Annotated in this window: 31 protein-coding genes, 1 tRNA gene and 2 pseudogenes; 9 read left to right on the forward strand and 25 right to left on the reverse strand. The window is 46.4% G+C overall.

The window, feature by feature from the left end; translation table 11 throughout:
* Positions 1-165: 165 nt before the first annotated feature.
* Together H6F63_RS31025 and H6F63_RS14240 are read left to right on the forward strand one after the other, a co-directional pair.
* A pseudogene (locus tag H6F63_RS31025) lies at positions 166-837 on the forward strand (ATP-binding protein); the annotation flags it as partial.
* A gap of 259 nt (positions 838-1096) precedes the next feature.
* On the forward strand, positions 1097-10924 hold the full coding sequence (locus tag H6F63_RS14240; protein WP_190638293.1) for a CHAT domain-containing protein: 9828 nt from the start codon (positions 1097-1099) through the stop codon (positions 10922-10924).
* Between the two features lie 73 nt (positions 10925-10997).
* Here H6F63_RS14240 and H6F63_RS14245 read toward each other — a convergent pair whose 3' ends face one another.
* The 8 genes from H6F63_RS14245 to purC form a co-directional block, all read right to left on the reverse strand.
* Positions 10998-13427 (reverse strand): PAS domain S-box protein, encoded by a 2430-nt coding sequence (locus tag H6F63_RS14245; protein WP_190638294.1) that lies wholly within the window; start codon positions 13425-13427, stop codon positions 10998-11000.
* A 334-nt stretch (positions 13428-13761) separates the two neighbouring features.
* Positions 13762-14094 carry a glycosyltransferase gene (locus H6F63_RS14250; RefSeq protein ID WP_190638313.1) on the reverse strand — a complete coding sequence of 111 codons (333 nt, stop codon included), beginning with the start codon at positions 14092-14094 and terminating at the stop codon, positions 13762-13764.
* 62 nt (positions 14095-14156) lie between these two features.
* On the reverse strand, positions 14157-15308 hold the full coding sequence (gene lpxB / locus H6F63_RS14255; protein ID WP_190638295.1) for a lipid-A-disaccharide synthase: 1152 nt from the start codon (positions 15306-15308) through the stop codon (positions 14157-14159).
* 64 nt (positions 15309-15372) lie between these two features.
* Complete coding sequence (lpxA, locus tag H6F63_RS14260; protein ID WP_190421931.1) at positions 15373-16167, reverse strand: acyl-ACP--UDP-N-acetylglucosamine O-acyltransferase; 795 nt, start codon at positions 16165-16167, stop codon at positions 15373-15375.
* 82 nt (positions 16168-16249) lie between these two features.
* Entirely contained in the window at positions 16250-16792 is a 543-nt protein-coding gene (fabZ, locus tag H6F63_RS14265; RefSeq protein ID WP_190421929.1) for a 3-hydroxyacyl-ACP dehydratase FabZ, read from the reverse strand.
* A gap of 115 nt (positions 16793-16907) precedes the next feature.
* On the reverse strand, positions 16908-17759 hold the full coding sequence (gene lpxC / locus H6F63_RS14270) for a UDP-3-O-acyl-N-acetylglucosamine deacetylase (protein ID WP_190638296.1): 852 nt from the start codon (positions 17757-17759) through the stop codon (positions 16908-16910).
* A 74-nt stretch (positions 17760-17833) separates the two neighbouring features.
* On the reverse strand, positions 17834-20248 hold the full coding sequence (locus tag H6F63_RS14275; RefSeq protein WP_190638297.1) for a BamA/TamA family outer membrane protein: 2415 nt from the start codon (positions 20246-20248) through the stop codon (positions 17834-17836).
* A 74-nt stretch (positions 20249-20322) separates the two neighbouring features.
* Complete coding sequence (gene purC, locus H6F63_RS14280; protein WP_190638298.1) at positions 20323-21057, reverse strand: phosphoribosylaminoimidazolesuccinocarboxamide synthase; 735 nt, start codon at positions 21055-21057, stop codon at positions 20323-20325.
* A gap of 394 nt (positions 21058-21451) precedes the next feature.
* Here purC and H6F63_RS14285 point away from each other — a divergent pair, with 394 nt between their 5' ends.
* Entirely contained in the window at positions 21452-21718 is a 267-nt protein-coding gene (locus H6F63_RS14285) for a hypothetical protein (RefSeq protein ID WP_190425463.1), read from the forward strand.
* 49 nt (positions 21719-21767) lie between these two features.
* Here the strand turns inward: H6F63_RS14285 and H6F63_RS14290 are convergent, their stop codons facing one another.
* The 4 genes from H6F63_RS14290 to H6F63_RS14305 all read right to left on the reverse strand — a co-directional run bounded on the left by H6F63_RS14290 (position 21768) and on the right by H6F63_RS14305 (position 27959).
* A complete protein-coding gene (locus tag H6F63_RS14290; protein ID WP_190638299.1) occupies positions 21768-24425 on the reverse strand; it encodes a GAF domain-containing protein in 2658 nt (885 codons plus the stop codon).
* Positions 24426-24744: 319 nt separating this feature from the next.
* Entirely contained in the window at positions 24745-25860 is a 1116-nt protein-coding gene (locus H6F63_RS14295; protein ID WP_190458842.1) for a glycosyltransferase, read from the reverse strand.
* Positions 25861-25945: 85 nt separating this feature from the next.
* Positions 25946-27097, reverse strand: coding sequence for an NAD-dependent epimerase/dehydratase family protein (locus H6F63_RS14300; protein ID WP_190425454.1), 1152 nt, complete (start codon positions 27095-27097; stop codon positions 25946-25948).
* A gap of 271 nt (positions 27098-27368) precedes the next feature.
* Positions 27369-27959, reverse strand: a complete 591-nt coding sequence (locus tag H6F63_RS14305; protein ID WP_190638300.1) for a chromophore lyase CpcT/CpeT — start codon at positions 27957-27959, stop codon at positions 27369-27371.
* 80 nt (positions 27960-28039) lie between these two features.
* Between H6F63_RS14305 and H6F63_RS14310 the strand changes: the two genes are divergently transcribed.
* Positions 28040-28951 (forward strand): ADP-ribosylglycohydrolase family protein, encoded by a 912-nt coding sequence (locus tag H6F63_RS14310; RefSeq protein ID WP_190638301.1) that lies wholly within the window; start codon positions 28040-28042, stop codon positions 28949-28951.
* A gap of 29 nt (positions 28952-28980) precedes the next feature.
* On the opposite strand, the gene H6F63_RS14315 is transcribed toward H6F63_RS14310, so the two are convergent.
* Together H6F63_RS14315 and H6F63_RS14320 are read right to left on the reverse strand one after the other, a co-directional pair.
* Complete coding sequence (locus tag H6F63_RS14315; protein ID WP_190638302.1) at positions 28981-29418, reverse strand: surface-adhesin E family protein; 438 nt, start codon at positions 29416-29418, stop codon at positions 28981-28983.
* A 138-nt stretch (positions 29419-29556) separates the two neighbouring features.
* A complete protein-coding gene (locus H6F63_RS14320) occupies positions 29557-30738 on the reverse strand; it encodes an esterase-like activity of phytase family protein (protein ID WP_190638303.1) in 1182 nt (393 codons plus the stop codon).
* Between the two features lie 115 nt (positions 30739-30853).
* Between H6F63_RS14320 and H6F63_RS14325 the strand changes: the two genes are divergently transcribed.
* The gene (locus H6F63_RS14325) at positions 30854-32143 is read left to right on the forward strand and encodes a tetratricopeptide repeat protein (protein WP_190638304.1); all 1290 of its coding nucleotides are present in this window, start codon (positions 30854-30856) and stop codon (positions 32141-32143) included.
* A 41-nt stretch (positions 32144-32184) separates the two neighbouring features.
* Here H6F63_RS14325 and H6F63_RS14330 read toward each other — a convergent pair whose 3' ends face one another.
* The 3 genes from H6F63_RS14330 to H6F63_RS14340 form a co-directional block, all read right to left on the reverse strand.
* Positions 32185-33210 (reverse strand): ABC transporter permease, encoded by a 1026-nt coding sequence (locus H6F63_RS14330; RefSeq protein WP_190638305.1) that lies wholly within the window; start codon positions 33208-33210, stop codon positions 32185-32187.
* Between the two features lie 45 nt (positions 33211-33255).
* Positions 33256-33615 carry a four helix bundle protein gene (locus H6F63_RS14335; protein WP_190439012.1) on the reverse strand — a complete coding sequence of 120 codons (360 nt, stop codon included), beginning with the start codon at positions 33613-33615 and terminating at the stop codon, positions 33256-33258.
* A 141-nt stretch (positions 33616-33756) separates the two neighbouring features.
* Positions 33757-35388 (reverse strand): ABC transporter substrate-binding protein, encoded by a 1632-nt coding sequence (locus tag H6F63_RS14340; RefSeq protein ID WP_190638306.1) that lies wholly within the window; start codon positions 35386-35388, stop codon positions 33757-33759.
* A 464-nt stretch (positions 35389-35852) separates the two neighbouring features.
* Between H6F63_RS14340 and H6F63_RS14345 the strand changes: the two genes are divergently transcribed.
* Positions 35853-36200: a XisI protein gene (locus H6F63_RS14345; RefSeq protein ID WP_190638307.1), complete on the forward strand. Its 348-nt coding sequence runs from the start codon at positions 35853-35855 to the stop codon at positions 36198-36200.
* A 179-nt stretch (positions 36201-36379) separates the two neighbouring features.
* On the opposite strand, the gene H6F63_RS14350 is transcribed toward H6F63_RS14345, so the two are convergent.
* A complete protein-coding gene (locus H6F63_RS14350) occupies positions 36380-37396 on the reverse strand; it encodes a TOBE-like domain-containing protein (RefSeq protein ID WP_190638308.1) in 1017 nt (338 codons plus the stop codon).
* Positions 37397-37730: 334 nt separating this feature from the next.
* Between H6F63_RS14350 and chlP the strand changes: the two genes are divergently transcribed.
* Positions 37731-38951, forward strand: a complete 1221-nt coding sequence (chlP, locus tag H6F63_RS14355) for a geranylgeranyl reductase (protein ID WP_190638309.1) — start codon at positions 37731-37733, stop codon at positions 38949-38951.
* A 283-nt stretch (positions 38952-39234) separates the two neighbouring features.
* The gene (locus H6F63_RS14360; RefSeq protein ID WP_190638310.1) at positions 39235-39996 is read left to right on the forward strand and encodes a choice-of-anchor K domain-containing protein; all 762 of its coding nucleotides are present in this window, start codon (positions 39235-39237) and stop codon (positions 39994-39996) included.
* 117 nt (positions 39997-40113) lie between these two features.
* Here H6F63_RS14360 and H6F63_RS14365 read toward each other — a convergent pair whose 3' ends face one another.
* From H6F63_RS14365 to H6F63_RS14395, 7 genes are all read right to left on the reverse strand, one after another.
* The gene (locus H6F63_RS14365) at positions 40114-40842 is read right to left on the reverse strand and encodes a response regulator transcription factor (protein ID WP_190425424.1); all 729 of its coding nucleotides are present in this window, start codon (positions 40840-40842) and stop codon (positions 40114-40116) included.
* A 267-nt stretch (positions 40843-41109) separates the two neighbouring features.
* Positions 41110-42396 (reverse strand): DUF389 domain-containing protein, encoded by a 1287-nt coding sequence (locus tag H6F63_RS14370; protein WP_190638311.1) that lies wholly within the window; start codon positions 42394-42396, stop codon positions 41110-41112.
* Between the two features lie 79 nt (positions 42397-42475).
* Positions 42476-43687 (reverse strand): aminotransferase class V-fold PLP-dependent enzyme, encoded by a 1212-nt coding sequence (locus tag H6F63_RS14375; protein ID WP_190638312.1) that lies wholly within the window; start codon positions 43685-43687, stop codon positions 42476-42478.
* Positions 43688-43710: 23 nt separating this feature from the next.
* Positions 43711-43782: transfer RNA gene (locus H6F63_RS14380), tRNA-Asn, on the reverse strand.
* Positions 43783-43919: 137 nt separating this feature from the next.
* Positions 43920-44468 (reverse strand): NYN domain-containing protein, encoded by a 549-nt coding sequence (locus H6F63_RS14385; protein WP_190439033.1) that lies wholly within the window; start codon positions 44466-44468, stop codon positions 43920-43922.
* Between the two features lie 155 nt (positions 44469-44623).
* Entirely contained in the window at positions 44624-45295 is a 672-nt protein-coding gene (locus H6F63_RS14390; RefSeq protein WP_190425411.1) for an ABC transporter ATP-binding protein, read from the reverse strand.
* A gap of 104 nt (positions 45296-45399) precedes the next feature.
* On the reverse strand, positions 45400-45666 hold the full coding sequence (locus H6F63_RS14395) for a hypothetical protein (RefSeq protein WP_190425408.1): 267 nt from the start codon (positions 45664-45666) through the stop codon (positions 45400-45402).
* Positions 45667-46036: 370 nt separating this feature from the next.
* On the opposite strand from H6F63_RS14395, the pseudogene H6F63_RS14400 reads away from it, so the two are divergent.
* Positions 46037-46155 (forward strand): annotated as a pseudogene (locus H6F63_RS14400) (photosystem II D2 protein (photosystem q(a) protein)); the annotation flags it as partial.

The following is a 46155-nucleotide window of genomic DNA, read 5'->3' on the forward strand; positions in this document are numbered from 1 at the left end:
ATAGTATAAGCACCTTCTCTCTTACATAAGGATTCTCATGCTCTTTTAAAGTCTTTAGTAGCCGTTCCTTTTGTTCTTGAGAAAGATGGTTTTTGGCTGGCATATGTGGCTAAAAATAACTTAGTACTTAATTTTATATTATACAATCAAGCTGCGTAACAGCTTAAGCAAGCGTCTCGCTTTAGTGCCGATGCTGCACACGAACTCAAGACTCCCCTGGCGATTTTGCAAGGAGAACTGGAACGCACATTGCAACAAGCGGAACCCGGCTCAGAGGTGCAACAGGGTTTGAGCAATTTGCTCGATGAGGTGCGCCGTCTAAGCGGCATTGTGCGTAAACTTCTGCTGCTTTCCCTAGCGGATGCTGGACAAATGGCTTTGTACCGAGTTGGGGTGGATTTGTCTGGCTTGTTAATTGAGATGTTGGAAGATATAGAACTGCTTGCACCTCATCTAGAGGTTAAAACAGAAATTGCCGATGGTTTGCGCGTGCAGGGCGATCGCGATTTACTCGTTCAGGTCTTGCAAAACTTGATTAGCAACGCGATTAAATACAATTTGCCTAACGGCTGGATTCGGATTGATGCTCGTCGTCAGGGTGCAACCGTATTGATTACCATCAGTAATTGCTCGAAAGAGATTCTATTGAGTGATCGCGATCGCATTTTTGACCGCTTCCATCGCGGTGATCCAGCCCGAACGCGCAAAGTGGAGGGAATTGGATTAGGACTCAGCTTAGCGCGAGAAATCGCGCGATCGCACGGTGGCGACCTGAAGCTTGACCCAACATTATCTGGACAGACTGAATTCACCCTAACCTTACCAGTTGGTTTATAAATAATTGATTATAAACATTAATTAATTTATTTTATAGCAATAAGACTTTTTTTTAGAAAAAACTTATATAAATCACCCGTTCGCCTTCGAGTTGTGAATTTTTTGTATAGCAATATTGCCCTCTTTGTTAAGTCTTTAAACTACTTCAGACCTAATTGATGATTTCTTTATCTCAACTGTGATATTACGGAGTGGGTAAGAATTCTATTAAAGAATTAGACTAACCACATATTTTTCATCAGCCGTAAGGAAGAGATTGATGTCAGTATTTACCAGCAGAATCGGTGTCCTGTTAGCTTGGACGTTGCTTTGGGCGGTTGTAGGTGTACGCACATCTGCCGAGACAATTATTGCGACACCGGATGACACGAAGACTGTAGTTAAGCAGGATGGCAAACGAATTGACATCACTGGCGGCACCCTTTCAGGCGATCGCGCAAATCTCTTCCACAGCTTTACTAAATTTGGTGTCAATTCTGGCGAAATTGCCAACTTTCTCTCCAACCCAGACATTCAGAACATCCTGGCCAGAGTACGTGGAGGCGATGCCTCGGTAATTAATGGTCTGATCCAGGTAACGGGCGGGAATTCTCACCTATTCTTAATGAATCCCGCAGGCATTGTTTTTGGCGCTAACGCTAGGCTAAACGTGCCTGCCTCTTTCACGGCCACTACTGCTAATGGCATTGGCTTTGGTGACAATTGGTTTAACGCCACTGGTGCCAATGACTACGCTGCTTTAGTCGGTACGCCCAGCAGCTTTGCGTTCACAATGAGTCAGCCTGGGGCGATAATCAATGCCGGAGACCTTGCAGTAGGACAAGGGCAAAATCTTACCTTACTCGGTGGCACAGTTATCAGTACCGGGAAGTTGTCCGCACCAGGAGGTAATATCACCGTCGTAGCCGTACCCGGCGAGAAGGTGGTACGGATATCGGAACCGGGAAAATTGCTGAGTTTAGAAATTGCACTCCCTAGCGCAGGGGGGACACCTGAGAATTGGATGGGGCCAGTTGCAGATTTACCAACTCTGTTGACAGGCGCAAATGTAGGGAACGCCACAGCAGTCACAGTAAACAGTGAGGGAAAGGTAGTTATTAGCGGTTCTGGGATACCAGCAGCACCGGGTACTGCGATTATAACTGGTGCCGTCGATGTATCGGGAACTGGCGGCACGGTGCAAGTTTTGGGTGAAAAAGTTGGTTTAGTTGGTGCCAATATTAACGCATCAGGCAACCTCGGCGGCGGTACAGTGTTAATTGGCGGCGACTATCAGGGGAAAGGAAAAGTCCCGAATGCCAACCACACCTTTGTTGACAGCAAAACCACAATTAACGCAGATGCCGTAACTAATGGTAATGGCGGACGTGTAATTGTTTGGTCGGACGACAAAACCGAGTTTCAAGGCAATATTACAGCGCGTGGTGGCGCTAATTCTGGTAATGGCGGTTTTGTCGAAACATCGGGAAAGCTAAGTCTTAAATATGACGGTTTTGTGGATTTGCGGGCAAGTAATGGATTAACTGGGCAATTATTATTAGATCCGCCCGATTGGGTCATTGCCGATAGTGACGGAGATATTACTCCTTCGGACGTAGTAACGGCACTCCAAACTGCTGAGGTCTTCTACTCCGGTACTAATTCCCTCACCGTTCAAGATACCGTTGATTCCAGCGGCAACGCCAATGCTAACAAGCTAACTTTAGGCGCTCCTACCGTCAACTTGAATGCATCGATGAAGCTTAAGGGCGGTTTGACTATTAATAGTGTAGTGCTAAATATTAACTCTGCTGCTGATTTGGATCTGGGTGGTGCTTTTAGTCAAATTAGCGCCGGAGTTGTTAATACCGCAGGAGATATCACAACTGCTAACCAAAGTATTAGCTTCACGGGTGCAGTCAACCTGACAGAAAACGTAACGCTAAACGCTGGAAATGCTGATATTATCTTCAACAGCACGATAAATGGCGGTAAAAATCTAGGACTAACGGCAGGCACAGGTAATATTGATTTTATTCAGGCAGTGGGTAATAATACCCGTTTGGGCAATATCACTATTACCAGTGCCACAGATGTAAACACAAAAGCTATTTCTGCTACCAGCATTACTCAAAGTGCAGGTACAGGAACTACTACTTTTGATGGCGAACTCAATACTGCTAGAAATATTAATTTAACAGGTCAAGGTTTTGACTTCAAAAAGCAGGTTATAACCACCAATAACGGAACTTTTACTATTAACAATAGCGGCAGCTTCAGTATTGCTGCTGGCATGAACTTGCAAGGGGAGTTTAATCAAAACGGTTTAGGTGCAGTTTCTCTTGGCGGCGACATTAGCACCAGCAATGACAACATCAGCTTTAAGAGTGCAGTCACTATGCCTGGGGGTGATGTGGCAATCAGTGCGGGAACTGGTAGGCTTAACTTTGACTCTACCGTGGCTGCTGGTAACAACAATCTTACTCTGACAGCAGACGAGATTGATTTCACAAATCAAGTATCTGGCAGCAAAAATCTTGTACTTGAGTCATTCTCAACCAACAAAGCGATCGCTATCGGTTCAACTGGCAACAATACGGCTGCTTTGGATCTGACAGCAGCTGAATTAAATTTATTGCAAGATGGCTTTTCCTTGCTTACCATCGGACGAAATGATAGCAACGGAACGATTACCATCCCCAAGAATATCGCCTTCAGCGATCCGGTGAAGATTCAGTCTCCTCAAGGTGCGATCGCTTTGAATGGGTCAATTACGGGATCGGGTAATGCCTCAATTACCATCAATGGCAATGTTTCCCTCGCTGGTGCAAATAACCTGGCAATTAACACAAGCGAAGCTAATGGTAACATTACCATCGATGGCACTATCAATGGCAATAAACCGCTATCTTTACAAGCTGGAAGCGGCGATATCAGTGTTAACGGTGCTATCGGCAACACCGCACCTTTAAGTAGTTTGGCAATCGCTGGCAAAAACATCAGTGTAAAGGACATTGGCGACAATAATACTATAGGTGTCAGCGGCGATACTTCAATAAATGCCACAACAGCGATTGCATTCACTGGAACCACCTACAAAGCTAACAAGCAAACCTACATAGCACCCAATTTCGTAATGAGTGGGGCAGCAAAAACGTTCACTTCATCAGGAGATAACATAGCCTTCCAAACTGGCAGCATTAAACTAGAGGATAACTCTAACCTGACGGTGAATAGCAACAACGGCAATATCAACTTGGGAGAGATACGTGGCACCAGTGATGAAGACTTGAATTTGAATGCAGGTACAGGCACCGTGAGTGTGGGTGCAATTGGCTTTTTGAAGGCAGATGATATCAATGCTATTTCGATTACAGCTGATGAGATTAATTTAGCTGGCAATGTGTTTGGAAATACAGCAGAGATTGCCACAAGCAAAGCAATTTCCCTCGGCGGTGTGGTTGCAGGTGCTTTGAATCTGACCGCAACCATAGGAAAATTGCAAGATGGTTTTAGCTTAATTACGATTGGTAATGCTACTGGAGGCGACATCACGGTAAATGCGATCGCATTCGCCGATCCGGTGAAAATTCTCTCTGGAGGCACAATCAATCTTAATGGTTTGGTTGCAGGCACAGACAATGCCTCGATTACTCTCAACGGTACAGCAATCAACCTGAATGCAGGTATTACCACAATAGATCGAGATATCAATATCACCGCTACTGGTAATGATGGGGTGAAACTGGGCAACAGCTTAACGCTTAACACGGGATTGACGGGCGGCGGCAATATTAGTATTGAGGGAAATATTAACAGCAATAACCCTGGCGTGCATAACCTGACTTTGAATGCAGGCAGCGGTAATATTACCATTAACGATGCAGTTGGCAACAGTACGTCACTGGGAACAATTGGGGGCATCACTGCTTTAGAAAGCTTAAACTTCAGCGGCAACAATATATCTGTTGGTAATATTGGCGGTACAGGGGCGGGTGTCAGCGGCGATACTTCAATAAATGCCACAACAGCGATCGCATTCACTGGAACCACCTACAAAGCTAACAAGCAAACCTACATAGCACCCAATTTCGTAATGAGTGGGGCAGCAAAAACGTTCACTTCATCAGGAGATAACATAGCCTTCCAAACTGGCAGCATTAAACTAGAGGATAACTCTAACCTGACGGTGAATAGCAACAACGGCAATATCAACTTGGGAGAGATACGTGGCACCAGTGATGAAGACTTGAATTTGAATGCAGGTACAGGCACCGTGAGTGTGGGTGCAATTGGCTTTTTGAAGGCAGATGATATCAATGCTATTTCGATTACAGCTGATGAGATTAATTTAGCTGGCAATGTGTTTGGAAATACAGCAGAGATTGCCACAAGCAAAGCAATTTCCCTCGGCGGTGTGGTTGCAGGTGCTTTGAATCTGACCGCAACCATAGGAAAATTGCAAGATGGTTTTAGCTTAATTACGATTGGTAATGCTACTGGAGGCGACATCACGGTAAATGCGATCGCATTCGCCGATCCGGTGAAAATTCTCTCTGGAGGCACAATCAATCTTAATGGTTTGGTTGCAGGCACAGACAATGCCTCGATTACTCTCAACGGTGCAGCAATCAACCTGAATGCAGGTATTACCACAATAGATCGAGATATCAATATCACCGCTACTGGTAATGATGGGGTGAAACTGGGCAACAGCTTAACGCTTAACACGGGATTGACGGGCGGCGGCAATATTAGTATTGAGGGAAATATTAACAGCAATAACCCTGGCGTGCATAACCTGACTTTGAATGCAGGCAGCGGTAATATTACCATTAACGATGCAGTTGGCAACAGTACGTCACTGGGAACAATTGGGGGCATCACTGCTTTAGAAAGCTTAAACTTCAGCGGCAACAATATATCTGTTGGTAATATTGGCGGTACAGGGGCGGGTGTCAGCGGCGACACGATTCTGAATGCCAGCAACAACCTCACCTTCACTGGCACTACTTATAACGCCAACAAACAAACCTACACTGGAACAGCTTTTAATCTAAGCAGTCGCGCAGCAACCACCTTTACTTCTAGTAGCGATGCCATTAGCTTTGAATTAGGCACGATCCAACTTGACAACGGCTCTGACTTAACTATCAACAGCAACGGCGGCGCGATCGCTCTTACATCTGTGCGCGGTGACAGCGGCGAAAATCTCACCTTGAATGCAGGTACGGGTAGCGTCAGCGTCGGTGCTATTGGCAATGGAAATGAAATTAAAACTGTAGATATTAGCGCCGGTAATGGCATTACCCTGAAAGGAAACATTACTACCTCAGATGCAACTGGTAATAATGTCACTCTAAATGGTTCAACAACTCTAGAGACAGGCGTTACTATTGATACTGATAACGCAACTAACGACGGCAATATTAACTTCAACGGCCCTCTGGACGGTGGCTTTAGCCTGAATTTGGAAGCAGGAAACGCAGATATTACCTTTGGTGGAAAAGTAGGTGATAGTGGCTTAGGTAAACTAACTGTTACCAGCGCCCGCAACGTCACTGCAAATGACTCTATAACCGCCTCTAGTATCAGTCAAAATGCAGGTACGGGTACTACTACCTTCAAGGGCGCACTTGATACAAATGCGGCGGATGGCATCAGTCTAACCGGAAACGTTTTTAATCTGAATACAATTAATACTACTGGAGACGGCGGTGTTACTATTAATAATAGTGGTCAATTAACTATTAGTTCTGCCGCTAACTTTACCTTAGATGGAGGATTCATTCAAACTGGTACAGGTGCCGTTTTTACTGGTAGTAATATTACCACCACTAACGACAATATAAGCTTTAATAGTGGCGTTACTCTCAGAGAAAATATTAAACTCGACACGGGTGCTGGTGCGGGAAATATTAGCTTTAATAGCAATATAAATGGCGGAAAAAACTTAGAATTGGCAGCAGGTACGGGTGATATTAATCTAGGTGGTGCGGCGCAAGTTAGAGAACTGAATTTTACAAGTGCTAATAATATAGAAACGCAAGCGATCGCATCCTCTAGCATCCGCCAAAATGCAGGCAGGGGTACTACTACTTTCAACGGCACTCTAAATACTAATACCGCAGATGGCATCAACCTGACTGGTAATAATTTCACCTTTCAAGGCGCTATCAACACCGCTGGCAATGGTGGATTCACTATCAAAAATAGGGGTCAGTTAACAATTAATTCTGATGCCGACATGAACCTGGCGGGAGCATTTTTACAAAAAGGTTCTGGCACAGCTATTACTGCGGGAGACATTACTACCAGCAACGACGCTATTACCTTTAAAGGGCCAGTGCAACAGACGGAAAATATCGCACTTACGTCTGGAAGAGGTACGATTACTTTTAAGTCTAGCTGGGCAGCAGGTGACTACTCCCTAACTTTGACAGGAAATGAAATTAACTTCAAGGGAGGAGATAATACAGTTACGGGTAGCAATACTATAAGGCTGCAACCTGCAACAAATGGGTTAGCGATCGCGATCGCTGGATCTGAAGGCACTTCGGCGCTAGATATCTCGAAAAGAGATATTAATGCTATGAATGGGTTTAATCCCATTATCATCGGTTCAGATAATGGCAGTGGCAATGTCACCATCAAGGCCGCCAATTTCAACGACCCAGTAAAAATTCAATCTCCCAATGCGACTATTGATGTCAACGGAAAGATTACAGGCCAAGGAAATGCTTCCATTACCCTCAACGGTGCAACAATTAATCTAAATGCCAATATTAGCACAGAGGGACAAGACATTGTCCTCGGTCAATTGGACAAAATTGTCAGGCTAAATAAGGATATAGAACTGGCAAGCAATGGCGGTAAGATCATCTTTCAAGGTTTTATTAGCGGGTTAGAAGCTAATGAGCAACTGTTGACACTCAGTCCTGGTATAGGAGGACAAGCTATCTTTAATGGCGATTTAATTGGTAAACCAAAGGCACTCAGAGGCTTAATTATTAATTCAGATATTTTAATTATCGGCGGGAATCAAGCTACCATTTCAGGTGATAAACTCGTCGATGTTTTTAAAGAAGTAACTATCAACGCTTTGGAAACAAGATTATCAGGCACTATTACTACCTTAGATGGCAACATCACTTTTAACGGGAATGTTACTCTGACTGACGATACTTTCCTCAACACGGGTGCTTTCGGTAAAGGTAATATCTCGTTCAACGGCACCCTAGATAGCGAGACAGGCGAATATAACCACTTGCGGATGGTTGCAGGCACAGGAAACATTTTATTCGGTAACACTGTGGGTGCTGGAACGGGTAGAGAGTTGGGTGCAATATTAATTGAAAATGCCACGGATGTAACCGCTAATTCAACAATTGCTGCTGCCAGTTTCACGCAATTAAGTGGTAGTGGCACTACTAATTTAGCGGGGGATATCGCAACTACTGCGCCTGCTGGTGTGAATATCGTTGCTAACAATGTCCAGGTAGGCAATATCAGCACTAATGGCGGCAAAGTTAATTTAAACGGGGATACACAAGTCCGCACCCGTAATGTCATCTCGAAAGGTGGGGAAATCACCTTTAATAGCGACAGGGGATCTATTAATACCGGATCTTTAGACTCATCTTCTGCTATTAAGGGTGGCGCGATCGCGCTTTCCAGCAACTCCGGAAGCGTACAAACTGGTAATATTACATCACGCTCTAAAACTGATGCTGGCCCAATTACGGTTATAGCGCGGGACAACATCGAGACTTTGGATCTAGACGCAACTTCTAAAAGTGCTGGCGGCGCAGTTTCTCTCACCAGCCAACAAGGATCTATACAAAGCGGCAATATCACCTCGAAAGACGCAGAAATCACCCTTGCAGCGCCAGACGACATCGCTACAGGAAACATAGATTCATCTGGTGGCACGATTTCGGCAAAAAGTCAAGATGGTGCCATTAAAACAGGAAATTTAACATCTTCTGGAAGAACCAACGGCGGTGCAGTCACTGCAACCTCGTCGCGTAACCTCACCACTGGCAACATTGATTCGTCTTCCAAAAATGGCGCAGGCGGCGCAGTTACTCTGACAAGTCAACAGGGAACCATTACCAGCGCCAATGTAACGTCAACCTCCTCTGGGAAAGGCAGTGGTTCTGTCACCGCATCAGCTCCCAACGGCATTGTAACCGCAAATATAGACACATCTTCTAGTGCTGGTACTGGGGGAGCGATCGCGCTAAACAGCGATATCGGCAACATACTTACCGGAGACTTAACATCAACAGGAGCAGCAGGCGGCGCTGTGATCGAAGTTGATACACTTGGCGCTATAAATACTGGGATTATAGACTCTAGTTCTAGCTTGGGCAATGGCGGTAATGTCACCATATCTAATCCTCTTAAAAAACTTGACAGAACTCCGATAAATGACATTCAAGTTGTTTCCATTAACGCCCAAGGTGGAAGTGCCGGAGTAGGAGGAATTGTCACCATTACCACCGACCATTTCTTCCGCGCTACAGGCACTTTCACAGATGCTAGAAACCCATTTCCTACCAGCATTTCCACCGCCGGAGGAATTCTAGATGGTTCGATTAATATTTTCCACGGCGGCGGCACAGCTTACACTGCCTTTGTTGTAGGTGATGCTACAGAAAATGGTACTGCGGGTGCTATTAGCAGCGGCATTGGATTGATTAACACGATTTTGCCATCAAAAGAGTTTACCTCTGCTTACCGCCAAGGCAATATTCAAATTATTCCCCGCCGCCCCGGACAAAACCTACTACCTTTATCCGGAGTCGCTACGATTGGTACATCTACCAATAATGCTACTGTTGAAATTGATAAAAACGTTGGCGAAATTGAGAGAAGCCTCACGTCTGAATTTGACCAATATTTAGGTAAAACTGGTACCACTGCAATTAGAAGCCCAGGGGAAGACAGAGAAATTTTAGGCAGAATTGAAACTAAAATTGGTGTCAAATCAAGTTTCATTTATGCCACCTTTGTTCCGGCGCGGGTATCAGAAAGCTCTAACATTCAATCAGAGAAAGATAACGACCAATTAGAACTGGTAGTAGTTACCTCTAAGGGTTCCATTGTCAAGCGAATTCCGGAAGCAACACGGGCTAAGGTACTCGCACAGGTTAAAAAATTACGCAACGAAGTAACTATCAGGGACAATGCTGAACGTAATAGTAAGAGTTATTTACCTTTTTCCCAAAAACTTCATCAGTGGTTGATTGCACCTATACAACCCGATTTAGAAAAGCAAAACATCCAGAATCTGGCATTTATCATGGATAATGGCTTGCGAAGTCTGCCCGTCGCCGCCCTCCACGATGGACAAAAGTTTCTCGTTGAAAAATACAGTGTCGGTTTGATGCCTAGTTTCAGCTTAACTGATACGGGTTATGTGGACATTCGCAACGCCAAAGTCTTAGCAATGGGAGCATCAAAATTCACCGACCAAGATCCCTTACCTGCTGTACCCTTGGAGTTGGACATCATCACTCGGAAACTTTGGTCGGGTAAGTCTTTCCTCAACAAGGACTTCACCCTAGAGAATATCAAAGCACAACGTCGCCAACAGCAGTTCCAGATCGTCCACCTAGCTACTCATGGCGAATTTAAAGCAGGCGCACCAAGCAATTCCTACATTCAGATGGGAAACAGCAAGCTGAGTTTGGATCAACTACCCAATTTAGACTGGAAAAAACCAGCGGTGGAACTATTGGTTCTAAGTGCTTGTCGGATGGCGGTAGGAGATGAAGACAAGGCAGAGTTAGGATTTGCTGGGTTAGCGGTGCAAGCGGGAGTTAAGTCAGCGCTGGGTAGTCTGTGGTATGTGTCAGATGCGGGAACTTTGGGGTTGATGACAGATTTCTATCAAGAGTTGAAAACAGCCTCAACTAAGGCGGAGGCGTTGCGGCGGGCGCAGGTAGCAATGCTGAAAGGAGAAGTGCGCTTGGAAGGGGGACAGCTACATACTGCTGCTGGTAATATCCCTCTTGGTTCCGAATTAGCCAAGCTGGAAGGTAAGCAGTTACAACATCCCTATTTCTGGTCTGCTTTTACGATGATTGGTAATCCTTGGTAGAAAAGGAAAATGGCTTTAAGCGTTAGTCGTAGGTTGGGTGAGGTTCCAAAGCCCCAACCTACGGCTTTGTTGTTTAAGAGGCTACCCGCTGGGGTGTTGCTGATATAGATGTTAGGCAGCAGTATGCCCCTAGTACCGATTCCTGTTCAACTTTTTGTAGCGGAATTTCTACAATAAATTCTGTTCCTTTGCCGGGTGTTGATACACACTTTAGTTGCCCGCCGTGGCGTTCAACTACAACCTGATAGCTAATAGACAAGCCTAAACCGGTGCCTTGTCCTACGGGTTTAGTGGTAAAGAAGGGGTCAAAGATTCGTTGTTGAATTGCTTCTGGAATGCCGGGGCCATTGTCGGAAATCCGGATGATAACAGAGGAAGGAGCAAGGTTTACAAGGCAAGGATTAATGAAATCAAAGTCATTTTTTATACTTCCTTGTTCATTCTTCAAGGATGTGCTAATGGTAATCTTGCTGCGATCGCGATTTATTTCTTCAAGCGATCGCTTAGAATTATATTCTTCCAGGGCATCAATCGCATTACTGATTAAATTCATAAACACCTGGTTGAGTTGGCCTGCGTAGCAATCCACCTCTGGCAATTCGCCGTATTCTTTAATAATTTGAATGGGGGGACGGGAGCATTCTTCTTTTAAACGATGCTGCAAAATCAATATGGTATTGTCTATGCCTTCGTGAATATCAACTGGTTTTTTCTGGGCTTGATCGTGACGGGAGAAGTTTCTTAAACTCAGTACCAAATCGCGGATGCGGTCTGCTCCCATTTTCATAGAAGCTAATAATTTTGGTAAATCTTCAATTAAGAAGTCCAATTCAATAGCATCAGCTTCTTCTTGAATTTCTTCTGGTGGTTTTGGCAGGTACTTTTGATAGAGTTTCAATAGATTCAGTAAATCTTTGGCGTACTGACTGGCAGGTGCCAAATTTCCATAAATGAATGAAACTGGATTATTAATTTCATGGGCGACACCAGCGACTAATTGCCCCAAACTGGACATTTTTTCGCTCTGAATTAGTTGAGCTTGAGTTTGTTTCAGCTCATGCAAAGTTTGTTTTAGCTGGGTTGCTTGTTGTTTTAGCTGGGTTTCTGATTGGCGCAATGCAGCTTCAGCAGCTTTGCGTTCGACCAGTTCAGTTGACAACTGTTGAAACAGGGTTGATTGTCCAATAGCGATCGCTAGTTGCACGCTCAACTGTTTTAGCAACATCACTTCCGATTCTTGCCATTTCCGAGATTCGCTGCAATGATGAGCAATTAGTAATCCCCACAAGTGTTCCCCTTGCAAAATTGGAACTACCAAATTTGCTTTCACCTGAAACTTCGCCAGTAAATCAACGTGACATTGCTGAATACCATCTGTGTAAATATCTTCAATTGCGCGAACTCGGCCTTGTTGGTATGGTGAAACGCAATTTTTTGCAAAACAGGGATCTTTGATGTTGGTTCCCAAAATTGGCATCCAATCCTCACCGACAGATTCCACCGCTACAACCCCGTCCCCATCAGGCTCCAGACGGTAAATTAGCACTCTGTCTGTCCCTAGCAAAGTTCGCACTTCCTCGACAGTAGTGTTGAGGACTTCTTCTAGATTCAGAGAGGCGCGGATGCGTTTAGCGATCGCTCCTACCAATCTTTCTCGCAAAAATTGCTGTCGCGACGCTTCCTCGGCAAGTTTACGCTCGGTGATATCCATCACCGTTCCCATCAGTCGCACCCCCTCACCTCTCTCATCGCGCCACACGGAGCCCATACTCACAACCCAGCGCACCGTGTTTTCAGGGGTGATGATGCGATATTCCGAATTTAAGTTTCCTCCCTCCTTGACGACGCGAGCCATTTCCAACGCTACGCGGTAGCAATCATCAGGATGAACGCACTTGAGATAATCCTCATAAGTTTTAGCACGGGAACCAGAAGCAATCCCAAAAAGAGATTCCACTTCTGGAGAGCCGCTTACCTGCTCAGTCCGCAGATCCCATTCCCAAACCCCCATTTTTGCCGCATTCAGAGTCAGTCGCAGTCTCGCCTCGCTTTCTCGCTCTCTCTCTTGAGCCTGCTTCCTCTCTGTAATATCCGTCTGAACCCCAATAAATTGAGTTACGCGCCCTTCATCGTCGCACACCGGAGAAATGGTCAGTTCATTCCAGAAAGGCGTTCCATCCTTCCGATAATTCTTCAGAACTACCACGCATCCTTCCCCTGTCCGCAAAGCTTGGCGAATTTGCTCAACAGCGGCTGGATCAGTATCTGGCCCTTGCAAAAATCGGCAGTTGCGTCCCAGCACTTCGGCGGCTGAATAGCCTGTTATTCGCTCAAAAGCAGGATTGCAATAGATTATTGGATTATGCGGTTGGATCGCATCGCTGATCGTAATCCCGCAACTGGTTGCTGCCATCGCTCGGTCATAAAGTCTCAGTGTCTCTTTGTCTCCTTGATGTCCTGTGAAGTCTTGAAACGCCCCAAACCTTGCTTGCTGGCTTGCCATCAGATTTTATAACCGAACGTTTACAGCATTTTTACAAGATAAATCATAATTTAAAAAAAATTAAATATATCTATAGGTAGATCAACAAATCTCCTATCGTCGAGTTTATATTTTTGCTAATAAAAATTCCCTGATTCCTCAATCTATTGTAAACCAAATTTCAGGAATAGCCACCATTTGAGGCACTTTCTAAGAATCCGGAAATTTTTCAAAAAAAGTATAAATTTCCTTAAAAAATTATAATATATATATGAAGCTTTCATTAAGTTAAGAATGTTGCCAGCTGCAAAATGTATCCTTCCAGCTGGACAGCACTGTGCGCGGCAGTATGCTGTCATAAAACACGAGTACGAGCGCGATCGCCTATAGCAATTCTTTCATTTTCCGGTATTTCTTGGAGATATCGCAAAATATCATCACTTCGATCTGCAATCAGAATTTCTGTGCCAAACTCAAAGATTGTGTCGAGTCCAAAGAAGCGATCGCTAATAATCCGAGTTCCACACCCCGCCGCCTCAAATAGCCGCACACTGGGAGAATAACCAGCCCGAATCATATCAGCTCTAGTAACATTCAGCGTGAACCGCTGCGAATTATAAAACCAACGGTCTTGAGCAGGCGGCAGATGGTCAATGCGCTCAACATTATAAGTATATCTAGTTTGAATAGGCCAAGGTCAGAGATTGTGCCTCCAGAACTTGTTCCGAGTTTTTCACTCAAAAAGAGAAATTAAAGTAACTGGAGAATTTCTTTAGCGGCGCGATCGCATACTCCAACTTCCCCTAAAGAAAGACGCATCTCTTGATAGTCTGCCAAAATTTGCTCTCGGCGTTCGGAATTGAAAAGTATTTCTAAAGCAACATCCACAATATTTTCTGACGTAGCTTGTTCTTGCAGTAACTCCGGTACAATTGACCGCATCAGCACCAAATTGGGCGGCGACATAAAGGGAATAGAAAATTTGAATAGGCGAGCAATCAAGTAAGTTAATGCGCTGAGGCGATAAATAACTACCTGCGGAACATTTAATAGCGCAAGTTCTAAATTTACAGTCCCAGATTTAGTAATTGCCAAGTCAGCAGCAGCCAGCACTTGCTGCGTCTTTTCTGATACTAGAGTGGCGTTTAAATCATATTTCTGAATCGCCGCTTCTATTTTTTGTCGATAAACTTCCAGCGACAAAGGAATCCAGAAATGAACTTGCGGTAACTTGTCCTGAATAGCTTTAGCAGCCTCAAAAATTACTGGCATCAAGTATTTTAATTCTTGAGGACGCGAGGCAGGAATTAACGCGATCGCTGTCTGTTCTGACCCGATTCCCAAAGCTTGTCGCGCCTCTTCCCTACTAGGTGCAGTAGCCATTCTATCTACCAGAGGATGCCCTACTAAAGCTACAGATGCACCTCGTTTTTGGAAATAAGTAGCTTCCCCCGGAAAAATTGCCAGTAAGCGATCGCTTATTTCGATAATTCGCTTCGTATCCTGGGGAAAAGGCGACCAAACCCACACCTGCGGCGAAATATAATACACCACTGGCACGGATGGCAACCGACGTTTGATATAGCTACCAAAGCTCAAATTTGATCCCATGTAGTCAATCAAGACTACCAAATCCGGCGGACTAGCTTGCAGATATTGTTTAGCGCGACGCTGGACTTGTAAAGTAGGCAACACAAAAGGCAGAGATTCCAAAAGCCCCATTGAACCAATGCCGCTGGTATTTGCCAGCATGGTAGCACCAGTAGCCGCCATGCGATCGCCTCCCAAGGCAACAATGTCTAACTTTATACCAGCAGCAGCAGCTTGCCGATAAAGTCCTTCAATCAGCAGCGCCCCCTGCAAATCCCCAGAAACTTCGCCAGTGCTAATAAATATACGCATTAATTTAGTAATTGCTAATTGAATGATTGCTAATTTATTACCATTAGCTATTAGCCATTAGCCATTAACCTTTCCCAGGAATTGGCCCTCGCCGTCCTTCAGATTGAGAAAGTTGCAAAAAGCTACGCAGGTGCTGTAAATGTTCGTTATCGGGAAGTAAATCCAGCTGTTCTAAAGCTTCAGTTAGGGGTAATCCTGAACGGTAGAGAATCCGGAAAGCTTTCTTTAAGTATCCCAACTCAGTCATGCTTAAACCTGCGCGTTTAATGCCAACCAAATTGAGACTTCGCACTCGTGACGGGCTTCCTTCTACCAACATATAAGGTGGTACATCCCGGTCAATGCGACTCATCCCACCAAGCATTGCCATTCGTCCGACGCGAACAAATTGATGAATACCTACAGCACCACCAATCACCGCCCGCGACTCAATATGGACGTGTCCAGCCATTGCTAAAGCATTGGAAATTATGACGCTATCTTCAATTACGCAATTATGAGCCACGTGGACATAAGCCATTAACAAATTGCCATTGCCAATTACTGTGGCTTCACCTGCGCCAGTTGCCCGATTAATTGTGACATACTCCCGAATAGTGTTTCTGTCGCCAATTTTTACCCAACTGGCTGCACCTTGATACTTGAGGTCTTGGGGTTCTAAGCCAATTGCCGCCCCAGGAAAAATTTTATTTTGGGAGCCAATTTCTGTTAGCCCATCTAACACCACATGAGCGCCAATTACGGTGTCAGAGCCTACCTTTACTTGCTCCCCAATTACCGCATAAGCACCAACTTGGACGCTAGGGTGTAGTTGGGCATCAGGGTGAATTACAGCAGTGGGATGAATTAGTGTTTTCATAAAAATTAAAAAGAAAAAAGTAAAAAGAAAAAAGGAAAAGGTTCTTTCTTTTGCCTTTTACCTTTTTACTTTTGCTTTTGTTTTAGTCCACAAGGGAAAACATTAGCTCGCCTTCGGTAACTAATTGACCGTTAACTTCGGCACGAGCTTGCATCTTTCCAAAACGACGACGCTTGACACACAGCAGTTCCGCTGTCATCACTAGCTGGTCGCCCGGTACTACAGGACGACGGAAGCGGACTTTATCAATGCCTGCGAACATAAATAAGCCGCTTTCAATATCTGGTAGTTGGGTTAATACTATACCGCCTACTTGGGCCATTGCTTCCACAATTAGCACTCCCGGCATAATAGGGCGACCTGGGAAATGTCCTTGAAAATGGGGTTCGTTGAAGCTGACGTTTTTTATGCCTACAGCCTTTTTTCCAGGTACGTAGTCGATAATCCGATCCACTAAGGCGAAGGGATACCGATGAGGCAGCAGTTTGTGAATTTCTTCGAGTGTGAAGACAGTTTGATGAGCCGAGACGCGATCGCTATTTTCTACTTTCTCAGCATCTTCTTTATTCTCGGTCGCCGCCGTAGCAGATGTATCAGCGGTATTGGCATCAATCAGTGTGGACATGAGCAAATTTTGAATCGGGGCTAAGGGCAGTAGAGGAGTCAGTGTAAGCGCAATTACCTATCATCCCATAGGTATGTTTCACCAACCCAGCTGCGTTGTGAGTTAAATTGCATCTTCAGCCCTTAACATTCATTTTTTGGGCTAGCTGCTGGGCGAGTTGGATGTGTAGGTTATGGCTAGCTTTGTAAGCCAGGATATGCGCTACAGGAAAATCTCCCAGTAAACTTAAATCCCCTACTAAGTCTAAAAGTTTATGACGTGCTGGCTCATTTGAAAATCTCAAAGGAGGATTAATCCAACCTTGAGAACCGCAAACCAGCGCATTTTCTAGACTTCCGCCTTTTATTAAACCTGCGGTTTGCAGTTGCTCAATTTGGTGAGCGAGTCCAAAAGTGCGGGCGGGCGCGATCGCTTGGGCAAAACTTTCCTGCGCTGGACACCAGCTGTGCCACTGATTGCCAATCGCTGCTAAATCAAAATCAATCCCGTAGGAAAATCGGGTCAAGGGTGCTGGCAGTGCCGCAACAAAGGCATCGCCATCATACACCCAAACAGGTTCTTGAAGGATAAAGGAGGAATCTGGACTTGATTCTAAGTTTGGAACAACTCCCACTTGGCTAATCGCTTTCACCCACTCCAGGGCCGATCCATCCAACAGCGGTACTTCCGGGCCATCAATCTCAATTCGAGCATTATCAACACCGCTACCAGCTAAAGCACACAGCAGGTGTTCGACTGTCCGGACACGGGCTGAACCCTCACCCAGTTCCGTTGACAGAGTTGTAGAGACTACCGCCTTCACCTGTGCGGGAATTTGCGGAGAATCTGGGAGATCCACCCGTACAAAGTAGCGTCCCTCTCCCACCTCTGCTGGTAGCACCCGGACATGAGTCACGACACCGCTGTGTAGACCAATACCAGACAGTTCAAAAGATGCCCCTAGCGTTTGTTGCTTGTCCGTTGTCATTTCTCGATTGCCCGTTGTTAGTTGAAGGATGGCTAATGGCTAATTGCTCTTAAACAATTAGCCATTAGCCAACATTAAAATCTCTCCCCAATCCCAAAGTGGAGACGGCTGCCACCTTCATTATTAAAACCGTAGTCGATTCTAATAGGCCCTAGGGGAGATTGCACCCGGACACCAAGACCGGCACCAATACCGCTTCCAGGCTTGTCCCGCACTCCAGCGGGGTCTCCAGGGACGCTTCCACCAGTACCCAAGTCAGTTCCTATATCGACAAACAAAGCGCCGCCGACAATTGAGAAAATCGGGAATCGATATTCTGCGGTTGCTTGGATAAAACTGCGACCGCTGCCAACATCCCCTTCTTCAAAACCCCGCACAGAGTTACTACCGCCGAGGGAAAAAGCTTCATAGGGAGGTAAATCGCCGATTGCTGTCCCCGCTTGAACGTTAAAAGCGAGAGCTTGTGCGCCTTGGGAAAAGTTAGTGTATCTAACTGGAATGTAGTAGCTGTAGCTACCCCGCAGACGATTTAGGAAGATGTTGCCGAGTCCTACAGGGATAGTCTGCTCAACGCCTAACCGCAGCAGCGACCCAGCGGTAGGTTGCAGAGGGTTATTGCGGCGATCGCGTACTAATCCCAGCTGAACGCTAAATATGTCGTCTTTGCCTTCTCCACTAAAGCTCAGGTCGTTGCCTAGTTCATCCTCTGGGGTAAGGTCGCCATCGGAATCGCGGATTGAAACCCGTTGATACTGCAAGCCCAAACTGCCTACCCATTCAGAAGTGGCAAGAGGGTTTCTATTTAGAGGACGAGTAAAGGTGACACCGCCGCCGAGTCTTAGAATGCGCGGGCGATCGCCATTAGGCAATTCAATATCGTTTTCACCGCCATCAAAAATCAGCGAAATCGACCGCCGTCTGAACCCATTAACAGTGTAGGAAGTGCGGTAGGGATCGCCAGCAATCCAAGGATCTGTGAAGTTGACATCAAACAACACCTCCCGCTGACCTACCTGCAACTCTGCCCCCAGTTTCTGGTTATTGCCACCCAGATTTTGTTCTTGATAGCTGATCGTGCCAAATAACCCGCTAGCAGAACTAATACCCGCACCTGCTGCGATAGATCCGGTATTCTTTTCAATTACGTCCACATTGACAACCACTCGGCGCGGATCTTTACCGGGAGCAAACGAAAGCCGCACATCTTCAAAGATGCCTAAGCGAAAGACTCGTCGCAGATCCTGTTCCGCAGTCCTCCGGTTAAAAACCTCCCCAGCTTCCAACTCCAGCTCTCGCGTAATAATGAATTCGCGGGTACGACCGCGGATAGGGCCCCCTTCCTCGTTAGTTGTCTCACCTTCCTTGTTGATATAGCGGACTTGTATATCTTCAATTAGCCCTTCTGCTACATCTAGACGTACCGTGCCATCTTCGCCAATCTCGGGTGCGGCAACCACCTGTGCTAGGTCATAACCGTTTTCTTTGTACCACTGGTTTAATCTTTTAACAGCTTCTTGAAAGCGGCGGAGGTTAAGGGTGGTGCCATACTGAGGCCCGAAGATGTCATCTATAACTTTTTGGGGTACGGCACGACTGGGTTGTTCGGCAGGCACAGGAGTAACTACGACGCTTCGCAGCACCGGGTTAGGCTCCACTAAAAAGGTGACGCGCACGCCCAAAGGTGTATCCTCTGGCTCTACTGTGACGTTTCTGAAAAAGCCTGTGGCGTAGATGGCATTCACATCTTCCTGTAACTGGCTGCGGGTAGCAGTCCGTCCAGGGCGGGTGTTAATTGCCTCATAGACTTCGTTTTGCAGCTCTCCTTCGACGCCGCTAACTACGACTTCACCAACCAGCACTCGCGCTTCTGGCAAATCGGGGACTGGCGCAGGAGAAGGTTGAATATTTTCAGGGGTGGGAGCAGGTTCCACAGTTGGTGGGGGCGCAGGCACATCAATATTTGGCTGTGAGGGCGCTCCTGGCGTGAGATCGAATTCAATTCGATTCGGTGTCTCTTGTTGCGGTAACGATTCGGTGCCTCGTTCTGGAGTCACTGGCTCTGTTGCAGGCGTGGGGGCTGGGTTTGGGGTTATAGGAGTTTGGCTGAGTACGGGCAATTTTTGGGGCGACTCAACAGCTCCCATCGTCTCTGGGGGGCTTACGGGGACTATTACATTGCCAACAGGTTGAGGAACAGCGCCAAGCGTTGTGGTGCCAACAGCAGCATCGCTATCGCTATTAGCTCCCATCGTCTCTGGGGGACTTACGGTGGCTATTACATCGCCAACAGGTTGAGAAACAGCGTTCAGGGTTGTGGTGCCAACAGCAGCATCGCTATTAGCTGCTGTCTGAGTATTGAAATCAGCGGACAAAGCAGCTGGTTTGGGAGCTTCCGGCGTAGAGTTTGCAGTTTCTCCCCTAGCAGGGAATGATAAACCAAAGGCAGATGAGGCAGCAAAAACTGCCAATAAGAAAGGAGATAAGCGCATTTGATTACCTTTTTTCGACACTTCCAAACACCATGTAAACAATTTGTTTTTAGTCCTTAGTCAGTAGCTAATCACTACTTTCTACTTGTCTCTTGAACTCTCTTGAGAACTTGCTGGTAGGCATCTTCCACCTGCCCTAAGTCGCGGCGGAACCGATCTTTATCCAGCACCCGCCGATCGGGATCTTCTTCAGACTCGTCCCAAAGGCGGCAGGTGTCCGGGCTGATTTCATCTCCCAGTCGCAGCTGCTGCTGTTGGTCAATGCCAAACTCTAGTTTGAAGTCCACTAGGGTAATCCGAGACTTGTGGAAAAAGTCTGTGAGGATTTCGTTGATTCGCAAGGCACTAGCCTTTAATTGGTCGAGCTGTTCTGGTGTTGCTAGAGACAATAATAAGAGGCGATCGCGTGTCAACAAAGGATCTCCCAAATCGTCATTTTTAAAATAAAATTCCACCAGCGGATCAGGTAAAACTTTACCTACTGGTAATCCTGTCTGTTGACATAGACTTCCCGCAGCAATGTTCCTGACTACGACTTCTAACGGCACAATTTTCAGCGCCTGAACGCGCATTTGGTTGGGTGCCGGAGTATCAATGTAGTGGGTGGGTATGCCTGATGCTTCCAAAAGCTGGAACAAATGACTAGAGATAGTACAGTTAATCTCTCCTTTGCCAACGATCTGGCCCCGCTTTTTGGCATTAAAGGCGGTAGCATCGTCTTTGAAGTGAGCTAGCAGAATATTCGGATCGTCTGTGGCATAGAGAATTTTGGCTTTGCCTTCGTAGAGGCTTATGTGTTGGGCAGACATGGAGAGTAGTTGTTTGTGTTGATGGATCGCCTTGGCAGCACACAAGATTTTAATCCCTTAGGAGCCGCATAGTGTAAACAGATGGGCAGATGGGATTAACTGGCACGTTTTAGATTAACCTTTGGTTAAGTTTAGGTTAAAATTATATTAAATGGATGATACTCTTTATATCTAAAGATCGCCTATAGAAGCTAGGTGGGGCGGCAAAACTTGAACCCAAAGTAACCAAAATCAACCGTGTATGCGAGTAGTGGGGAGCGATCGCGGGTCAAGGTGATGCGGGGAATGTCTGCCTGATTCTCTAAACTTGCTTTTTAAGTCGTGGCGAAAAAAAGTGAACCGTAGGTTAATTTGTGAGGTAGAAAGTTAGGTAGTTTATGCTTAGGAGTTAGCTATGACAGACCGCTCTGATTTTTTGTATCCAAGAAGTCGTTACTACGGTCAGGTGAAGCCGGAGAATTTAGTTTTCAACGCTAACCTACAAGAATTTTCTCAAAAGGTGAACTACATCTGCAACTTAGAAACTTCAGGCAAAATCTCACCTACAGATGCCTACGAACAGATTAAGAATCTCTGGAAACAGTTGAAACAAACAAAAAAGCAACTAGGAATTGGCGAAGACCCCTTCCAGAACAGCGACGAAAACCCAGCGGATTCGTAGGTTTTTATCAGCAGTCAGTAGTCAGGTGGTAATAACTAATGAATAATGACTACTTACTTGCCATTGTGTGGACTCCATCCCAAGCATCTGAAGGTGGGTGGTCAAGATAGTTTCTACACCGTTCCAGGTGAACTTTGACTGCCTGATCGTTAGGGTTTAAGCGGTAGGCATCATCAAAGAGGTTAATTGCTTTTTGGAAGTGCCTATTTATATAGGCTTGACGCCCATACTCGTAGAGATCCAAAAACTTTTTCGTTGAGTCGTTGAGAGGTTCTCGATAGTCACCTATCAATTCGTAGATACTGACGGCGGTGTTTTTCCCTTTGACGCGGATTTTGTCTAGTTCTCGGACTAAGATGCGATCGCGACACAAGTTGTAGGTAAACTCGCTCAAGATAATATCGCAGCCATACTCCTTAGTAACGCTTTCTAGGCGAGAACTTAGGTTAACTCCATCCCCAATCACTGTATAGTCCATCCGTTTGTGAGAACCGATGTTGCCAGAAACAACCTCACCCGAACTAATTCCAATCCCTATGTGAATCTGTGGCTGGTTGTCAAAAAAGCGACGCCTATTAAATTCGGATAGACGGCGACGCATATCCAATGCTGATTGGATAGCCATCCAAGCATGATTTTCCGCTAGTGGCAGAGGTGCGCCAAACACCGCCATCAAAGCATCGCCGATAAACTTATCTAAGGTGCCTTCGTGGTTAAAGACTGCCTCCACCATTGTTTCAAAATACTGATTCAGCAGCGAAACCACTTCCGACGCACCCAAATTTTCCGTTAAGGTGGTGTAGCCGCGAATATCGGAAAATAAAATTGTTACATCTTTACGTTCGCTCAACATCAGGGCATTGTCGCCCAGTGCCATAACTTGTTCTGCCACCCTTGGGGTCATATAGCGGTACAGAGTGTTCTTCATCCGCTTTTCGTGGCTGATATCTTCCAACACCACCAAACCGCCTCTTACGCCTCCTTCGGGGTTGGTGAGAGGATTAACGGTAAGATTGGTACTGCGTTCAATTTCTTGAACTTGATCGACACTGAGAACCCAGTCGGCAGGAATGAGCGGATCATTCCAGGGAATATATAATTTTGGATTGATGCGATCGCGTAGCGCCAAAATATAAGCCTCTGTTTGTCCTCCCTCAGCATTACAGCCTACTTCTGAATTCAAAGTTTCTTCTACTGAAAGCTGACACTTGGCGCATTTCGCCTGTGTAGGCACTTCATTAGCTGACTGTTGACTCTTGGCTAAATACAAGCCAATTGTCAGGCTTTGCTCTGGCACATAATGCTTAGCGCCAGTTTTCAGACTATCCTGAAGCCGGAACTGGAGATTTTCAATCGGCACCACATCCCAGACGTAGCGCCCCACCAGTTTCTGCTCCCACAAATTTTTGTGGCATTTCCCCACAGCTTCCTTAATAGGGCAACCCAACAACTCCAGCGCCGCTTCATTAATCATCACAATTTGCCCCTGCATATCTGTGGAAATCACAGCATCCGAGAGACTTTGCAGGATGTCTTTCTGATACTGCTTTTCCACCAGCACATTCTCGAAGAGTTTGGCGTTTTCCAAGGCAATTCCCGCCTGGATATTAAACGCCTGCATAAACTCTTCGTCGGAACTGGTAAAACTGCCAGGGTGCTTATTAATCAACTGCGTCACGCCAATTAATTCATTAGCTGAATTAAACACTGGCATACACAGGATATTGCGCGTCAAATAACCCGTCCGCTTGTCAGCGCTGGGGTCAAAACGCGGATCTTTGTAAGCATCGGCGATATTCAGCGCCTGACGAGTAGAGGCAACGTATCCGGCAATCCCTTTGTTAGAAGGAATCCGTATCGGTATGATCTCTGTGCCATCCTTGTTGGGAACTTTAGTCCAGAGTTCTCCTGTTTCTTTGCTCAACATAAACAGGGTACTGCGGTCTGCCTTCATCAGATCCCGCGCTTGCTCCATCACATAGCGCAGTGTGGCTTCTAAGTCAAGACTCTGACCCAGATATGTTGTTGCGCGTAATAGTGCAGCTGCGCCCCGTTGCTTGCGAGCCGCCACATAAAAAGATTGGCAGCTTTCCAAGATAATCCCGATGGAGGCGGCAAAGTCACGGAATCCTTGCTCATCCTCGGTTGTAAATGGGGAATCTCCAGCTTTATTCAACAGCTGAACTACAGCTACAATCTGGTTTTTGCTGCTATAAATCGGCATACATAGCAGATTGTGGGTGCGGTAGCCCGGTCGTTCGTCAACTTCTTTGTTAAATAGCGGGTGGCTGTAAGCGTCGGGGATGTTGAGAGTCTCACCCGTGGTAGCTACCTGACCGGCAATACCGACATTAATGGGAATGCGAATTTCTTTAGTGGCTCTCCCGTTGTCGGTTTCGGGAATTTTCGACCAAAGTTGGTTTTTTTCTTCGTCAACTAAAAATATTGTAGTTCTGTCTGCTTGCAGAATTTGACCCATTTTTAGGGTGAAAGCGTCCATGACCTGCTCTAGCATGGATTCCAGAGCTTCGTTGTTGATCATGTCGATCGCGCGCAGAAACTGCTGAAATTCAGCGGTAATAAAGTCAAGCAAGCAGATAAACTCACCAAACGATAGCTCTTTGACACGCGATGTCAGGACGCTAGTACGATTAAGGGTGAGCTGAGATAGAGTCGCCAGAACGCTGCCAGTATTGGAGAGTGTCATGGGGAGGAGCAAGTGCCAGCTATGGTGTTAGCTATTAGGTGGTAGGACTGAGCCATTAGCTGTTTTTAGTAAGTAGCTGGTAAAAATCAACGTCAAATGAACATTGAGCGATAAAAATCGTGTATGGAGTCTATGTAGCCTCTATACGGGGAAAAAGGGTTTTTGGATCTCAGGTGATTTTTGCCCACTTACTTACTTATGTAGTCGCTATTGGCTAAATTCTTTTTTTCACACCCATTAACCTAATTTAACCTCGGTTACGATAAATGCTCATCAGTAGTTCTTAGTATTTAGCCATTAGTCTGTAGCCAGTTGTCAGTTATCCATGACTAATGACTGCTTTGTAGTAATTTTGTAGCTGACGGGTGGCAGCTGCCCAACCCCAGCGTTCGGCTTCTTTCCGGGCATTTTGCCGGAGGGTTTCTCGTTCTTGTTGATGAGCAAGGAGGCGTATTGTAGCTGCGATCGCGCCTTCTTCATCAGCTGGGTCAAATAAATATCCGTTGACTCCATCTGTCACAATGTCGGGAATCCCCCCAGAACGTGCGGCGACGACGGGACACCCAGCTGCCATTGCCTCCAGAAGCACTAATCCCAGCGTTTCGGTGCGTGAGGGGAATATAAAGGCATCAGCTGAGGCAAAGGCACTGGCGAGGTCTACGCCTGTGAGATAGCCAACAAAATTGGTGGGTGTACCAGCGAAGTATTTTTCTAAGGCTTGCCGATGGGGCCCATCCCCAACCAAGGCGAGGCGGGCGTTGGGAATTGCTTCTAAAACTGGTTTGATGCGGTCAATTTCTTTTTCTGCACCAAGACGACCTACGTAAAGCAGCAAGGGGCTGTCTGGATGACCTTGGGTTAAACGCCTACGCATTTCCTGGCTTGCTAGATGCGGTTGAAACAGCTCTGTATCCACTCCTCGTTGCCACAAATCCACCCGCTCGATGCCGTGACTTGTAAGTTCCTGCATCATCGCTGTGGAGGTGCAGAGATTTAACCGGGCTTGGTTGTGAGCTGATTTCAGAAATTCCCACAATAAGCCTTCTAGGATTCCCCAGCCGTAGTGGTGGAGGTATTGGGGCAGATGAGTATGGTAAGACGCTACCAAGGGTACTCGCATCGTCTTGGCGTAATATATCCCCGCTAACCCCAGAATTGCGGGGTTGACGACATGAATTGTATCTGGCTGAAACTTTTCTAGCTCATACCCTATTGCTGGGCGTGGCAAAGCCATTTTTAACTCTGGATACCAAGGCAAGGGGAAGCCAGAGACTCCGTAGATTCTGGCTCCCTTGTATTCTGTCAACCCCCCATCTGGGGAAAATATCAATACTTGGTCGCCGTTGCGCTGTAAGTGTTCAACGGTGTGGCGCAGGCGCGTCACTATGCCGTCAACCTTGGGCAAAAAGGTTTCGGTGAAAAGAGCGATTCGCATAATTTGCTAATGGCTAATGACTAATGGCTAATGGCTAATGGCTAAGGGAACAATTAGCTATTAGCTATTAGCTATTAGCAACTGACTATCTGTGCCAAGAAACTTTGGGCAGAATTTGGTTTTTATCGACGCGGTTCTGGTATTTGACAGCAAAGTTGAGCAGTGAGTCAAGCAGTGCTTCGGAGAGATAATGGGGTTGTAAGCCTAGATCGAGTAGGTTGGTGTTTATGGCGTTGAAGTAGTGTTCTTCCTTCTCAACTCTGGGGTTGTCGAGGTTATTAATTTCGACATTGAGTCCCAAGGCATTGCCAGCTTTTTTCACCATTCCGGCTAAATCGGCGATGCTGAATAGTTCGGTGAACTGGTTGAAGACGCGAAACTCGCCTGCTTGGGCGGGATTTGCGATCGCTATTTCAATACATCGCACTGTATCCCGAATATCCAAAAAGCCTCTCGTCTGTCCGCCCTTACCATACACCGTCAGCGGATGACCAATTGCCGCCTGAATACAGAAGCGGTTCAGCGCTGTGCCAAACACACCGTCGTAATCCAAACGGTTAATCAACAACTCATCCATGCCAGTTTCTTCCGTCAAAACGCCGTAAACAACGCCTTGATTCAAGTCTGTAGCGCGTAGCCCCCAAATCCGGCAAGCAAAGTGGATATTATGGCTGTCGTGGACTTTGCTGAGGTGATACATCGATCCGGGCTGCTTTGGATACGGCAAAGTATCTTTGCGCCCGTTATGCTCAATGGTGATATAACCTTCTTCGATATCAATGTTAGGAGTACCGTACTCGCCCATTGTCCCCAGCTTCACTAAGTGGCAGTCGGGGAAATCTTCCTTGATCGCGTACAGGATATTCAGCGTCCCGACCACATTGTTAACCTGGGTCATTACGGCGTGTTCCCGGTCAATCATCGAGAAAGGTGCCGAACGCTGTTCGCCAAAATGCACGATTGCCTCTGGTTCAAACTGGTGCAGCGCTTTCGAGAGGAAATCGTAGTTGGTGATATCGCCAATAAACAAGTCAATGGATTTGCCAGTGAGGTCGCGCCAGCGCTGAATACGTTGCTGTATCGGTGCAATTGGGGTCAGGGTATCTGCGCCCAGTTGTGCATCCCAATGCCGCCGCACTAGGCTATCCAGAATCCCGACTTCGTAACCACGATTGGAAAGATAGAGTGCGGTTCCCCAACCGCAATAGCCGTCACCGCCAATAACCAAGACTTTCATACTGGTTCATTAAATCTCGCTTGCCAATACTCGGTAAATTTACCAGGTTTGGGGCCACTCTAGACCATCGAAGTGAATTACTTTCGAGCGATCGCGTAGTACACCATACCTAAGTTTGTAGTAGCTGGATTCTTTCTCCTCTATCCTTCTGCCTTCGTCATCATTCTTTGGGCAGAAAGGTTAGCCCCTATAATCGCAACAATGGGATCTAGTTGGAGTATTTCCACTTGCTGCATGGATTGAAGGTTGGAATCTCCAACTTTGTAACCCTTCAAACCTTGACTTCATCGGCGAAACTTGCCCAGCGGACGAAGTGAAACGGGCCTGCGACTGAACCCCAAATATGCTCATCCGTTTCGGGGTCGCGTCCCCGGTCAAGGCTGATAAATTTGGTGTCGTCAATCTCGAAGGTGCTGTCAAGATAGGTGTTTTGACCTTTGCGAACCACCATGCAAGCTTTACCGGGTTCGACGTGACCTTTGAAGCTGTTGCCCGTCCACTCAACTATCATGTTGCAACCGGGTAATTTTTCCAGATTTTCTGCTTTCAGAGTTTGCAGGCGGTTTAAATCGCGGGAAGCACCGTAGAACTGTTCTGCTTGCTTAACGGTGTAGTTTTCGATTTCGATGCGATCGCCTGCTGCAATCAACTTTAAAACCCGCAGCCGATAGGGGCTATTGATCATATAGTCATAAGCTTGTTCGACAAGGAAGCTCACGCCTGAGAGCAGTTCTAGAGGCAAAGGACGCATACAGACGCGAATATGGGCAAAAAAGGGCGGATTTTCAAAAGCTTGTGCTTGATTGCTGAAGTCGGCTGCCATCAAGCGAGCTAAGGTGGCAATATCAGTAGAATGGGTCATTGTTTATAAAAAGGCAGATATTTAGCAGCGATCCCCTTATTTTAAAACGAGCGATCGCCTCTATTGAAGGTTTGCGAACTATGAATTCTCTAGAACGAATGCAGTTGTCTTTGAGTGGGCTTTCAGTCGGAGACGCACTTGGGCAAAGGTTTTTTGGGGTTGGAGAACAGCTGAACGAGCGAATACAACAGCGTCAGGTTCCCCCTAGGCTCTGGCGTTATACTGACGATACCGAGATGGCACTTTCGATTGTGCAGACATTGTGGCGTTACGGGCGGATCGATCCCGATGTCCTAGCCCAATCGTTTGCCGAACGGTATAACCCTTCACGGGGCTATGGTGCTGGGGCGCAGCGGCTGTTAGTCAAGCTTCAATGGGGAGCAGACTGGCGAGTTGAGGCTTCACAGATGTTCGGGGGAAGCGGTTCTTATGGCAATGGTGCGGCGATGCGAGTAGCACCTTTGGGCGCTTACTTTGCCGACAATTTAGCAGCGGTGCGGGAAAATGCGATGCTCTCAGCTCAACCAACGCACGCACATCCAGAGGGCATTGCTGGGGCTGTTGCTGTCGCTGTTGCGGCTGCACTTGCCTTTCAGGTAGGGGAAGGTGAGTGTATGCAGCCTGTACAATTTCTAGAACTTGTTGCCGAAAACGTTCCTGAAAGCGAAACTCGTAGCGGCATTAAGCAAGCAGCAACGATTTACACCACATCTCCATCGGTAGTAGCACAACAACTGGGTTCGGGATACAAAATTTCCGCTCAAGATACAATACCTTTTGCCCTCTGGTGTGCCGCCCATCATCTGGAAGACTATCAGGAAGCTTTCTGGGCAACACTGAGCGGTTTAGGAGATATGGATACAAATTGCGCCATTGTCGGCGGTATCGTTGCCCTCTCCGCACGCCAACGAGGAATACCCGCCGACTGGATTGAGTCGCGGGAGCCTTTTCCTGATGATTTTTTAAGGGTTTTGATAGACAAAAGTCATTAAAAGTGCAAAATTTAAAAGACAGATTCTTTTTAATTTTTTACTTGTTCCTCCACTGGCGGACATACAGATTTATAGAAATCCTCAATGATACTTCCGGGTTGAATTTGCATTTCTAGCAATTTGTCTTCTTTGCCTATATCGTTTTCAGAAACAATGCGACCATTGGGATCAAAACGAATCGACCGCCGCCAGCGGAATAAGCCTTTTTTACAGTTTATGGAATGATAATTATCTACTCCAAAAGCGCCGTCAGGTTGAGGAGTTGTAAAGAGGTTACGCCGCCAGAATTCTACAATATCCCCCTTCCTAACTATGCGCTCCGGGTCGATATATATGGGGGTGTTGTCGGGTGATTTGCTGATTTCCACCCAAGATGCGATCGCGCTCAAACTAGCATTGATGGCGATGAAGCTTATCCCGGATACTAGAGCTATGCGCGACAGTTGAAGTTTTAGCAGCTTATTCATTGGCTTACAAAAATTATTCCTAATTTCTTGGAAGTGTTTAATTTGGTTGAAAAGTAAAAAGAACAAATTATTCATTTGTTTCTTTTTACTTTAACTCTCCCCTTGTTCAGGTAATTTGGGGGAAGCGCATTTTATTTTTCAACGCCCATTTTTAAGACGAAACAAAAAAAACTTAGTTACTTGCTCAGGTTGGAAATTATCATCGCTAACCAGAAGTAAACTTTGGCTGCCATCAGGTAAACGAGGGCCAAAAGTCATCCCTTCAAAGTTCGCTAAAGCCACACCTAATTCATCCAAGTTTAATAGTAACTTTTTCTTGACTGGGTTAATTCCACTAACCTCACCCTTGAGGCTGGGAACCCGAGAAATATCAGTGGCTCCGCCAGTTGCTGCTTGATAAATCCGCACACTAAAACCTAATAAACTCAAAGAACGTTCTAAAGTGAGAAAATGCCCACCCGTATCCACAGCTAATAACTCCGCCAAGCCATCTTTTAATGCCGCACTGGGGGGAGGCTCCATTTGATATAAATGTTCGGCAATTACCAGCGGAGGCCCATCGGTGATTAAATAGTGCAGTAACCGACATTTGGCTCCCTGGTTAGAGTTAGCTGGTTCTTTATCCTGCATCAAAGATGATTCTGTAGCTGTAAATAAGCGAATTGCTTCTCCTTTAGCGGGAATAGTACCGAAGGGACTAAGGGTGAGTGATTCAAATCCTAAGTTATTTTGAATGCCAGTTGTTGCGTCTTTATTTGATTTTGTAGCATCAACAAGATAACGCTCTGGGATGGGCAAAGTTTGCCGTAGCCGTCCGGTTTCTAAGTCAAATTCGCCTACAACTGGAGAAACGCCATTAGGGGGAATGCCTTCGCTAGCGATAAATACGGATTTTTGGGGAGTAATGGCAATTCCTTCAGTATCCAAGGTGCCTTTAGGATAAGTTTTGCCTTGCTCGTCGGTGAGAAAGGTAACGTCTTCAACTTCTACTTTCTGAAGGCTGATCTGGCGATCGCTATCATCATTTAAAATTAGCTTCAGCGTGTAGAATCGGGCGGGAGCAAACGTGCCACGATCATCGGAAATGGCATAGAAACGGTTTTGCTGTCGGTCGTAGGTCAGTCCCGATAAGCCCCCAACGGGTGTATCCTTAAATTTCATCTTGGGCAGCTGGTACTCTCCCAAAAAATCTAGGGATAGATCCAGAAACACCCGATCTCGTGCCACCCCTGGCTGGATGCCACAGGAAGTGAGAAAAATTAAGAATGCGATCGCTATGCCTAAAAGCCTTGGTAGCGACCTAAATTTGCTCCGGTTCACCGACTCTCTCCTAAACTTGACTGTTCATCTGGAAACTCTGGTTTTACTGTAACAGTCGAAAAACTATGAAGTATAAAGTATCAAATATTATCTTGTATCTAATATGCAGAAGTTAATGGCTCAGGTGTGGTATAAGCAACGTCCCTCAAAAGCACTCTTTTTAGGAATTACCGCCTTGTTCCTGCTGTGTTCGGGTTCTGTCGGTTGGGCAGCTGATGATGATAAACCCAAAATCAACCCCCTGGAAATAACGACACCCGATCCGCTGTTGCCTTCTCCACCAGTAGAGCGTCCCGCTACCCCCCAAGAAATCCGCCTATTGAGAGAGGCTTTGGATGATTTAAACGCCCAAGCAACTGAACAGCTAAAAGCAGGCAATGCACCAGCAGCTTTTGAAATTTGGTATCGGGAACTGCGCTTGCGGCGATCGCTTGGTACTGTCGAAGAGGTGCAAGCATTGGGACGGATTGGCGATATTGCCTGGACGAATAATCAAAAAGCTGATTTGCAAATTATCACCCAGCGTCTGCAAACGATTCGGGCTGAGGCGTTGGGAAAGCCGATCCGCAAAAACGAGAAGCGTCCTTTGGGGACAGCAGATGTTCCTGCTACCGTAACTGATGTCACACCAGAAAATGCGGAGCTTTTGCAAGCTTTGGGTCAAGCTTACCAGCAAATTCGCTTAGCTGGTGAAGCTGTGGAGATTTATCAACTAATTTTAGCTGATGCGCGCCAGCGCCAAGATGCTGCGACAGAAGAAGCAACGCTGAAGACAATTGCCCAAGGCCACATGAGTTGGTTTGATTATCCCAAAGCGGCGGCAGCTTATGAGGAGTTGCTGGTTTTGGCGAGTCAAAAAGGCGATCGCGTTAGCGAAGTCGTTTATCTACAACAACTGGCGTATATTTACGACAAGGTAAAGCAACCGGAAAATTCTCTCAAGTTTAAGCAACAGCTTTTGCAAAACTACCTCACCGATCCGCAAGCTGCAAATCAAATCCCAGCGATTAAGATAGCGATCGCAGACGACTATCAAGCCCTCAACCCACCAAACCCAGATGCGGCAAGTCAAAACTATCAGGAAGCCTATAATCTAGCATGGACTTTGCAACAGTTTGCCTCTGCCAGCGAAGCCTTGAAAAAACTAGGCGATTTGTACCGAAATTATAAAAAGCCGGATTTTGCTTTGCAGGTTTATCAAGTCTTATTGAAGGTAGATCAGCAGTCGTACAATTACTACAACTTGATGAATACCTACGATCAAATGGGACAAATTTATTTGGAACGTGGGGACATGGAGCAAGCCAAGACAGCATTTCAACAAGGGCTGCAATTAGCAAAGTCTTTGAAGTACCAAGAAAATTACTTTGTCACTCAGATTGAACGAGTGAGTAAGCAAGATTAGCTCAATAGCGCCTGCCCAGACGTAAGAGAAAGCGCGATCGCTTAATAGCGAATCCGAGGATCGATATAGGCATTAATGATGTCAATCAAAATGCTGGCAAATACCACAATTGAGGCAAAAAATATCATGATGCCTTGAACTGTGGGGTAATCTCGTAAAGAAATTGCCTCATACAAACGATTACCTAATCCGGGCCAAGAGAAGGTAACTTCTGTTAAAACGGCACCGCCTAGCAAAGCAGCAAGAGTTAACCCCAGGACGGTAATCACGGGTATCATGGCATTTTTCAAGGCGTGGGCAAAGAGAATCCGCCTTTCGGGAATGCCTCTGGCTCTTGCGGCTTCTACATAATCTGCTTTCAAAGTTTGCTTCAAATTCACTCGCACAATCCGCTCAAAAATCCCGCTGAGGAGGATTCCTAGTGTCAGGCTAGGGAGGGCAAGATGATGTAAAGCGATGAAAAATTGGCTGAAGTTACCGCTTAAGAGGCTGTCAATAGTGTAAAGACCTGTGATGCTGGGGGGAGCCTGTAATGTTAGGGGAAAGCGCGATCCCAGAGGAAACCAACCCAACTGTACTGAGAAAATCAGCTGTAGGATCATCCCCACCCAAAATAAAGGCAGCGAGTAGCTGATGATGCCAAATAAACGCCCACCAGCGTCTAAAGCGGTTCCGGGACGGGAGGCGGAAAGGATACCAACACCAACGCCAACAATAAATGCGATCGCCATACTAAAGACCGCTAATTCCACCGTCGCCGGGAAGTATTGCCCAATTACCTCCCACACCTCTAGCCCGCGACTGGTGATAGATTTACCTAAATCTAGATGCAGTAAATCTCCTAAATAGCGAATGTATTGCACCCACAGCGGGTCAGATAGCCCCAATTCTTGACGATATCTTACCTTGACATCTTCTGGGGCGCGACCGCCTAAAACCGCATCGACTGGATCTCCTGGTGTCGCCCGGAGGAGCAAAAATACGATGGTAACAATTGTCCACAGCATTAAAGGTGCTAGAAGGACACGGGCGAAAATGTAATATTGTAGGGCTTTAGAACGTGACATTTGAAATGGGGAATGGGGAATGGGGGAATGGGGAATTGGGGATTGCTAATTGCCACGAGATTTTAAGTAGGCATTTAGCTTGGGTGGCAGTTCATCAATGATTGGTTTGAGTTTGGTTACTTGTTCATGTGTCAAGAGCTGTCGAGCGTATGCTAACCTCAACAAACTTATTGTTTCGTATAAAGACCCTCTAGCAATCTTTATAAAACGCCGATTGTCTTGGAAATTGTACCGACCTCTTCCTTCAGCAATATTGGCACAGACGCTATCTGCGGCACGAACAATTTGTTTACCAAGTGTCTGTTTAGCAAAATCGTCCCATTGCTTAACAATATGCCAAATTTGATTTGCTAAACTCTCAGCTAACTTGTAAACATCCAAATCCTCAAAATCTGGTCTTCCCATGCTTACCCCATTAACTACTAAGCCGATAGGAGTAATTAGACATTACTCCTGAAAGTCGGTAATTGGGAATAGATAATTGGGGAAAAGAAAAACCAACAAAAGAATCTTCCAATTCCCAATTCCCCATTCCCAATTCCCTATTTACTTTTTGATTGTCCAAAAAGCAAAATCTTGAGTCGGGTTGATGCGAAGACCATTGACACCTTTTTGGGCAAAGGCGTAATCTTTACTTTGCCACAAAGGGACGTAGGGAACATCTTTGGCGAGTAAGTCTTGAATTTCTGCGAAGACTTTCTTTCTGGCTTCGGGATTTTGTTCTTTTCGCTGCTGTGCAATTAGCTGGTTCATGCGATCGCTATAGTAAAACGACCCCTGCGTTTGGCTGGCTCCTTCTTGACACCCGGTTGCTGCTGAACCTTTGGTACAATCCAGAAACGGCTGTACGTAGTTGTCAGGATCGAGAAAGTCCGGATACCAGTCCAGTAAGACTGTCTGATAAATTCCCTGGGACACGTTCTTAAAAAAGCTGGCGGAGTCTTCAGTTTTGACTTCAAATTGCAGCGCGCCACCGAACTGTTGAGTCGCTAATGCTTGGAGTGTACCAGCAGCGAGTCGGCGAGTAGGTGAAGTAGATGGATACCAAACCTCTAACTTTAGGGGGTTGGTGGGAGAGTATCCGGCTTCCTGCAACAGTTGTTTTGCTTTTTCGGTGTTGCCATCGCCATACTGGTCTTTGAATACTGGCTTGTAGACCTCAAAGGTTGTCGGCACCATGCTATAAAGTGGTTCGGCTTGATTTTTCAGCGATCGCTCATTTACCAGCGGTCGATTTACCATCGATGCGATCGCTTGCCGTACTATTGGGTTATCCAGGGGCTTAGTTTTCGTATTCAGCACCATGTAACTAGCCGCACTTCCCTGAGACTCGTTAACCTGCCAACTGCCTTTTGTCCCCCCATCTTTCAAGCTGGCAATCTGATCTGGATCAAGAGATAGGTAAGCAACATCAACGCCGCCAGTACGAAATGTGTTATACAAGTTAGCTGAATTGGTCAGCACCTGTACATCAATTCCCTTATTTACAGGTTTTTCTCCCCAGTAGTTATCAAATACATCCAACCGTTGCGACTCGCTGCTAAACTGCACCAATTTGTAAGGGCCAGTGCCTACAAATTCGTTTGGTTTGAATTTTCCTGCGCCAATTTCATAGACTTTCGGGGAAACTGCACTAGCACCGTTAAAGGCAAGTAGAGAAGGAAAGGCAGCAAAAGGCTTTTTCAATTTGATGCTTAATTCATACTCGCCGCTTGCCTGCACCGAGTCTACAATATCGCCTAATAGGAATGACGGTTTACCTTTGTTTTCGATGAAGCGTCGTAGAGAAAATGCCATTGCTTCGGCATTGAAGGGGGTGCCATCGTGAAATACAACACCTTGACGCACGGGGATGGTATAACTTAACCCATCTGGACTGACTTTAGGTAATGCTGTCGCTAACTGGGGTTTGAGGTTGGCAGTTCCCGGTTCGTAGGTATACAAGCGATCGCCCAAATTATAGTGCAAGTAGCTTGCTGCCAGCTCGTAGTTATCCGCTGGATCCATCGTCCGTGGCTTCTGGGTGGTGCCAATGGTAATGCGACCTCCACCAGCAACAGGAGAAGGAGACACAGCAGTATCAGCACTCGGTCTTCTACCGCAGCTGACTGCTAGAAATAAACAAAGGGAGAACAAACAAAAAAATTGTCCTGCGCGTCGCCACTGTCTGATGAACATCTATGTCTTAGTTAAGGATTAACTCGCGAGTCGTTATCAACTTTCCGTGCATTGAATTATAAATCCGTCTAACGCCGATTTTTCTAATTGGGATACTGCGATCGCACTTAACGTACTTTTTCGCCTCCCAGTTGCCGACTCTAGTCTCGAAATACTCCTGAAACAGCAGCTATAATAGCCGTCTGGTGTTTGGCAAGTAAAGCGCCACCTCTCTGCTTGCTCCAACATTTTGCTAATCTAGCCGAGAGTTAAAGCAATTTTCGAGGATTGTCTATGGACGACACATTTATGACTATCCCCAGCAACTGGCAGGACTGGCTAACTGTATTCGGCTATATAGTCTTTACTAGCTTCATCATCTGGCGCGTCTTTGCAACAAAACCGAAGTAAAGAGCGATCGCATATGTCAAGTTTATAGGCGATTTTATTATGGTTGTAGATATTCAAAAGAAAATAATTGTTCGATGGACAAACTAAATCATTATCCCAATTTAATTCAAAAAATATTAACCAAATACTATGAGTGGGTGTCTAACACTCCTCAAGATGGTGATGGTATAGAGGAATGCTTAGCATTTGATGAGATTCGAGACCACTATTTTTGGTTTCACCTTGGCTGGGATGGCAAACATAGGGTTCAATCGGTAATGGTTTACCTGCGGATTCGAGATGGAAAGATTTGGGTTGAAGAGGACTGGACAAAGCAGGGAATTGTCAACGAACTGTTAGAAGCTGAGGTTCCCCATGAGGATATTGTTTTGGGATTTCAGCATCCCAGTAAGCGACCGTTGACAGAATTTGCAAGTGCTTAGTTTGGATTTTTGGTCTGATTGCGATCGCATTAAGTTTACGCAATTATTAGCTTCGTCAGGTAAGGTAGGCAATGCCCACCCTACCTTTGAGCTGATAGGGTGATTTTAAGCAACGCATGGAAAGTTAACAATGCCCTAGCGATCGCGCCTACGCCTTAAACTTCTCAATAATCAGCAAATCAAATTGAATAGTACAGTGGGAAAGATTTTGCGTCTTTTGGCTTGACAAATACTTGTTGTTGTGTATTGAGTTTCAATTGGTCAAACTTTTCGCGGGAAATGTTCGCTGTCACCACCTGACCATCATCTAAGATTAATTCTGCTTGAATTTCCCAACCTAGATGAATCAGACGATTGACTCTGGCAGATACAGTAGTTCCGTTTGGCTCAGTTTGAATTACCACATCATGGGGACGCAAAAATATTTCCGGTTGGCTGGAATCAAACCCGTTACCCTGGAAAATGTGTGAACTACTGGGTAACACATTTACCGGACCAATAAAACTCATCACAAAAGGCGTGGCTGGGTGGTCGTAAATCTCGGCTGGCGTTCCCACCTGCTCAATTTTGCCTTTGTTCGTCACCACGATTTCATCAGCAACTTCCATTGCTTCTTCCTGGTCGTGGGTGACGAAAACCGTTGTAACGTGTACTTCGTCGTGCAGCCGCCGCAACCAAGCTCGTAGGTCTTTGCGAACTTTGGCATCTAATGCTCCGAAGGGTTCATCCAGCAGCAATACCTTGGGTTGAACTGCTAGACTTCGCGCTAGGGCAACTCTTTGCCGCTGACCTCCGGAGAGTTGGGAAGGATAGCGATCTCCTAGTCCTTTCAATTGAATTAACTCTAGCAATTCTTCCACCCGCGCCTTGATTTTTGCCTTGGGAACTTTTTGAATTTCCATCCCAAAGGCGATATTGTTGCGGACACTCAGGTGCTTAAACAGGGCATAGTGCTGAAACACAAACCCGATATTTCTATCTTGGACGCTCTGATTTGTGGCATCTTTGCCAGTGATCCAGATTTTGCCACTATCTGGTATCTCTAGACCAGCTATTAGCCGCAGTAGCGTAGATTTTCCCGAACCCGAAGGCCCCAATAGCGCCACCAGAGAGCCAGTTTTAATTTCTAAGCTTACCTGGTCAACGGCTTTGAAACTGCCAAACTGTTTAGATACGTTTTCAACAACTATGCCCACTGCTTTCAACCCCTAGACAAGAACTTTCTTGAATTTATCCTGGGTGGTAATCAACCCGCAAAATATCAGAATAAAATAATCCCCGGTTTCCCGATGATCTTACCGTATTTTGTTATATCACACATGGAGAGGATTGGGAATTGGGGACTAGGGACTGGGGACTAGGGGCTGGGTAAGATTCTTCCCAATCCCCAATCCCCAATTCCTTATCCCCATTTGTAGATGTGTTAAGCTCTGTTGCAATTCAGTAAGATCCAGAGGGCTAGGCTTCAGCTAAATAGAAAGTCCGTGATAACATCTCACCTTGTAGCCGTAAGAAATTGGGAGAAGACCTTTGACACTACGGGTTGCTGTTGTAGGATCGGGACCTGCGGGTTCATCTGCTGCCGAAACCTTGGCAAAAGCCGGAATCGAGACTTACTTGTTTGAGCGCAAGCTAGACAACGCCAAGCCTTGTGGCGGGGCAATTCCGCTGTGCATGGTGAGTGAGTTTGATCTGCCGCCAGAGATTATCGATCGGCGGGTGAGAAAAATGAAGATGATCTCACCTTCCAATGTTGAAGTTGATATCAATATCCAAAAAGAAGATGAATATATCGGTATGTGCCGTCGCGAGGTGCTGGATGGCTTCTTGCGCGATCGCGCTGCCAAGTTGGGTGCTAATTTAATCAACGGCACCGTTTATAAACTGGATATACCCACAAACAATACTGACCCTTACACCTTGCACTACGCCGATCATTCGGATGGTAGCGCTGAAGGAGTAATGAAGACCCTGAAAGTCGATTTGGTAATTGGGGCAGATGGTGCAAATTCCCGCGTTGCTAAGGCAATTGATGCCGGGGATTATAATTATGCGATCGCTTTCCAAGAGCGAATTCGCCTGCCAGATGACAAAATGGCTTACTACAACGACCTGGCAGAAATGTATGTCGGTAACGATGTCTCTACTGACTTCTACGCCTGGGTATTCCCCAAATACGACCACGTAGCTGTCGGTACTGGCACCATGAAGGTGAACAAAGCCGACATCAAAAATCTGCAAGCAGGCATCCGCGCCCGTGCTGCCCGTAAGCTTGCAGGCGGTGAGATTATTAAAGTAGAAGCTCACCCGATTCCAGAGCATCCCAGACCCCGCCGCGTCGTCGGTAGAGTCGCCCTAGTAGGAGATGCTGCCGGAACTGTCACCAAGTCTTCTGGTGAAGGTATTTACTTTGCCGCTAAGTCGGCGCGGATGTGTGCTGAAACCATTGTGGAATTTTCCAACGGTGGTCAGCGCATTCCTAGTGAAGCCGACCTCAAGGTGTACCTGAAGCGTTGGGATAAGAAGTACGGACTCACCTACAAGGTGCTGGATATCCTGCAAACCGTCTTTTATCGTTCCGATGCTACCCGCGAAGCCTTTGTAGAGATGTGCGCTGACAAAGACGTGCAGAAGCTGACATTTGACAGCTACCTCTACAAAACGGTTGTCCCAGCAAATCCCTTGATTCAAATGAAGATTACTGCCAAAACCATTGGTAGTTTGCTTCGGGGTAGTGCTTTAGCTCCGTAATCGCGCATCCATTACCTGATAATCTCCGACTAGACCAGTGTCTAGGCATCATTAAGATGTCTGATGCTGGTCTTTTTCGCGAACCGAGCTAATGGCTGCGGCATCTACCGTAAATTTACTTAGTTAAGTAAACTTTTTATTACACATACTCAATTATAAGTATGGTCATTGATGCTATATCTTCACACTTTAATGAAGACTTGGTAAAGAGGGAACTTTTTGCTTGTGTGCAGCTCCTGAGCAGAGTTACTTTGGCTTAAGCAAGCTACCTAAGAGATAAATTATGTTAGTTAAATTCACCAACCTTCAGTTTAAATTAGCTACCGCTGCGCTAAGTATTACCGCAGTGGTGGGCATAACAGGTCAAGCCCAAGCTATAACTTTTACAGGAACATCATCTGGCTCGTGGGGATTGCCTACTAATCCCTCTAGGAGTACCTTTCTATCTAATCAGAATGGCGGTATAAATAATCGTCTAACTTGGGGCAATCCTGGGGCTGGTAGTTTCACCAACTTCGTCCAGTATGATAGTGTAGGCTTTAGCGCTAGCAAGGATAGCTTGTTCAACCTTGGCAATCTCTCTTACCGCAATGGTGCGACGTCCGATACCTTTGACGGCGACTTCCCGCTCAGTGTTGCTCTGTCTTTGAGCAATCCTTTGAGTACCACAGAGACTTTTGACTTCTCATTTAACATCTTCAACACACCCAACAACACTGGCAATCCGGTTTTAGATGGCGACAGATTGCGTTTTTCTACTGCTGGTGCATCCAGTCAAATGTTTAGCTACCAAGGAGTTGATTACACTCTGGAACTGGTTGGCTTCTCTTCTGATGGTGGTAACACCGTTGTCAGCGAATTCAACGCACCCGAAGAAAGTACCGCCCGCGCCTCTTTGTTCGGCAAACTGACTGCTGTTGAACCACCAGCAAAGACACCTGAGCCTGCAAGTGTAGTTAGCCTGTCTCTATTAGGTATCTACGGTGCTGCTCGTCGCAAAGGAAGTAAGCTAAAAGCTGTAAAAGTTGCTGTTTCCTCCAAGTAAGATACTGAGGCTCTGCCTCATATTTTCGTCACCCAGTTTACGCCTGGTAACGAAAAGAAGGCAAAACAAAGAGTTTTCTCTCTTTGTTTTGCCTTTTGTATGAGAGCCTTTTCCCTTTTAAACCGCGTCTGCGGTCATTTGTTCAGCGTTTGGCAACTCCAGACAATAGCCTGCACCATACACAGTTTTGATATAGCGTGGGTGACGCGGATCTGGCTCTAGCTTCGTTCTTAAGTGCCGGATATGCACCCGAATGGTTTCTATGTCATCATCCGGGTCATACCCCCAGACTTCCCGCAGAATTTCACTGGGAGAGACAGTTTGACCGTGCCTTTGGAGTAAGCAGTGCAATAGTTCAAACTCCAGATGAGTTAGCTTAACCGTTCCACTGAACCAGATAGCCTCAAATCTTTCTGGTACTAACGTTATCGGCCCATAGCTGAGGATTTCCGAGTGTTTGGCTGCTTGAGGGATGCGGTCTGTACGTCGCAACAACGCCCGCACTCGTGCCAGCATTTCTTCCACTTCAAACGGCTTGGTCAGGTAATCATCGGCACCAGCATTAAAGCCTTCTACTTTATTTTGAGTCTGACCCAGTGCTGTCAACATTAGCACCGGAATATCGGCAGTACGCTCATCCCGCCGCAAGCGCTGGCAGACAGTGAAGCCGTCTACCTTGGGCAGCATCAAGTCGAGCATGATCAGGTCTGGTTGCAGTTGCATAGCCAAAGCCTGACCTTTTATGCCGTCTGGTGCTTGGCTGACATCGTATCCAGCCATTTCCAGATTGATTGAGACTAATTCTGCGATCGCAGCGTCGTCGTCGATGACGAGTATCCGGGGCATCACTAGAAATTTATAGCTACAGTTTTTTTTAACTTTCAATAAGAACCTTCATAGAAATACAAAGATTCCTGTACAGATTATACGCAAGATTATAAATTCTTCCTAAAGATAGTCTTGTATTATTCAAAAAATCGCTATACAGGTTAAGTAATAACCGTTTTCCGACGGTAATACAACTTAATATTTCCCAACCACCATCAAAAAGACTGGTTGAGGAAAAAATATATTTGGCAACAGCAGCGGCATTCTGCTGATATGGACAAAATTTTATAAATTACTGGTTGGCGCTTCCAGAACGCTGACATCAATCAACGGCGTAGCATTGAACCCTTGCTCAAGTAAGTGGCTTTGGATATTGCGTTCGATCTGGGTGCGAATTTCTTCGGTAGGCATGGTAATGCCTTCGCGACGTTGAACGTAGATGGTGCCGAGCATAGTGTTTTGACCTTTAATATCGGCACGGGTGAAACGGACATTCGCCTCCACCAGGTCGGCTAAATCACTTCCATTCAGCACCTTCTGAATCTCGCCAACAGCACGTTGGGCGCGGCTGGAACGCTGCAATTGCGGGGGATTAGAGAACTGCCAAGTCAGCAAACCCGCTAAAGCCAAAATTGTAGCTGTAAGACCGGAGGGAAAAACCCAATTTTTCCCTCTGTCGTAACGAGCGCCGCGAGGGGAGAGTCCGTAGAGGCGGAAGACGATCGCTCCTGAAAAGTTAATCCCAACCAATTGCAGCAATAACACAAAGAAGCCGTTAAGCGCCAGATCCCATTGACCAATGGCGATCGCCATCCCAATTAATCCCGCAGGGGGTGCAAGTGAAGCCGCCACCAGGGTTCCCACCGCTGCCCCCGATACCAAACTACTCCGCTCAGATTGCACCAGGTTCAAGGCTCCAGCCGCACCTGCAACTAGGGGCAGCATTACTGCTACTGTGGAAAGATTACTGGTGCTAATCATTTGTTCTGTGGCGGCTTCCTGCCTTAATAGCAGGCTAAGTAGGCCAGTTACGGTGATTGTTACCGCCAGCGCTGCAACATATCTTAAGAGGCTACGTTTGAGCAATGTTCTATCACCGCGTGCTGTAGCGATCGCTACGTTCATGGCTGGCCCCGCGAACGGCGCAATTAACATGGCAGCAACTAGCAAATAGGTAGTATTGGTAAATAAGCCAATCCAGACAACAAAGCCTGCTGCTGCTGCATACCCCAAAAATCCTCGCCAGGAACCGACGCTTTGCAAACCTCCGAGAAACACTTCTACGGGAGCGCGATTGCCGACATCTTTAACCTGCTGTGGTGCCTCAGAAGGTGGTGGCTGTAAGGTAATCACCCCACGGGGAATTAGCGTGATGTGGGCATTTGGGAGCTTTTCCAGTTGTGACAACAGCTGCTCAACTTTCCCATTAGGAACATTAACGATCGCTAGATCCAACGGCCCTTCAGTCCCAGTGGCTTCTAGGAGGGCAAGGTTTGCTCCATCACAACTCTTAGCGATGTCGATAACTTCTTGCCCGCTTCCGCGTGACACCTGCACCAGTAATTGCCGCATATCTCCCTGCCTAAACTGCGATCGCTATCAGGGTATATCACTGGAGTTAGAGCCTGCATCACAGTTTAGGTAGATTTCACTATCCGAGTAAGGATGCGATCGCATTCGCTAAATATTCATACTGTGCTGGCGTGTTGTAAATTTGAGCGGAGATGCGAACTAGCTGCTTGGGGCGTGCGGGAAAAAATATTATTGGCACCTCAATCCCAAAACGCTCCCACAAGGCATCTTGTAGCGGCGGGAGCAATCTTGTTTCTCCTCCAACGTCATCCGCATCATCCGGCAAAGGGACAACCGCCAGGGAACCGATCATCTCATCGGGGCAGGGCGGCGATACTAAAAGCCTCTCACAAAGGGTTTGCCTTGCTGCCAAAACCATTGTGCGGTTGCGCTGCATCAACTCCTGCCATCCGCCCGGTAGTAGCGATCGCATAAACTGAATTGCTTCTGGTACACACAGGTAAGCTGTAGGATCATGGCTGCCTGTCCAGTCGAATTCTAGATGAAAGCGCGATCGCTCTTGACGGGCCGAGTTAGCACCGTGGCTAATCGTTAACGGACGAATTTCCGGCTGCTTCTCTCGTCGCACGTACAGGAATGCCGCACCTTTTGGCGCACACAGCCATTTATGACAGTTGCCAGTGTAATAAGTTGCCCCAATTTCTTCCAGGTTCAGAGGCACCATCCCCGGTGCATGAGCGCCGTCTATTAGTGTATCAACGCCGCAAGCTGCAAGCTGGCGCACTAGCTGCTGGATGGGAAATATCAGCCCGGTTTGGCTGGTTATATGATCTAAGAGTGCTAGCTTGGTTTGCGGTCGAACTTTGTCCATCACCGCTTGGATTACTTGTTCTGGCGATGTGATCGGGAAAGGTACTGTCGCGACTACGACTCGCGCCCCAGTACGACTAGCAATAAAATTGAGAGCGTTGCGGCAGGCGTTGTATTCTTGGTCTGTCGTCAGTAATTCGTCTTCTGGGGATAACCGGAGCGATCGCAATACTGAATTCACCCCTGTTGTGGCATTCGGTACAAACACCAAGTCTCCAGGATCGGCACCTACAAACGCTGCAAGTTCTTTTCTTGCAGCGTCTAGCAGTTCCTCATACTTTCGGACAAAAAATCTTACTGGTTCTCGTTCTAGTTGCGATCGCAGGCTTTGCTGCTTTTCCAACACTGGCACAGGAGTGGCACCAAACGATCCGTGATTCAGGAACGTTACAGCCTCGTCGAGCGACCATAATTTCTGAAACTCTGAAGGATGAAGTCTAACTGACATTTCTTCCTTCATGCTTCATCCTTAAATTAATCAAACTCCCCAGGCAAGATTCGAACTTGCGACCAATCGATTAACAGTCGATCGCTCTACCACTGAGCTACTGAGGAACGTTAGCTTTTTCTTTTCAACAGTTACTTATCTTATCTACAACTCCTAGTATTTGGCAAGCCCTTTAGCAAACTTTTTATATTTCCTTAATATTTCCGAGTCCACAAAGCGGTTTGTACACTTGCTGGGCGCTGTACTATTTTTGGTCTAAACGCCATTCAGCTAGGCGCTGGCGGGCTTTCGCATCAATAGAATCAGCTAAAAACCGACCTGATGATTTTTTCTTAGGTTTATTTCTCCGCCGCAGGCAATTAGCTGTAGATTCCACGTCGTAGCTTAGCTGTAGGGCTGACATACATTCTGCCCCATACCCGACTACTGTTAGTTGCTGCGCCCTGTCGGATGTAGCAACAATCAATCGCGGCGAGTTTCTGGAAAAGTTGCGACTATAGGAAGCACAGGCTTTTTCTATGTACGTGTCTGCTGTCTGCCCAAAATCGGTGTAATAAACAGATAAAACGTTCGTGACAGGTTCGCAATAGCCCCGCGTATCTTGGTACTGGGCATCAAAGACAACCTGAGTATCAAAGCCTTTGTAAGCACTATAGTTAACTAATGCCTCGACTAGGGCTTTACGAGCGTATTCCAGCCCATCGCGATCGCGGGTCTCTTGTAGGTAAGACCATAATCCGATCACGTTGTATCCGTCAACGAGCAAAACAGCTTGCGGTGAAGGGCGTGGCATTTTTCCAAGGTAAGTAAGTTTTAGGTAAAAATAACTATTTCATTACCTTAACATTAATTACGAGTATTTACTTTTTTAATGATAATTCTATAAAATGTCTGCTACCCATTTCAAGTAATGAGAGCAAAGAATCTCAAGAATTATTAACTTAAAACTCATAACTCCTGAGTTTGCAGGAGGCGAGCTTTCAAGCGTTTTGGCTCCCCTCGATCCACAACTAAGCCCTGCTCTAGTAAGAATGCGCCGTCAGCATAATTTAACTCGTCTAACCGATGCGTAACCCACAGGGCAGTTAGTCCCCTACTTTTAACTAAGCGTTGCACTTGTCCCACCAGATCCATCTGAGAATCTGGATCGAGCAGAGCGCTAGGTTCATCCAATAGTAAGACTTCTGAGCGTCGGGCGATCGCACCGGCGATCGCTATTCGCTGCTTTTGACCGCCGCTGAGAGCGTAGATGGGTCGTCGGGAGAGCGACAGTAAATTTACTGCCGCCAGTGCCTGTTCTACCCGTCCGCTTACCTCCGCAGGCGAAAGATTTTCCTCCACCAGCCCAAAGGCAACATCTGCGCCCACAGTTGGCATCACCAGCTGATGATCGGGATTCTGAAAGACAAAGCCAACAGGTTGCAGAATCTGAATTTTACCGGATTGGGGAGCCAAAAGCCCAGCTAGCAACCTCAACAAAGTGGATTTGCCGCTACCGTTGGTTCCCAATAGCATCCAAAATTCACCTTTAGGGACTTCTAGAGAGCAGGACTGTAAAACTTTTGCTCCAGAAGGCCAGCTGAAGCAGAGGTCTTGCACTCGAATGGCAGGATCGGTCATGAGCAAGGGGAGATGGGGAGAGGGGAAAGGGGAAGAGGGGGAGACAAGGGATGAGATTGGGAGAATTATTCATCCTTTATCTCTCATCCTTTGTCCTTCTTGTCTCATCCGTCAGCGAGGGCGTAAAAGCCTGGGGGTCTTCCAGTTGCTGCTGTACTGGATTTCTGAGAGATTTGCACGGCAACAATCTCACTGCTAAGTAGGGCGACTTTTTTCTCCGTTTGGCGATCGCAAGTTAGTTCTAACACAGTGGCGTTGCCACGCATCGCTGTCATAATTTCCTGATAAAGAGCTTGGGCATCTTCATCTGACTTCCGTTGCACCGACAACGGCATGGGCGTATTTTTCAGAATTAAGTCGATGGTGAACATGAGAGGTAATGCAGTCTAAATATAGGCTCCTAGTCCTAGTATCTCAGACGCGAAGGGTGTTGATGCCTGTCGGGGGGAAGGGAGTAACTTATATGAGTGACTTGTACTTATTGAGACGAAGACAGCCTTGGGACCCTACAACTGCCTGGTAGAGGTGCAATCGGCGCGCTCGCTCTCCGGACAAATATTAAATTCAGTAAAACAAATTGCGCCAAAACTGTGCAATTTGTACATAATAAGATTAAACTCAGTAAAGAATCGTAAACTGAGTTGACATCAAACTTTGTTTTCTGCCTATCCTGTCTGATTGACAGAGAAAGCAGGCAAAAAAGACGATTGCTGTACTTATAACATTTGGAGATTTGCTGTCATGACTATTGCAGTCGGACGCGCTACTAACGAACGGGGTTGGTTTGACTCCGTAGACGACTGGCTAAAGCGCGATCGCTTCGTCTTCGTCGGCTGGTCAGGTTTGCTACTGTTTCCCTG

This window comes from Trichocoleus sp. FACHB-40, from assembly GCF_014695915.1.
Taxonomy (GTDB): Bacteria; Cyanobacteriota; Cyanobacteriia; order Cyanobacteriales; family FACHB-T130; genus Funiculus; species Funiculus sociatus.

Bases quoted from the DNA above. Each gene is read 5' to 3' on its own strand.
- H6F63_RS14330 (WP_190638305.1), bottom strand. From the start codon at position 33,210: ATGTCACGTTCTAAAGCCCTACAATATTACATTTTCGCCCGTGTCCTT.
- H6F63_RS14275 (WP_190638297.1), bottom strand. From the start codon at position 20,248: ATGCGCTTATCTCCTTTCTTATTGGCAGTTTTTGCTGCCTCATCTGCC.
- H6F63_RS14300 (WP_190425454.1), bottom strand. From the start codon at position 27,097: ATGAAAGTCTTGGTTATTGGCGGTGACGGCTATTGCGGTTGGGGAACC.
- H6F63_RS14365 (WP_190425424.1), bottom strand. From the start codon at position 40,842: ATGCCCCGGATACTCGTCATCGACGACGACGCTGCGATCGCAGAATTA.
- H6F63_RS14325 (WP_190638304.1), top strand. From the start codon at position 30,854: ATGGCTCAGGTGTGGTATAAGCAACGTCCCTCAAAAGCACTCTTTTTA.
- H6F63_RS14240 (WP_190638293.1), top strand. From the start codon at position 1,097: ATGTCAGTATTTACCAGCAGAATCGGTGTCCTGTTAGCTTGGACGTTG.
- lpxB (WP_190638295.1), bottom strand. From the start codon at position 15,308: ATGCGTATATTTATTAGCACTGGCGAAGTTTCTGGGGATTTGCAGGGG.
- H6F63_RS14290 (WP_190638299.1), bottom strand. From the start codon at position 24,425: ATGACACTCTCCAATACTGGCAGCGTTCTGGCGACTCTATCTCAGCTC.
- H6F63_RS14295 (WP_190458842.1), bottom strand. From the start codon at position 25,860: ATGCGAATCGCTCTTTTCACCGAAACCTTTTTGCCCAAGGTTGACGGC.
- purC (WP_190638298.1), bottom strand. From the start codon at position 21,057: ATGTCTGCCCAACACATAAGCCTCTACGAAGGCAAAGCCAAAATTCTC.
- H6F63_RS14315 (WP_190638302.1), bottom strand. From the start codon at position 29,418: ATGAATAAGCTGCTAAAACTTCAACTGTCGCGCATAGCTCTAGTATCC.
- H6F63_RS14385 (WP_190439033.1), bottom strand. From the start codon at position 44,468: ATGCCACGCCCTTCACCGCAAGCTGTTTTGCTCGTTGACGGATACAAC.
- H6F63_RS14310 (WP_190638301.1), top strand. From the start codon at position 28,040: ATGAATTCTCTAGAACGAATGCAGTTGTCTTTGAGTGGGCTTTCAGTC.
- H6F63_RS14360 (WP_190638310.1), top strand. From the start codon at position 39,235: ATGTTAGTTAAATTCACCAACCTTCAGTTTAAATTAGCTACCGCTGCG.
- H6F63_RS14340 (WP_190638306.1), bottom strand. From the start codon at position 35,388: ATGTTCATCAGACAGTGGCGACGCGCAGGACAATTTTTTTGTTTGTTC.
- lpxC (WP_190638296.1), bottom strand. From the start codon at position 17,759: ATGACAACGGACAAGCAACAAACGCTAGGGGCATCTTTTGAACTGTCT.
- H6F63_RS14375 (WP_190638312.1), bottom strand. From the start codon at position 43,687: ATGAAGGAAGAAATGTCAGTTAGACTTCATCCTTCAGAGTTTCAGAAA.
- fabZ (WP_190421929.1), bottom strand. From the start codon at position 16,792: ATGTCCACACTGATTGATGCCAATACCGCTGATACATCTGCTACGGCG.
- H6F63_RS14335 (WP_190439012.1), bottom strand. From the start codon at position 33,615: ATGGGAAGACCAGATTTTGAGGATTTGGATGTTTACAAGTTAGCTGAG.
- H6F63_RS14395 (WP_190425408.1), bottom strand. From the start codon at position 45,666: ATGTTCACCATCGACTTAATTCTGAAAAATACGCCCATGCCGTTGTCG.
- H6F63_RS14370 (WP_190638311.1), bottom strand. From the start codon at position 42,396: ATGCGGCAATTACTGGTGCAGGTGTCACGCGGAAGCGGGCAAGAAGTT.
- H6F63_RS14245 (WP_190638294.1), bottom strand. From the start codon at position 13,427: ATGGCAAGCCAGCAAGCAAGGTTTGGGGCGTTTCAAGACTTCACAGGA.
- H6F63_RS14305 (WP_190638300.1), bottom strand. From the start codon at position 27,959: ATGACCCATTCTACTGATATTGCCACCTTAGCTCGCTTGATGGCAGCC.
- H6F63_RS14285 (WP_190425463.1), top strand. From the start codon at position 21,452: ATGACAGACCGCTCTGATTTTTTGTATCCAAGAAGTCGTTACTACGGT.
- H6F63_RS14345 (WP_190638307.1), top strand. From the start codon at position 35,853: ATGGACAAACTAAATCATTATCCCAATTTAATTCAAAAAATATTAACC.
- lpxA (WP_190421931.1), bottom strand. From the start codon at position 16,167: ATGAAAACACTAATTCATCCCACTGCTGTAATTCACCCTGATGCCCAA.
- H6F63_RS14390 (WP_190425411.1), bottom strand. From the start codon at position 45,295: ATGACCGATCCTGCCATTCGAGTGCAAGACCTCTGCTTCAGCTGGCCT.